The 55805-nt window shown below is 47.1% G+C and carries 62 protein-coding genes, 2 pseudogenes and 1 riboswitch (2 of these 65 cut by a window edge); of the genes and pseudogenes, 21 read left to right on the top strand and 43 right to left on the bottom strand.

Going from position 1 to position 55805, the window contains the following annotated elements:
* The 4 genes in view from CYJ37_RS10580 to mnhG are tightly spaced (at most 4 nt apart) and all read left to right on the top strand, a layout consistent with a single transcriptional unit that may run on beyond the window.
* A protein-coding gene (locus tag CYJ37_RS10580) for a Na+/H+ antiporter subunit D (RefSeq protein ID WP_101549595.1) crosses the window boundary here: on the top strand, positions 1-1000 show its 3' portion. Its footprint begins 482 nt before the window's first position; 1000 of the gene's 1482 nt are visible here — the last part of the coding sequence; its start codon lies off the left edge, out of view; its stop codon occupies positions 998-1000.
* A 4-nt stretch (positions 1001-1004) separates the two neighbouring features.
* Positions 1005-1481 (top strand): Na+/H+ antiporter subunit E, encoded by a 477-nt coding sequence (locus CYJ37_RS10575; RefSeq protein WP_009795426.1) that lies wholly within the window; start codon positions 1005-1007, stop codon positions 1479-1481.
* On the top strand, positions 1481-1765 hold the full coding sequence (locus CYJ37_RS10570) for a Na(+)/H(+) antiporter subunit F1 (protein WP_009795427.1): 285 nt from the start codon (positions 1481-1483) through the stop codon (positions 1763-1765). The genes CYJ37_RS10575 and CYJ37_RS10570 overlap by 1 nt, the downstream gene beginning before the upstream one ends.
* Positions 1749-2120 carry a monovalent cation/H(+) antiporter subunit G gene (mnhG, locus tag CYJ37_RS10565; RefSeq protein WP_094769490.1) on the top strand — a complete coding sequence of 124 codons (372 nt, stop codon included), beginning with the start codon at positions 1749-1751 and terminating at the stop codon, positions 2118-2120. Before CYJ37_RS10570 ends, mnhG begins: the two co-directional genes overlap by 17 nt.
* Positions 2121-2166: 46 nt before the next feature.
* Here the strand turns inward: mnhG and CYJ37_RS10560 are convergent, their stop codons facing one another.
* Positions 2167-2550, bottom strand: a complete 384-nt coding sequence (locus CYJ37_RS10560; protein WP_035403284.1) for a PaaI family thioesterase — start codon at positions 2548-2550, stop codon at positions 2167-2169.
* Positions 2551-2922: 372 nt separating this feature from the next.
* On the opposite strand from CYJ37_RS10560, the gene CYJ37_RS10555 reads away from it, so the two are divergent.
* On the top strand, positions 2923-3105 hold the full coding sequence (locus CYJ37_RS10555) for a hypothetical protein (RefSeq protein WP_009795431.1): 183 nt from the start codon (positions 2923-2925) through the stop codon (positions 3103-3105).
* A gap of 49 nt (positions 3106-3154) precedes the next feature.
* On the opposite strand, the gene CYJ37_RS10550 is transcribed toward CYJ37_RS10555, so the two are convergent.
* Positions 3155-3760: a DedA family protein gene (locus CYJ37_RS10550; protein WP_009795432.1), complete on the bottom strand. Its 606-nt coding sequence runs from the start codon at positions 3758-3760 to the stop codon at positions 3155-3157.
* A 251-nt stretch (positions 3761-4011) separates the two neighbouring features.
* Here CYJ37_RS10550 and CYJ37_RS10545 point away from each other — a divergent pair, with 251 nt between their 5' ends.
* Positions 4012-4419 (top strand): hypothetical protein, encoded by a 408-nt coding sequence (locus CYJ37_RS10545; protein WP_009795433.1) that lies wholly within the window; start codon positions 4012-4014, stop codon positions 4417-4419.
* A gap of 120 nt (positions 4420-4539) precedes the next feature.
* Here CYJ37_RS10545 and CYJ37_RS10540 read toward each other — a convergent pair whose 3' ends face one another.
* The 3 genes from CYJ37_RS10540 to CYJ37_RS10530 form a co-directional block, all read right to left on the bottom strand.
* Complete coding sequence (locus CYJ37_RS10540; protein WP_022544332.1) at positions 4540-4725, bottom strand: hypothetical protein; 186 nt, start codon at positions 4723-4725, stop codon at positions 4540-4542.
* Between the two features lie 157 nt (positions 4726-4882).
* Complete coding sequence (locus CYJ37_RS10535; RefSeq protein WP_022544333.1) at positions 4883-5074, bottom strand: hypothetical protein; 192 nt, start codon at positions 5072-5074, stop codon at positions 4883-4885.
* A 29-nt stretch (positions 5075-5103) separates the two neighbouring features.
* Positions 5104-5358, bottom strand: coding sequence for a hypothetical protein (locus CYJ37_RS10530; protein ID WP_142385249.1), 255 nt, complete (start codon positions 5356-5358; stop codon positions 5104-5106).
* 229 nt (positions 5359-5587) lie between these two features.
* On the opposite strand from CYJ37_RS10530, the gene CYJ37_RS10525 reads away from it, so the two are divergent.
* From CYJ37_RS10525 to CYJ37_RS10515, 3 genes are read left to right on the top strand one after another with little or no spacing between them, the layout of a single operon-like run.
* Positions 5588-6361, top strand: a complete 774-nt coding sequence (locus tag CYJ37_RS10525; RefSeq protein ID WP_009795438.1) for an SDR family oxidoreductase — start codon at positions 5588-5590, stop codon at positions 6359-6361.
* 26 nt (positions 6362-6387) lie between these two features.
* Positions 6388-6996: a hypothetical protein gene (locus tag CYJ37_RS10520; RefSeq protein WP_009795439.1), complete on the top strand. Its 609-nt coding sequence runs from the start codon at positions 6388-6390 to the stop codon at positions 6994-6996.
* A complete protein-coding gene (locus tag CYJ37_RS10515; protein WP_101549591.1) occupies positions 6986-8050 on the top strand; it encodes an alpha/beta fold hydrolase in 1065 nt (354 codons plus the stop codon). The genes CYJ37_RS10520 and CYJ37_RS10515 overlap by 11 nt, the downstream gene beginning before the upstream one ends.
* A gap of 199 nt (positions 8051-8249) precedes the next feature.
* Here the strand turns inward: CYJ37_RS10515 and CYJ37_RS10510 are convergent, their stop codons facing one another.
* The 4 genes from CYJ37_RS10510 to CYJ37_RS10495 all read right to left on the bottom strand — a co-directional run bounded on the left by CYJ37_RS10510 (position 8250) and on the right by CYJ37_RS10495 (position 12479).
* Positions 8250-8843: a sulfite oxidase-like oxidoreductase gene (locus CYJ37_RS10510; protein WP_101549590.1), complete on the bottom strand. Its 594-nt coding sequence runs from the start codon at positions 8841-8843 to the stop codon at positions 8250-8252.
* 114 nt (positions 8844-8957) lie between these two features.
* Positions 8958-10271, bottom strand: coding sequence for a Na+/H+ antiporter family protein (locus CYJ37_RS10505; protein WP_009795442.1), 1314 nt, complete (start codon positions 10269-10271; stop codon positions 8958-8960).
* A 266-nt stretch (positions 10272-10537) separates the two neighbouring features.
* Complete coding sequence (locus CYJ37_RS10500; RefSeq protein ID WP_101549589.1) at positions 10538-12040, bottom strand: leucyl aminopeptidase; 1503 nt, start codon at positions 12038-12040, stop codon at positions 10538-10540.
* Between the two features lie 61 nt (positions 12041-12101).
* A complete protein-coding gene (locus tag CYJ37_RS10495) occupies positions 12102-12479 on the bottom strand; it encodes a DUF309 domain-containing protein (protein WP_022544336.1) in 378 nt (125 codons plus the stop codon).
* A gap of 216 nt (positions 12480-12695) precedes the next feature.
* Here CYJ37_RS10495 and CYJ37_RS10490 point away from each other — a divergent pair, with 216 nt between their 5' ends.
* Both CYJ37_RS10490 and CYJ37_RS10485 read left to right on the top strand, forming a co-directional pair.
* A complete protein-coding gene (locus tag CYJ37_RS10490) occupies positions 12696-13175 on the top strand; it encodes a divergent PAP2 family protein (protein ID WP_009791424.1) in 480 nt (159 codons plus the stop codon).
* Positions 13176-13185: 10 nt separating this feature from the next.
* The gene (locus tag CYJ37_RS10485) at positions 13186-13962 is read left to right on the top strand and encodes a cobalamin-binding protein (protein WP_101549587.1); all 777 of its coding nucleotides are present in this window, start codon (positions 13186-13188) and stop codon (positions 13960-13962) included.
* Between the two features lie 281 nt (positions 13963-14243).
* Here CYJ37_RS10485 and CYJ37_RS10480 read toward each other — a convergent pair whose 3' ends face one another.
* The 5 genes from CYJ37_RS10480 to CYJ37_RS10465 all read right to left on the bottom strand — a co-directional run bounded on the left by CYJ37_RS10480 (position 14244) and on the right by CYJ37_RS10465 (position 17861).
* On the bottom strand, positions 14244-14954 hold the full coding sequence (locus CYJ37_RS10480; RefSeq protein ID WP_101549585.1) for a 3D domain-containing protein: 711 nt from the start codon (positions 14952-14954) through the stop codon (positions 14244-14246).
* A 334-nt stretch (positions 14955-15288) separates the two neighbouring features.
* Positions 15289-15612, bottom strand: coding sequence for a YuiB family protein (locus tag CYJ37_RS10475; RefSeq protein WP_022544338.1), 324 nt, complete (start codon positions 15610-15612; stop codon positions 15289-15291).
* Between the two features lie 158 nt (positions 15613-15770).
* Positions 15771-15896 carry a YuiA family protein gene (locus CYJ37_RS27140; RefSeq protein ID WP_022544339.1) on the bottom strand — a complete coding sequence of 42 codons (126 nt, stop codon included), beginning with the start codon at positions 15894-15896 and terminating at the stop codon, positions 15771-15773.
* Between the two features lie 153 nt (positions 15897-16049).
* A complete protein-coding gene (locus CYJ37_RS10470) occupies positions 16050-16535 on the bottom strand; it encodes an NUDIX domain-containing protein (protein WP_022544340.1) in 486 nt (161 codons plus the stop codon).
* Between the two features lie 108 nt (positions 16536-16643).
* A complete protein-coding gene (locus CYJ37_RS10465) occupies positions 16644-17861 on the bottom strand; it encodes an NAD(P)/FAD-dependent oxidoreductase (protein ID WP_009791430.1) in 1218 nt (405 codons plus the stop codon).
* Positions 17862-18217: 356 nt separating this feature from the next.
* On the opposite strand from CYJ37_RS10465, the gene CYJ37_RS10460 reads away from it, so the two are divergent.
* Positions 18218-19216 (top strand): NAD(P)/FAD-dependent oxidoreductase, encoded by a 999-nt coding sequence (locus CYJ37_RS10460; RefSeq protein WP_022544341.1) that lies wholly within the window; start codon positions 18218-18220, stop codon positions 19214-19216.
* Positions 19217-19268: 52 nt separating this feature from the next.
* Here the strand turns inward: CYJ37_RS10460 and CYJ37_RS10455 are convergent, their stop codons facing one another.
* The 3 genes from CYJ37_RS10455 to CYJ37_RS10445 all read right to left on the bottom strand — a co-directional run bounded on the left by CYJ37_RS10455 (position 19269) and on the right by CYJ37_RS10445 (position 20770).
* A complete protein-coding gene (locus tag CYJ37_RS10455; RefSeq protein WP_022544342.1) occupies positions 19269-19505 on the bottom strand; it encodes a hypothetical protein in 237 nt (78 codons plus the stop codon).
* Positions 19506-19615: 110 nt separating this feature from the next.
* Positions 19616-20302, bottom strand: a complete 687-nt coding sequence (locus CYJ37_RS10450) for a hypothetical protein (RefSeq protein ID WP_101549583.1) — start codon at positions 20300-20302, stop codon at positions 19616-19618.
* Positions 20303-20404: 102 nt separating this feature from the next.
* Positions 20405-20770, bottom strand: coding sequence for a HesB/IscA family protein (locus CYJ37_RS10445; protein ID WP_009791435.1), 366 nt, complete (start codon positions 20768-20770; stop codon positions 20405-20407).
* Between the two features lie 194 nt (positions 20771-20964).
* Between CYJ37_RS10445 and CYJ37_RS10440 the strand changes: the two genes are divergently transcribed.
* Positions 20965-21657: a DUF2225 domain-containing protein gene (locus CYJ37_RS10440; RefSeq protein ID WP_101549581.1), complete on the top strand. Its 693-nt coding sequence runs from the start codon at positions 20965-20967 to the stop codon at positions 21655-21657.
* Between the two features lie 232 nt (positions 21658-21889).
* Here CYJ37_RS10440 and CYJ37_RS10435 read toward each other — a convergent pair whose 3' ends face one another.
* On the bottom strand, positions 21890-22129 hold the full coding sequence (locus CYJ37_RS10435) for a YuzB family protein (protein WP_009791437.1): 240 nt from the start codon (positions 22127-22129) through the stop codon (positions 21890-21892).
* 343 nt (positions 22130-22472) lie between these two features.
* On the opposite strand from CYJ37_RS10435, the gene CYJ37_RS10430 reads away from it, so the two are divergent.
* On the top strand, positions 22473-23540 hold the full coding sequence (locus CYJ37_RS10430) for an NAD(P)/FAD-dependent oxidoreductase (RefSeq protein WP_009791438.1): 1068 nt from the start codon (positions 22473-22475) through the stop codon (positions 23538-23540).
* A gap of 483 nt (positions 23541-24023) precedes the next feature.
* On the opposite strand, the gene CYJ37_RS10425 is transcribed toward CYJ37_RS10430, so the two are convergent.
* Positions 24024-24350: a YuzD family protein gene (locus tag CYJ37_RS10425; RefSeq protein ID WP_101549580.1), complete on the bottom strand. Its 327-nt coding sequence runs from the start codon at positions 24348-24350 to the stop codon at positions 24024-24026.
* A gap of 168 nt (positions 24351-24518) precedes the next feature.
* On the opposite strand from CYJ37_RS10425, the pseudogene CYJ37_RS10420 reads away from it, so the two are divergent.
* Positions 24519-24731: pseudogene (locus CYJ37_RS10420) on the top strand (NifU family protein); the annotation flags it as partial.
* A gap of 72 nt (positions 24732-24803) precedes the next feature.
* Here the strand turns inward: CYJ37_RS10420 and thrB are convergent.
* From thrB to yutH, 5 genes are all read right to left on the bottom strand, one after another.
* On the bottom strand, positions 24804-25721 hold the full coding sequence (gene thrB, locus CYJ37_RS10415) for a homoserine kinase (RefSeq protein ID WP_101549578.1): 918 nt from the start codon (positions 25719-25721) through the stop codon (positions 24804-24806).
* Positions 25718-26779 (bottom strand): threonine synthase, encoded by a 1062-nt coding sequence (thrC, locus tag CYJ37_RS10410; protein WP_101549576.1) that lies wholly within the window; start codon positions 26777-26779, stop codon positions 25718-25720. The genes thrB and thrC overlap by 4 nt, the downstream gene beginning before the upstream one ends.
* The gene (locus CYJ37_RS10405; RefSeq protein ID WP_094769460.1) at positions 26779-28074 is read right to left on the bottom strand and encodes a homoserine dehydrogenase; all 1296 of its coding nucleotides are present in this window, start codon (positions 28072-28074) and stop codon (positions 26779-26781) included. Before CYJ37_RS10405 ends, thrC begins: the two co-directional genes overlap by 1 nt.
* 913 nt (positions 28075-28987) lie before the next feature.
* Positions 28988-29956, bottom strand: a complete 969-nt coding sequence (locus CYJ37_RS10395) for a 2-hydroxyacid dehydrogenase (RefSeq protein ID WP_170939609.1) — start codon at positions 29954-29956, stop codon at positions 28988-28990.
* Between the two features lie 109 nt (positions 29957-30065).
* A complete protein-coding gene (yutH, locus tag CYJ37_RS10390) occupies positions 30066-31070 on the bottom strand; it encodes a spore coat putative kinase YutH (protein ID WP_094769845.1) in 1005 nt (334 codons plus the stop codon).
* A 197-nt stretch (positions 31071-31267) separates the two neighbouring features.
* Here yutH and CYJ37_RS10385 point away from each other — a divergent pair, with 197 nt between their 5' ends.
* Both CYJ37_RS10385 and CYJ37_RS10375 read left to right on the top strand, forming a co-directional pair.
* Complete coding sequence (locus CYJ37_RS10385; protein WP_009791447.1) at positions 31268-31774, top strand: phosphatidylglycerophosphatase A family protein; 507 nt, start codon at positions 31268-31270, stop codon at positions 31772-31774.
* An 847-nt stretch (positions 31775-32621) separates the two neighbouring features.
* The gene (locus CYJ37_RS10375; RefSeq protein WP_101549570.1) at positions 32622-33224 is read left to right on the top strand and encodes a kinase; all 603 of its coding nucleotides are present in this window, start codon (positions 32622-32624) and stop codon (positions 33222-33224) included.
* 156 nt (positions 33225-33380) lie between these two features.
* Here the strand turns inward: CYJ37_RS10375 and CYJ37_RS10370 are convergent, their stop codons facing one another.
* From CYJ37_RS10370 to CYJ37_RS10350, 5 genes are all read right to left on the bottom strand, one after another.
* Positions 33381-34262, bottom strand: coding sequence for a peptidylprolyl isomerase (locus tag CYJ37_RS10370; protein WP_101549568.1), 882 nt, complete (start codon positions 34260-34262; stop codon positions 33381-33383).
* A gap of 56 nt (positions 34263-34318) precedes the next feature.
* The gene (locus tag CYJ37_RS10365; protein WP_101549566.1) at positions 34319-35548 is read right to left on the bottom strand and encodes a S1C family serine protease; all 1230 of its coding nucleotides are present in this window, start codon (positions 35546-35548) and stop codon (positions 34319-34321) included.
* A gap of 166 nt (positions 35549-35714) precedes the next feature.
* Positions 35715-36479: a TIGR01457 family HAD-type hydrolase gene (locus CYJ37_RS10360; protein WP_022544346.1), complete on the bottom strand. Its 765-nt coding sequence runs from the start codon at positions 36477-36479 to the stop codon at positions 35715-35717.
* Positions 36480-36672: 193 nt separating this feature from the next.
* Positions 36673-37110: a DUF86 domain-containing protein gene (locus tag CYJ37_RS10355; RefSeq protein WP_101549564.1), complete on the bottom strand. Its 438-nt coding sequence runs from the start codon at positions 37108-37110 to the stop codon at positions 36673-36675.
* 25 nt (positions 37111-37135) lie between these two features.
* Positions 37136-38440: an EAL domain-containing protein gene (locus CYJ37_RS10350; RefSeq protein ID WP_009791455.1), complete on the bottom strand. Its 1305-nt coding sequence runs from the start codon at positions 38438-38440 to the stop codon at positions 37136-37138.
* Positions 38441-38606: 166 nt separating this feature from the next.
* Here CYJ37_RS10350 and CYJ37_RS10345 point away from each other — a divergent pair, with 166 nt between their 5' ends.
* Complete coding sequence (locus tag CYJ37_RS10345; RefSeq protein WP_009791456.1) at positions 38607-38873, top strand: DUF3055 domain-containing protein; 267 nt, start codon at positions 38607-38609, stop codon at positions 38871-38873.
* A gap of 69 nt (positions 38874-38942) precedes the next feature.
* A pseudogene (locus CYJ37_RS10340) lies at positions 38943-39233 on the top strand (cytosolic protein).
* Positions 39234-39263: 30 nt separating this feature from the next.
* On the opposite strand, the gene CYJ37_RS10335 reads toward CYJ37_RS10340, so the two are convergent.
* Positions 39264-39539 (bottom strand): YutD family protein, encoded by a 276-nt coding sequence (locus tag CYJ37_RS10335; protein WP_009791458.1) that lies wholly within the window; start codon positions 39537-39539, stop codon positions 39264-39266.
* A 126-nt stretch (positions 39540-39665) separates the two neighbouring features.
* On the opposite strand from CYJ37_RS10335, the gene CYJ37_RS10330 reads away from it, so the two are divergent.
* Positions 39666-40364 (top strand): YhcN/YlaJ family sporulation lipoprotein, encoded by a 699-nt coding sequence (locus tag CYJ37_RS10330; RefSeq protein WP_009791459.1) that lies wholly within the window; start codon positions 39666-39668, stop codon positions 40362-40364.
* Positions 40365-40429: 65 nt separating this feature from the next.
* On the opposite strand, the gene lipA is transcribed toward CYJ37_RS10330, so the two are convergent.
* Positions 40430-41368 carry a lipoyl synthase gene (gene lipA, locus CYJ37_RS10325; protein ID WP_022544347.1) on the bottom strand — a complete coding sequence of 313 codons (939 nt, stop codon included), beginning with the start codon at positions 41366-41368 and terminating at the stop codon, positions 40430-40432.
* A gap of 170 nt (positions 41369-41538) precedes the next feature.
* On the opposite strand from lipA, the gene CYJ37_RS10320 reads away from it, so the two are divergent.
* Positions 41539-42531 carry a M23 family metallopeptidase gene (locus CYJ37_RS10320; RefSeq protein ID WP_101549562.1) on the top strand — a complete coding sequence of 331 codons (993 nt, stop codon included), beginning with the start codon at positions 41539-41541 and terminating at the stop codon, positions 42529-42531.
* Between the two features lie 65 nt (positions 42532-42596).
* Here CYJ37_RS10320 and CYJ37_RS10315 read toward each other — a convergent pair whose 3' ends face one another.
* The 12 genes from CYJ37_RS10315 to sufD form a co-directional block, all read right to left on the bottom strand.
* Positions 42597-42701 carry a methionine/alanine import family NSS transporter small subunit gene (locus CYJ37_RS10315; RefSeq protein WP_022544349.1) on the bottom strand — a complete coding sequence of 35 codons (105 nt, stop codon included), beginning with the start codon at positions 42699-42701 and terminating at the stop codon, positions 42597-42599.
* Positions 42701-44212: a sodium-dependent transporter gene (locus CYJ37_RS10310; protein WP_035401234.1), complete on the bottom strand. Its 1512-nt coding sequence runs from the start codon at positions 44210-44212 to the stop codon at positions 42701-42703. Before CYJ37_RS10310 ends, CYJ37_RS10315 begins: the two co-directional genes overlap by 1 nt.
* A 330-nt stretch (positions 44213-44542) precedes the next feature.
* On the bottom strand, positions 44543-46117 hold the full coding sequence (locus CYJ37_RS10305; protein WP_094769837.1) for a Na+/H+ antiporter NhaC family protein: 1575 nt from the start codon (positions 46115-46117) through the stop codon (positions 44543-44545).
* Between the two features lie 143 nt (positions 46118-46260).
* Positions 46261-46465, bottom strand: a riboswitch (Lysine riboswitch).
* A gap of 65 nt (positions 46466-46530) precedes the next feature.
* A complete protein-coding gene (gene yunB, locus CYJ37_RS10300) occupies positions 46531-47280 on the bottom strand; it encodes a sporulation protein YunB (RefSeq protein WP_101549560.1) in 750 nt (249 codons plus the stop codon).
* A 60-nt stretch (positions 47281-47340) separates the two neighbouring features.
* On the bottom strand, positions 47341-48447 hold the full coding sequence (locus tag CYJ37_RS10295) for an HD-GYP domain-containing protein (protein WP_101549558.1): 1107 nt from the start codon (positions 48445-48447) through the stop codon (positions 47341-47343).
* 182 nt (positions 48448-48629) lie between these two features.
* Positions 48630-48932, bottom strand: a complete 303-nt coding sequence (locus CYJ37_RS10290) for a YunC family protein (protein WP_009791471.1) — start codon at positions 48930-48932, stop codon at positions 48630-48632.
* A 63-nt stretch (positions 48933-48995) separates the two neighbouring features.
* Complete coding sequence (locus tag CYJ37_RS10285; protein ID WP_308302656.1) at positions 48996-50348, bottom strand: bifunctional metallophosphatase/5'-nucleotidase; 1353 nt, start codon at positions 50346-50348, stop codon at positions 48996-48998.
* A 75-nt stretch (positions 50349-50423) separates the two neighbouring features.
* On the bottom strand, positions 50424-51269 hold the full coding sequence (locus CYJ37_RS10280) for a DUF72 domain-containing protein (protein ID WP_094769834.1): 846 nt from the start codon (positions 51267-51269) through the stop codon (positions 50424-50426).
* Positions 51270-51444: 175 nt separating this feature from the next.
* Positions 51445-52842, bottom strand: a complete 1398-nt coding sequence (gene sufB / locus CYJ37_RS10275) for a Fe-S cluster assembly protein SufB (RefSeq protein WP_009791475.1) — start codon at positions 52840-52842, stop codon at positions 51445-51447.
* 52 nt (positions 52843-52894) lie between these two features.
* Positions 52895-53338, bottom strand: a complete 444-nt coding sequence (gene sufU, locus CYJ37_RS10270) for a Fe-S cluster assembly sulfur transfer protein SufU (protein ID WP_009791476.1) — start codon at positions 53336-53338, stop codon at positions 52895-52897.
* Positions 53328-54557, bottom strand: a complete 1230-nt coding sequence (locus CYJ37_RS10265) for a cysteine desulfurase (RefSeq protein ID WP_101549554.1) — start codon at positions 54555-54557, stop codon at positions 53328-53330. Before CYJ37_RS10265 ends, sufU begins: the two co-directional genes overlap by 11 nt.
* Positions 54557-55805, bottom strand: the 3' portion of a protein-coding gene (gene sufD, locus CYJ37_RS10260; protein ID WP_009791478.1) for a Fe-S cluster assembly protein SufD. 62 nt of this gene lie beyond the right edge of the window; only the last 1249 of its 1311 coding nucleotides appear in the window; its start codon lies off the right edge, out of view; the stop codon is at positions 54557-54559. The genes CYJ37_RS10265 and sufD overlap by 1 nt, the downstream gene beginning before the upstream one ends.

Below are 55805 nucleotides of genomic sequence, written 5' to 3'. Positions count from 1 at the left end.
GTATATTCTTGTGAACGTCATATCATCAGCCTTGTTCGTCATTGCAGTAGGCTATTTATATTCTATTGTAGGATCCCTGAACATGGCCGATATTTCCGTGAAAATCGCAGCATTCGGGCAGCCTGGCATTTTGACGGTGGTCGCAGTTCTGTTCCTTATCGTGTTCGGACTGAAGGGCGCCATATTCCCGCTTTACTTTTGGCTTCCGGGCTCTTACTATGCACCGCCCATCCCGGTCATGGCCGTCTTCGGCGCCCTGCTGACCAAGGTAGGAGTCTACTCCATCATGCGGACGTATACTCTCTTCTTTTATCATGACCAGGGGTATACTCATGAAATTCTCAGTATACTCGCAGTGCTGACCATCATCCTCGGGGTGATAGGGGCAGTTGCATACTGGGACGTCAAAAGAATCATCATTTACAATATTGTTGTGGCCGTGGGGGTCATCGTATTCGGGATTGCGGCAATGACTCCGGATTCACTGGCCGGGTCGCTCTTTTATATCATTCACGATATGATCATTAAAGCAGCGCTCTTCCTGCTTGTCGGAATCATCATCAGCATTACGGGGACAAGCAACCTCCGCCATATCAGCGGGCTGATCAAAAGGTACCCCGGGCTTGCCTGGACCTATTTCATTGCGGCACTTGCCCTTGCGGGGATTCCTCCGCTCAGCGGCTTCATTGGAAAGCTCCTGATCGTCCAGGGAGGATTTGAAGCCGGCCGCTATTGGGGTGCAGGAATCGTCCTTCTATCAAGCCTCCTGGTACTGTTCTCAGTCATGAAAATCTTCATCAATGGATTCTGGGGAAATCCCCGCTCCTACAAAAATGAAGATAAAGCTCCTGTAAGGACATTGCTCATTGCTCCGGTAATGCTCACTGCCCTGTCTGTATTTATGGGAGTCGGGACAGAAGTGATCTATCCTTATATCTCGCAGGCTGCTGAAACTCTTTCGGACCCAAATATCTATATCAATGCAGTCTTAAAGGAGTAATGATATGGCATTTCAAATTTTATTGAATTTCTTTTTAGCATTTGTATGGATGTTCCTTAAGGTCTCTTATGACCCGGTAACATTCCTTGTCGGCTATTTCTTCGGGCTGCTGATCATCTTTGCATTCAGGCGGTTCTTCGATTCACGCTTTTATCTGCTCCGGGTCGCGGCTGTCCTGAATCTGCTGCTGATCTTTATGAGGGAGCTGATATTATCCAATATCGCCATACTGAAGGTAATCCTGAAGCCAAAGCTTGATATCAGGCCCGGCATCTTTGCTCTTGAAACAGAGCTGACCGAGGACTGGGAAATCACGGTCCTTTCGGGACTGATCACTTTAACGCCGGGAACGCTGGTCATCGATGTTTCCGATGATAATAGAATCCTTTATATCCACGCCATGGATATAGGGGATGTCCATGAATCGGTCAGCAGCATCAAGAATTCTTTTGAAAAAGCAATCATGGAGGTGAGCAAGTGATGCTGGAAGTGATTGTACAAATTTCGCTGCTCTGCATTTCCGTTAGCATGGTCGGCCTTATCTACCGTGTAATCAAGGGGCCAACCATCCCTGACAGAATCGTGGCACTCGATGCCATCGGGATCAATCTCGTAGCTGTCATTGCACTCATTTCCATCTTGCTGAAAACCAATGCTTTCCTGGAGATCATCCTGCTGATCGGTATCCTTGCATTCATCGGCACGGTAGCCTTCTCGAAATATCTGGAAAAGGGGGTTATTATTGAACGTGATCGAAATCATTAGAATCATCATCATAGTCCTGATCCTGATAGGGGCCTTTCTCAGCCTTGTAGCGGCTTTTGGAGTAATCAGGCTGCCTGATGTATACACACGTAACCACGCCGCCTCCAAAGCCGCTACATTGGGTGTCATGTCCGTTCTGCTTGGGACCTTCCTTTATTTTTATGCAGAAGAAGGGCATTTCAACTCAAGGCTTATCCTGGGAATCGTATTTATCTTTATGACATCCCCTGTTGCCGGCCACCTGATCAGCCGTGCAGCATATAACGCAGGTGTCCCATTGGCGGATGTAAGCGTCCAGGATGATTTAAAAACAAAGAAAAATTCACAGGTAAGCGTCAAACAAGAAAAGCCATGAGGGAATCCCTCATGGCTTTTCTTGTTATTCTCATGCCCAGATGCTGCTATTTCCTTTGAATGACCGCCATTGTGCATCTTGAAACACACACAAGCTTCCCTTCTTCATCAGTGATTTTGATATCCCAGACCATTGTTGATTTTCCCTGATGAAGAACAGTGGCAGCTGCAGTGACGACTCCGTCTTTTTTTGCCCTGATATGGTTGGCGTTGATCTCAAGGCCGACCACAGCTTGTTTTTCCTGGTCCACTAATTCAAATGCACCGATGCTGGCCACCGTTTCAGCCAAAGCCACCGAGGCGCCGCCATGCAAAAGCCCGAAAGGCTGCCTGGTCCTCTCATCGACCGGCATGGTCGCTGTCACATGCCCTTTCCCAAGCTCAGTCACTTCTATTCCTAAGGCATGTATCAGCGTATTCTCCAATTTCATCATTCCAGTTCCCCCTCCATGTTTTTAACCATGGTGCATGACTATGTATGTACTTTTACTATAACTTCAATCCTTGTGACAGACAACCTGGCAAAGTATCCTTGCTCTTCATTCCCTGCCCCAAAGGCCGGGAGCAGTGTGTTGCTTCGGAGTCAGTGAACGCCAATTTAATACAAAATAACTGCTTAAATAAAAGGCTGCGTTAGTGTACCTTGTTGATTTTGGGCTGCATTTCAGCACAGCTGAAATGCAGCCCAAAATCAACAATAATGTTTAACAAAGCTAAATAAAAAAAGCCTGCTGCGGCAAACTAAAGATGTCCATCAAGTTCCGCAAAAACATGGACGAAACCATAGACAGGGGTGTTCATTTATGGATCATATCCGTGAAGGTTTAATTCCAGCAGTTCTTGGTACAGCTGTAACAGCAACAGGCTACGCGCTGAAGCAATCCAGAAAAGTAGACAGCACGCTGTCCGACACCATCGTCGGCTTCGGACTTGCCCATATCGTTCTGGGAGCCATTGACCTGGTTGAACACCGCCATCACTATTAGCACACAAAAAGGCAGCTTTTGCACGCTGCCTTTTCTTTTTTTAGCTCCCTCACGCCAGCTCCCTTTGCTTTTCTTTTTTTCTTCTGCTGCGTGTCTTGATCACGAGGATGATAAGCGCAAAGACGGCACCGGCCAAGAGCGCCTCTTTTCCATAAAGGATGATGGCATCTATATGATCGCCGAACAGATATCCTAAAGTGAAAGCAACCGCAAGCCAGAGCAGTGCCCCGCTGAAGGCAAACAATGCGAAGGTTTTGAATGGAAGCCTGCTGAAGCCATAGAGGAATGGGACAAAATTGCGCAGCCCCGGTATGAAATAGCTGAGTGAAAGGGAAAAGGCATGATGCTTATCCATCAGCCTCAAAGAGTCATCAATTATTTTTGCAAACCGTTTTCTTTTATGGAAATATTTGATCAGCGGCCGGCCGATAAACCGGCCAAGTGTATAGCAGGTCGTCAGCGCGGCAGTCATGCCGGCATAGGTCACTAGAAAAGCCCCAAGAGGATGAAGCACACTCATCGAGGAGACCATCCCGACTGTCATGGCAATGACTTCATTTGGGACGGGGATGCCGAAGACGCCGAACCAGAGCCACAGGAATAGGCCGACATAGCCATTTTCTTCAATCAGCAGCAAAATATAATCCAGCTCCATCTTCAGCACCTCCCCCGCTCTCCATCTATTTAAGAATTCTCCATTACCCTTGTTTACCCCTCTTTTATCTTTATGAATCCATACTAATACGCTCATGCTACTTAAATGTATATTCCTTCCTGCAAAGCACATAACCGATTAAGATGGCTGACAGTTTTTTTTTCACTGGCAATCGTAAGAAAGGGGGCCGCCGCATATAGATGGAATGAATGGGTGCACCTGGATTATGTTCCATGAAAGGAGCCAAATAAATGTTTCCGCATTATTATTACGGAAGAAGAAACAGCATCAGCCGCTACCCGCAGCCTGTATGCCATTTTCCTCCGCCTCCCCGCCAGCTCTATTATACAGCCAGCGTGAGGCAGTTTCCTTCTGTCAATCCTGCCACCTTTATGAGCTCGGCCAAGCATATGCAGGATCTAATGAGTGATGCCAGGTCACTGCTTGACAGGATGGCTACTTCCAAGCAGTTTTCCAATGATCTGATGTCAGCTGCCCAGCAATCCCAGACAAAAAAAGCAGAAGAGATGATCAAGGCAACCGGAATTAAGTCGCAGCCCCGTGTCACATATACACCGGACGGGCTCACCCTGGTATTTGAAGCAAAAGATGACCATGCTCAGTGCTGCAGCCTGACCTTAAAGCTCAGATGGATGTAAGTGCAAGTGCAGGCTGCAGCACTGATGCAGGAATTTCAGCACAACAGAAAAAAGCTCTCCTGACCAGAGAGCCTTAAAAGAAAGAGTCTATTGTTAAATGGCACTTCATACCTTCATCAATCAGTAATACGGATATCCTCCGCCGTATGGCGGGCCGTAAAATGGCGGCGGGTAAAAGTATGGCCTTGGCCGCGGAAAAAACAGTGCACTGCCGACAAGCCCTCCAAGCAATCCGCCTACAAACGGCGCCCCAAAGAAAAATCTTGAACCGCCTCCAGCATAATATGGCGCTCTATATGGATGCATAAAAGGTCTACCTCCTTATTTTCTTCCCTACACTACTACATATGCAGGCGAATGCCTTTTGGACTGGGCATTTGTCCGCTTTCCGGGGCATTCACCGCCGGGCTGTTCTTCATCGGCAAAAAAAAACACAGGAGAAGCTCCCCTGTGTTTTTCAGCATTATTTTTGTTCCAATATATCTGCCGTTTGTCCGCACGCCTGCAGTGCCTGTTCGACCGCCTGGAGGGATTCCTCGATGCGCTCACGGTTTGAACCCTGTTCTACCGTTGATAATGCCTGCTGCAGGGAATCTTTCGCCTGATTCAGGGATCCATATGAGTCCTGTACATATCCTCTTGCATTTTTCTGCATGATAGCACCTCTTCTTTGCTTCTTATTTTTCACTGCCAATAACCAATGGGAAGGCAATTCCGTTCATCTGCAGAGCTGACCAGCCGGAGCTGGAACAGAAATTGGTCGAAGAGGATCGGCTCACCATCATCGAAAGAGCATGCTTCCAAAAGGAGCTCCAGCGGATTATCTCCTGCCCCGGAATGCTCCATCACGCCTGAAAGCCAAAGCTTGAAGCTCAATGACTGCCCAAGTGCACTATATCCCGCTTCATCGAATATTTCCCTTATCTGCTTTTCATCCATCCGGCCGCCTCCCTGCATACCAGAAATCTTCCATTTTTGATTTTTCCCAAACAGGCTGTTTTTATACTTTCCCCAGGCAAGAAAAGGCGCTGGGAGAACAACCATTTTCTGCACTTTTGCATGATGGCTCGTCTATAATATAGCGAAGCATAAATCGGCAGCCTGCAGGGTATTCCAGAATTCATCATATGTAGCCTTACAGCTGTTCCAATAAGGAGGGATATCATAAATGGATACTAAAGAACTTTTCGATTTGTCCAATAAAACGGCCATCGTCACCGGCGGCGGGCGGGGGCTCGGCGAGCAGATGGCCTATGCACTTGCAGAGGCAGGAGCAAATATAGTCGTCTGTTCCAGGAATCTTGAGGCGTGCCAGACTGTCAGCAAGAAACTGGCATCCATGGGAGCCCAGTCATTGGCATTGGAATGCGACGTGACCAATGAAAACAATATCAGCTTTGTCATCGCGGAAACGATCAGCCATTTCGGCCGGCTTGACATCCTGATCAATAACAGCGGAACTTCCTGGGTCGCTCCGCTCCTGGACTACCCGGAAGACAAATGGGACAAAGTGATGGATGTAAATGTGAAGGGCGCATTCCTGTTTACCCAGGCAGCTGCCAGAGCCATGAAGGATCAGGGCAGCGGAAAAATCATCAATATCGCATCTGTCACAGGATTCAGGGGGGCTCCATCCGGCTTCCTGGATACACCGGCATACAACACCAGTAAAGGGGCGCTGATGGTGCTGACAAAGGATCTGGCTGTGAAGCTCGCTCCTTATAACATCCAGGTCAACAGTATTGCCCCGGGCCTGTTTCCGACAAAAATGACGGCATCCATGGAAAAAACCAATAAAATATTGCTGAAAAAAATACCTGCCGGAAGGTTTGGCAAGAATGAGGATTTAAAGGGAACAGCGTTGTTTCTGGCTTCCAGTGCTTCTGATTATGTGACAGGCCATACGCTTGTAGTAGATGGCGGCTTGACGGCAACCATCTAGAAAAACAGCGGAAAGGAGCAGGCGAAATGTCAAATGAACAAGCGCAGGAATTATTCAGTTCATTAAAAAAAATGGGAATGAAGCTTGAATTTGAACTAAATGAGCTGATAAAAAAGCAGCTGAATAAAGAAGAACTTCTGCTTTCAGCCAGCTCGAATTCAGCTGTAATCGCGAGTATGATCAGCCAATGCAGGAATATGGTTGAGTTGCTTTCCATACCTTTAAACTTCCCTACAAAGAACGATGTTGCCCGGGTGGCAAAACTGGCCATTCAGGTTGAAGAAAAAGTCGATCAGCTTGACGAACAAATGATGGCACTGTCCAGTACACTTGCCGATATAAAAAGTTCGGTCGAAATGCTTGGGGCAGGAGGCTTAACAGAAAAGCCGGACAGCCCGGCTATGGACCTTCCTAAATCCGGTCAGAACCCGCAATTGAAAGCACCTTCCTCCAAACCAGAATCTGTTAATGATTCAGGAACTGCGGCTTCCAGGAAAAAACCAGAAGACAGTCCGGCTGAGAAGAGACGGAAAGCACGGTCCAGGGCACTCAGCATCCTTCTGGATAATATCCAGAAAAATGCTGAAATCCAATCCGGATTGCCTTTGAAAGGATCGAAAAGTAATGGGAGATAATAGCAGCAGCTCCAATGGATTCTGGTCCGAGAAGGAACAGGAGAGATGGAGAGGATTTTTCCGGACTCTCTCGGCAGCACAGCCCGATCAGGGATGCACATACAGAAGGGCAGTCTGGAAAAAGAACAAAGCGGTCTTATGGCATTACCCCCCGGCGGAAAGAAAGTACAGCACTCCCATGTTCCTGATTTATTCACTCATCAACCAGCCTTATATCCTGGACCTTGCACCAAATGAAAGCATGATCGAGGTACTTGTCAATAAAGGCTATGATGTGTACCTTATTGATTTTGGCGCCCCGGGATATGAAGATAAAGACCTGACGATCACCGACTATATCAGGGATTATATTGCGAAAGCCGCCGCAAGAGCGCTCAGGCACTCAGGGGCATCAGAGCTGACAGTTATGGGCTTTTGCCTTGGCGGGACCATTGCAGCCATCTATGCAAGCATCTCAGAGGAGCCGATCAAGAACCTGGTTCTATTTGTTACACCAATTGATTTCAGCATCCTGCCCGCCTATGATGAGTGGATTGAAGCCGTTTCAACAGGCAGGGCCGATTTTGACGCTGTCATTGATGCACTAGGAATCATCCCGGCCCCCTTAATGGAAGCCGGCATGCGGCTGCTTACTTCACCTATCTACTTATCTCACTACCTCTCTCTTTTAAACCGCTCATATGATGAGAAATACACAGAAAAGTGGCAGAGGTTCAACACCTGGACATCGGGCCATATCCCTTTTTCCGGAGCAGCCTTAAAACAAATTTTCCATGAGCTCGGGAGAAGGAACTCCCTGATGGACGGCTCTCTCATCATCGACGGAAAAAAAGCCGACCTGGCTAATATCCAGGCAAACCTGCTTGCTGTAGCAACAGCAGGAGACAGGCTGGTTCCCAGAGAACAGGTTGAGCCTGTGATCGGCCTCGTTTCGAGCAGAGACAGAACTTTTCACTTGCAGCATGGAGGGCACGCCAATCTTGCAACGGGCGGACAGCTTCCTCCCTACCTGACCGATTGGCTCCATGAACACTCAGAGCCTTCCGGCAGTTAAAATCTGGACAATGGAGGGATACGATGTTTTATACCTTGAACTATGAGAAGCTTTTTGGACCAACAGCTCACTGCAGCTATTACGGGTTTGCCTCAATTGTGTTTGCAGATTACTTCAAGAGATGCTGCAGCTAATAGTGGGGCTTATCTTTTATAAAAAACCTCATCTTCATTGGGATGAGGTTTTTTCCATGGCCAGGTCAATCAAAGCTGAACCTTTCTTCTTTGAAAGGATCCCCATAATTATGGTAGCCATTTCTTTCCCAGAATCCAGGCTTATCCACAGCAGAAAACTCGATGCCGCGGAGCCATTTGGCGCTTTTCCAGAAGTAAAGGTGCGGAATGACGGCGCGGAGCGGATATCCGTGTTCCGGGGTAAGAGTCTCGCCATTATGGGAGTGTGCCAGGAGGCTCGTTTCCTTCAGGAAGTCTGCAAGCGGCAGGTTGGACGTCCATCCTTCCTCTGCATGCAGAATGACAAATGATGTTTCAGCTCTAAGCTTTACCAGCCTGACAATCTCACTTGCAGCTACACCTCTCCACACATTATCCAGCTTTGACCAGCCAGTGACACAATGGATATCATTTCCGGACTCTGTCTGCGGCAGCTTTTGAAGATCACTGTAGCTGATTACCTTTTCCTTTTCCACTGTCCCGAAGATCCGCAGCGACCAGTTATCCAGATTCGAGTAATAAGGAACATTGCCATGGTGCAGGACCGGAAAAGATGCGGTCACATTCTGGTTCGGCGGTACACGCCCCCCGTCCCCTTTCCTTACTTTTCCGAAATACATGCAAAATCACCCCATTCACTTCTGTATGTAAGGATATATTATCCTATATTTCTGTTCATACACAGGAATATGCAAAAAGAGGGGCTCCATCATTACAGGAGCCCCTCTGCTTGATTATAGAACCATTGCTGCAATCCAGCCAAAGGCAATCAGCGGAATATTATAGTGCACAAAGGTTGGCACACATGTATCCCAAATGTGATTATGCTGTCCATCAGCATTAAGCCCGGCCGTCGGCCCGAGCGTACTGTCTGAAGCCGGCGACCCTGCGTCACCAAGAGCAGCAGCTGTTCCGACCAAAGCGATGGTCGCCATTGGACTGAAGCCAAGCTCCATGGCAAGCGGGACAAAGATCGTCGCAATAATCGGGATGGTCGAGAAGGATGATCCGATGCCCATTGTCACGAGCAGGCCGACAAGGAGCATAAGGAAAGCTGCAAGAGGCTTGCTGCCGCCGATAATTCCCGCTGCCTGCTCAACAAGCCTCTCAACATCGCCCGTTTCTTTCAGCACATCAGCAAACCCAAAGGCCGCCAGCATGACAAAGCCGATGAAAGCCATCATTTTCATTCCCTCGGTCAACAGGGCATCTGCTTCCCTCCAGCGGATTGCTCCGCTGATATAAATGACCAGGATGCCGCTCAGCGCCCCGAATATCATAGAATCCAGGATAATCTGAACTGTAAGTGCCGCGATAATGGCGAGGATGGAAAACAGGATTGCCATTTTTGAATAGCTTCCTTTTTCCGGAGCAGCGATTTCGATAGTCTCATAGCTTCTTGATTTACGGTATGAGAAGAACACTGCGATGATAAGGCCTGCTGCAAGACCGGCAGTCGGAATCAGCATCGCTTTTGGGATATCTCCCATTTCAATGACAAGGCCGCTGTCAGCCATATTGCTGGCCAAAATTTCGTGGAAAATCTTCCCGAAGCCTGCAGGCAGCAGGATATAAGGTGCAGTCAGCCCGAATGTCAGGACTGAAGCAATCAGGCGCCGGTCGATGTTCAATTCATTCATAACATGAAGAAGCGGCGGTATTAAGATTGGAATAAAGGCAATGTGAATGGGAATCAGGTTCTGGGAAAAACAGGCCATCAATAGAATCGCGAACACGATCAATGCCTTTGAATAGGCCTTTCCCTTGGATCCGCCGTTTTTGCCGACAACCCCAAGCACCCAGTCCACCATTAAGTTGGGAAGCCCGGTTTTGGAAATGGCAACGGCAAACCCGCCAAGAAGCGCATAGCTGAGGGCCACCTCGGCACTCCCTCCAAGCCCGTTTGTAAATACTTCAATTACTTTATCTACAGACAGCCCGCCAGTCAAACCGCCAACCAATGCCCCTGCAATCAGTGCAAACACAACATTCACACGCAAAAGGCTCAGCGCCAGCATCACAAGCACAGCTGCAATTACTGCATTCATGTTAAATCCCCTCTCTTGATGTAAAAACGTATAAGTATATGGAATGAATAGTTCAGCGTGTTTTAGCAGGTTGAGAAGTGTAAGCTTCTCCTTGATTGCTTTACTCTGATAAATTGGTAAAGAACTAAAACACAAATATTAAAATACCATACAGGGGCAGGCCTGTCAATGATCCCGGGGGACTTCCAGGGATTGGAGGACGGTGCAGGGGTGATATTGAAAAATGAAAAAAGCCCGACCCCTTGAGGGCCAGGCCAAATTAGTTCTTATTCAAATGGCTCAAATCGTTCTACCATAAGTGCAAGTGTTCTGGCCATCACTCCGGTGGCACCGGAAGGACCGAGATCATGCGCCTTGTCAACAGTAGCAGTGCCGGCAATATCCAAATGCACCCAAGGAGTCCCTTCGGCAAATTCCCCGACAAAGCCCCCGCCCATGATGGCATGGCCTGCACGTCCAGGAGAGTTGTTCAGATCGGCAATCTTGCTGCTCCTGATGCGTGCCTTGTCTTTTTCAAATAATGGAAGCCTCCAGATCGGTTCTCCGGCTTCAAATGAAGCTTCGAGCACCTGCTCATAGAGAGCCTCATTATTCGCCAATGCGCCGGTTGTATCATTGCCAAGCGCGACGATCACACCGCCTGTCAAAGTCGCTACATCTACCAGATAGCCTGCTCCATGATGCTTCGCATAGGTGACAGCATCAGCAAGAGCAAGGCGCCCTTCTGCATCTGTATTCAGTACTTCAATCGTTTTTCCGCTCATGGAAGTGATAACGTCATCCGGCTTGAATGCAGTACCGCTCACCATATTGTCTGTAGACGGAATGACGGCAACAACATTCTGTGCCGGCTTCAGTTCACCAATGATTTCCATGGCGCCAAGCACAGCGGCAGCTCCGCCCATATCGGTCTTCATGCCGACAATGCCGTCTTTCGGCTTGAGTGAATAGCCGCCTGTATCAAAAGTGATGCCTTTTCCGACCAGACCGACCACATCGGTCCACTCATCCCTGCCCTGGTATTTCAGGACAATCATTTTCGGAGGCTCAGAAGATCCCTGATTGACGGCAAGAAGTGCGCCCATGCCGAGCTTCAGCATATCTTCTTTTTCAAGAATTTCCGCTTCGAAGTGATGTCTGCCTGCGAGCTCAAGCGCGTAGTTCGCCAAATCTGTTGCTGTCAGCATATTACCTGGAAGGTTTACAAGCGTCCTCGCGGAGTTTGTCCCTTTTCCGTGGGCAGTCCCGACTTCAAGTGAAGCCTTAACCTCAGCTTCATCTGCAGTACTGTACACGGTCAGGCTTTCGACTTTCCTTTCAGGCTCATTAGACTTTTGCTTATAGCCCTGGAATTCATATGCTGAAAGCTCGAAAGCTTCTGCTGCAGCATGCGCCGCATCATTTGCGTCTGCATCCTCCGCTGTAAATGAGTCAAGATAAAGCGCAGCCTCCTGCAGCCTGTCTTCTTTTAAACGCTTAAAGACCTTTCCGAAAGCTTCCCTCAGCACTTCAAAATCCAGTTCCTTTTCTTTTCCAAGCCCTACAAAATAAATCCTTTTGACTCCTGTTTTGCCAAATGTATGTATTTTGGAGACTGCTTTTTTCTTAGCTGAAATGTCTCCGCTTTTCATCAGTTCTGTCAGATTTCCTTCAAAAATGTCATCCGCCTTTGCCAGATTGCCTTCAAGCTTGGCAGGCTTATCAAATAATCCGATGACAAGGGCCTCATGGCCGGCATCGAAGTCCAAATCCTGTTTGATTGTATACATTCTGATCACCTCCAGTATTAATACCTATATTATATCGGATAAAGTGATTTATTTCGAGAATCTAATCATCTTCCAAAAATAAATAGATATGAGGCAGGACGGGAAGGGTTTTTACCTCCTCATAAGGAATTGTATCTATAGTCTCTGGTATAATGGAGAGGCATGCAGAAATGAATCCGTACACCTTTTCAAGGTCCAGCCCCCAATGCTTCGGCCTGTAGGATTGAAGATAAGAATGGGCAGCCCGCATCATGAGCCTGGCGCCTTTTACATTGCCGTACTCGTAATGGTAGATGGCCACACTCATTTGCAGCAGCCCTTTGAAGAACAGATTGGCTTTATCTTCCATCCACATTTCCTCCAAAAGGTCATGGCAAGTGTAATAGTCGCCTTCATTGAAACAGATGAAGAACTCATAATATTCTTTGGGATAAAGCATGCAATCACCCCTGCACAGAATGTATTCATACTCCTGGTTATCCATATCATATCAGATGTACATAAATTACAGTATTCAACTTCCGCCCCGGCGGGTATAAAAAACAAAAGGGCACTCCGCCCTGCAGCTGAGGCATAATGGAAGTTCCAGCTCCACTTGCTTCCTGTCAGCCCAGGCAGCTGCAAAACAGCCAAAAAATGAAAAGGTGGTTTCCCGATGGATTTATTGCTCAACTTCCCTTTATGGTCTGCACTGGCCGCAATCTTTTTTGCACAGTTTGTAAAGGTGCCCATTCAGTATATTGCGACGAGGAGACTGGACTGGTCACTCTTGACAAGCACGGGAGGCATGCCCAGCTCCCACTCGGCCGCCGTCACTGCCCTTTCCACGGGAGTCGCCCTGGAAACCGGGATGGATTCTGCTGTATTCGCGGTGGCGGCTGTATTTGCCATCATCACGATGTTTGATGCAACCGGTGTAAGAAGGCAGGCAGGTGAACAGGCCATTGTCCTGAATCAGCTTGTGAACGATTTTAATAAATTCGTCGAAGAAGCGAAAGTATGGCAGAAAAAGGCCGAAAAAGAAAAACAGAAAGAACTGAAGGAGCTCCTCGGCCACAAACCGATTGAAGTGTTTTTCGGGGGGCTGACAGGGATTGCTTTGACCCTTGTTCTCGATATGCTAGTTAATCTATAAGGAGACTTTTATGAGAATAGTATCTATCTGTCCCAGCAACACAGAAATTATCGCTTACCTCGGGCTGACACATCTTCTGGTCGGAATCGATGACTATTCTGACTGGCCGGAGGAAGTGCTTCATCTGCCAAGGCTCGGACCTGATTTATCAATTGATATGGATAAGGTTGAAGCGCTGAAGCCTGATCTCGTACTGGCATCCTTGAGCGTGCCGGGGATGGAGAAAAATATCGGGGAATTAAGGAATAGGAACCTGCCTTTCATTACCCTTAATCCCCAAAGCCTTGAGGATATTGCACGGGACCTGAGTACAGCAGCCGAGGCTGCCGGATATCCCGGATTGGGTGAAATGGCAGCCGGCGAATTCAGGACGAAAATTAAAAGCCTGCAGGAAAAATCGGCAGGCGCCGGGTACAAACCCTCCCTCTACTGGGAATGGTGGCCAAAGCCGGTTTTCACCCCTGGAAGCATCAACTGGCTCACTGAAATCAGCGAGCTTGCCGGCGCCGTCAATCTGTTCAGGGATGTGGAACTCGCCAGCGTCCAGACAGATTGGGATGACGTCCTCCGCCGCCAGCCTGATTATATCTGTCTTGCATGGGTAGGCGTCCGCAAAGAAAAGGTAAAGCCGGAGATTGTCGTGAAAAGGCCAGGATGGAAGGAACTTGAGGCAGTCAAACATGAAAGAATCCTCGTACTGGAGGAAGAACTGTATTGCCGCCCTTCCCCCCGCCTGATTGAAGGCGCTGAAAGGCTCGCCCGTATACTGCATCCGGAATGCTTTTAGCGATAAAAAGAGGGAGGCCGTTTGATCAGGCCTCCCTCTTTCTTAGTTTTATTTTCTTTTTTGGCTTTTATTTGCGACTTTCCGGATTTATTTGCGACTGCCTCAAATTCGGACTTTCAATTCCTCGTTCCTCTACTGAACAAGGCTTATCAGCTTTGCTTGATCCAGCTCCGGCGTCTAGGGCCCGAGTCATAAGCCACTTTAGGATTGAAGGCAAAGACCGCCTTCTATCCTAAAGTGGCTTATGCTTGTCTGCCTCGGGCAAGCCGCCTCCGCTTTTCCTATTCCTCCACAGCCCTGTACTGGTGGCGGAATACCTGCATGGATTCGTTCTCGTTAAGGGCGCTTAGTTCCTCTTCAGTCAGGCTTCCGTCTCCCTCTTCAATCACATAAACATCAAGCGTTTTTTTGCCCCAGCTGCTGTAGACGTCTTCGACGGTTTCATAATATAGATCAAGTTTATTACCTTTGATGGCGCCGCCTTTGTCAGCTACGACCCCGTATCCATAACCCGGTATGAACAGGATGGTGCCGATCGGGAAAACGTTCAGGTCTGCTGCTACTGTAGAGTACAGATCTCGTTTTACCTTGACCCCAGAGTATGTAATGCCAAAGGACGGGTGCCCCGGATTCTTTCCTGTTGATTCATAATAGGCCGTATAGCCGGTCGCCACTACAGATTTGGCGGGATATTCTGACCAATTGAATGCTTCTTCCAAGGACTGTGGCTCGGCAGTAACCGCCTCCGCTGAGGAAATCAGCTCATTCGCTTCCAGCCTCGGAAGATATTTGTAGGCAAGTCCCATTGTTTTATATGTATGGTCTGAGAAAGCATAATCTTCCATTTCAGCTGCTGCCCCGCCGCCTTCGTACTGATAGGACTCAAGGGTTTTCGCGCCTACTCCGGATATGGATTGAAAGGTGGTAAGCAGTGCCCCTAAAAATAAAACTGACATGATGATGCGCTTTGTCCATTTTTTTAGTCTATTCATATAATAATTCACTCCTCCCAAGTTAATCATTTCCCAACTTTAGAAAAAGTATTCCTGGGAGGATTGGAATTAAGGCAATACCGCGGCTTCTGTATTAGAAGTAAAATTCATATAAAGCCTGCTGTATCAAGGTTTTAGTACAGGAAGGGTATTTCCTAAAAAAAAATTATAAAATTTATGATTCTGAAGTTTTTTAGTCGCCTATCTCAGCCTTTTGTTATATTTTTTAATAGTAGGGTCTGTTGGTATTCTGTATTGATTTTAGACTCATTCATATGAAAAGGTGTGTTTCACAGAGAAAAAAAAACACTCCCAATAGGGGAATGCTTTTACATTAAAACATTCTGTAGCCTTTGCTTCTCAGCAGTTTAATAGTTATACCGGCTGCAACTGCACCAGCCATCCCGCTGCTTAAAATCAGGACATCAGCCATGGCGAGCTCTGACAAAAGCCTTCCCAGCTCAGGAAATGCTTCACCGCTGTTGGTGAAATATTCTATGAAACGGACCTGGTCAACAATCAGGATAGCGATGATTGGATAAATAATGGCCATGATCCAGGACATTCTAAGCAGCATATTCAATATAAAACCGATTCCAAAAAATAAAACGAAAAATAGCAGCATTGAAATTGGCAACACAAAAATAGTCATCTGCACAGGCAGTACCCCCTTAAAACATCACTTTTAAGTGTACTGAATGGCCGAAAGGTAGTCAATTTTAATTTTGTGAACACTTTTTAACAACTATAACTGTTCAGGCCTTGCCGAAGGAAAATCCAGCCACGGAAAAACCCTGCAGTCAGCAGGGTTTTATTTTATCCTTTCTTTTTGCCGGAACCGTTGCAGCAGGTGCATGTTTCAGAGCCGCCTAATAAAAGCTGGAAATAGCCCTTCCCTGAACAATAGTCGCATTCTTTGGTTTCATAAGTCATTGCTGCCATCCTGCTCATCCCCTTTACACACTGAATTTTCTGATAATATATCAAGGATTGAGGAAAATGGAAAGCTTCATATTAGCCGGAAAAGCCCTTCTGTAAACGCATACATGTTAGATTATCTTACAATATCTAATGAATTCTAATAATTTCTGAAAATTATAAAAATAGTTTATATGCGGAGTATCCGAAGTGGTCGCCAGGGTTTACGCCGTCTATCAGCTGTTTGGCAGCCCCTTCATTAAGTTCTGTCAAATACTTGAGGAGGATCGAGGCATCTTCATGGACCGCTGCTTCTCCAGGATCCATAAACTGCACATCCATCAGCTCGCTTTCCTGGACAGTGATGCTTTGGCCTTTTTCAGGCGCCATAAGAAAAAGGATCATATTGTCGCTGACCTCGCCGCGGATCACACCAGTCCTCAGCCCTATCATGCCGACCGGCCTGCTTGCAATGCCCGTTTCTTCCTTTACTTCCCTTACAGCTGCTTCATCGGCAGTCTCCCCTGGATTAACAAAGCCTGCAGGCAGCGACCATTTGCCCTTCAGCCCGCCGTATTTTTTCTTAACTAAAAGCCACTTTCCCTCCGGTGAAATAACCAGGCCTGAAACAGCAAGCCACACTTTGCCACGTTTGCTCTCCATTACGTTTATGACCTCCATGCATAATGATCTTTCTATTGTAGCAGAGCTCTGCTTCTAATTGGTTTTTGGACACAAAAATACCGGGGAAATGATCCCCGGCAGTTTTTATTAAAAGATATTGAATTTGCCTTTTTTCAGGACAAGTCCAGGTCCGCCAATCATGAAGAGGGCACGGTTGTCGATCATCTTCTTCATGAAGGAAGCCTTTGATCCTACCAATTTCTTGCCGAAAGCCACACCAATGGCATCGTCTTCGCCCAATGAACATACTGTACCTTTGATATCAGGAGTGAAGGTCTCAAGCTCACCCTTGTTGCGGATCAGTGCAACGATATTGCGCGCGCATACCTCTCCCTGCTGCATGGCGATTTGGGCAGTAGGAGGATAAGGACGGTTGATTTCTTCATTGATGATCAATGAGCAGTCGCCGATGATGAATAGATCTTCATGGCCAGGAACCCTTAGGTCAGGCTGAACCTTTACACGTCCGCGCATCGCTTCAATGCCGGAATTTTCGATGATGGAGTTGCCGCGAACACCTGCAGCCCAGACGACAGTGCCTGCTTTGATGTGCTCAACTTCTTCGTCGCCTTTTCCGACCGTGATTCCATCTTCATTGCATTCTTTGATGGCAGTGCCAATCAGGAATTGAACACCCTTTTTCTCCAGGTGGGAGACTGCATAGTTGACAAGCTCAGGGTCAAAGCCAGGAAGGACCGTAGGAGCAGCTTCAACACAGATGATCTTAACCTTGCTGTAGTCCACATCATATTCCTTGCACAGCTCAGGCACTCTGTTTGCCAGCTCGCCAAGGAATTCAATGCCTGTGAAGCCGGCGCCTCCGACTACAATTGTCAGCCTTTCATCCTTTTTCTCTTCTTCAGTATTGTAAGTGGCAAATTGATATTCAATATGCTCGCGGATCTGTCTTGCAGCATTCACATTTATAATAGAGAAAGCATGTACATCCAGGCCTTTGATGCCGAATGTTTCCGGCTCAGCACCAAGTGAAACGACCAAGTAGTCATAGGTTACTTCGCCTTCCTCGAGGATGACCTTCTTTTCTTCAGTTTTAATTTCAACAGCAGTACCCTGGACAAATTCGATTTTGTTTCGGTCAATGACATTTTTAACATCATAGCGAACTCGATCGTGATGAAGAGTACCTGCAGAAGCTTCGTGCAGCCAAGTCGTTTCATAGTGATAGTCATTCTTGTTCACTAATACGATTTCTGCTTCATTCACTCCAACCTGCTTTTGCAAACGTGTTGCCACCATCAATCCGCCGTAGCCGGCACCTAGAATTACTATTTTTGGCTTTTTCAAAGCGTATCACTTCCACCTTTATTAGTATTTTCGAAAACTCTTCTGCTTTTTCTTATCTTCCACTGCTTTATGAGTTTTTATTTTATAAGTACAAGAAAAAGTTTGTGATATTCTTCACGAAGCAGAGCAAAAAAATGTCCGAAATTTGTCACAAAGTTTATGTCTATAATACATAATATTCTTTTTTCCGCGGTTTTTCAAGGTTAAAAGCAGAATATATCCTATTGAGAAAATTAAGATTTTTACGCAATTTTTCTCATTATTCCAACAACTTTCAGTTCTGCTATGTGAGGTTTTTCATTATTTATGATATGATGAAGGCTAGAAATGTTACTACATATGTTGAGGTGATTAGTGTGAAGGAAGATCAGACAATCTATGATATAACGATTATCGGCGGAGGGCCTGTCGGGCTGTTCACTGCTTTTTACGGCGGCATGAGGCAGGCCTCTGTTAAAATAATTGAAAGCCTTCCCCAGCTTGGCGGGCAGCTGTCAGCTCTTTATCCGGAGAAATACATATATGATGTAGCCGGTTTCCCGAAAGTGCGGGCACAGGAGCTCGTCGATAATTTAAAAGAGCAGATGAAGAAATTCGAACCTACGGTATCGCTTGAGCAGTCGGTTGAAAAGCTCGAAAAACAGCCGGACGGCATTTTCAAGCTAACCACCAACAGCGAAATCCACTATACAAAGACGGTCATCATCACGGCCGGAAATGGCGCATTCCAGCCGCGCCGCCTTGAGCTTGACTCGGCTCCGCAATATGAAGGCAAGAACCTGCACTACTTCATTGATGACCTGAATCATTTCTCCGGGAAGAAAGTGGTTGTATTCGGAGGAGGCGATTCAGCAGTAGACTGGGCCTTGATGCTTGAGCCTATCGCAGAGAACGTAAAGATCATCCACCGCCGCGACAAGTTCCGCGCCCACGAGCACAGTGTAGAAAACCTTCACAATTCCAAGGTTGAAATCAAGACTCCGTTTGTTCCTGCCGAACTGATCGGCAATGAGGAGGGCATTTCCCAGGTGATCATCCAGGATGCCAAAGGGGAAGAAAAAGAAGCCATCGATGTTGATGCCGTCATCGTCAACTACGGCTTTGTTTCATCGCTTGGCCCGATCAAAGAGTGGGGCCTGGAAATTGAAAAAAATAATATTGTCGTCAACAGCAAAATGGAGACAAATATCCCGGGCATTTACGCAGCCGGCGATATTTGCACCTATGACGGCAAAGTGAAGCTGATTGCTTCCGGTTTCGGAGAAGCGCCGACTGCAGTGAACAATGCTAAGGCCCTTATTGATCCTAAAGCACGGGTGCAGCCTCTGCACAGCACGTCCATGTTTGATAAATAATCAATAAAATGGCCCCGCCGGAGAGAAACTCCGGCGGGGCCGCTTTTATTTCTTACCAATAGTGTCTGCGTTTTCTGCGGCGGTCTGTTTCTGCCCCGGCTACGTCATCAGCCAGGCAGCGCCTTACAGCCCTGCAAAATTCCTCACTGTCAATAAAGGCCTCAACCCTTACCTTAAAGTCATCATCGCGTTTCTTGTGATGACAGTCAGATGCACCAGCCACATCATCCTGCTTCCAGTGCCTGTTGCCCGATAAGCCTGCTACATTGTCATTATACCAGCAGCCCATAGATTCACCCCCTCTGCAGCAAGATATGTTTCATCTTATGCATGAGGGAGACAAGCCGGCAGTGCGAACATCCTTTTTCTGAAAAAATGGATGCTGCCCGGCAGCCCAATTTAGTACAATCCTGACCCTTCGAGGATTTCCCCTCCTGTTCTATCTACAGCAAACCATGCGGAAGCATCCCCATCTTCCTTCGGGCGGCTCCACGCTGCCACAAAATGGACCTGGCAAAGTTCACCCTTTCTTATTTCCGGGATTGGAACTGCAATCGCATTTGGCAAATACCTGACGATTTGGATTTGTGAAATTTCATCTTCAGCATAGAATGAGTCCGGCATCATATCCTTTATTCTTGACCTTTGAACTAAGGCAGCCCCATCCTCTGTGCCAAGAGTGAGCTTCCATTCCCCATACTCCCAGGTCATCGCCTCGAGCCTTTCTCCGCTGTCCGGCCACCCGGCGCTTCCTATTGGTTCCATCTCTGCTTGAAATATACAGTCCCTTAAATTATGACAAGCTCTCAGCCTCCAGACGGCAGCAGCTGCTTTTTCTATTTTCATATGTGATGGAATCCTGGTGTCAGGTTCGCAGAGGAGAAGCTCGGCTATGTAATCCTTATGTGAATATCTCAGCAAGAGTTCTCCATTTTCCAGCCTATAGCAGGAAGGTTTGCTATGGCACCTGGATGGGACTTGGCCATTGATTCGGAGGTCAAATGCAATGGCTCCTGCCGGCGTCTGGATAATCGGGCTGCACCCAAACTCGCTCTCAGACTCCTGCGTATTTTGAAAAAGCTTCATTTTTTAACCCCCCCTTCTCTTTTTCCATGTAAAAAACGCTTCCTGATATGCTCGATTGAGGTCAGGAAGCGTTCTGTAAGGTATATGATGACAATTAAGGAATCAGCAATTTTCAGGTGTCCCTGCATTCTTGGCCGTTCTAAACGAAGAACCGCAGCCGCAGGAAGCGATGGCATTAGGGTTGTCGATCGTGAATCCGCCGCCCATCATGGATTGCTTATAGTCGATCTTTGTGCCGTTAAGGATGGCAGCATCTTCCTTGCTTACAAGGATTTGCAGGCCATGGAGCTCGAACTGGGCATCGTTTTCTTCAACTTCATGCGCAAAGCCCATGCCGTATGACAACCCGCTGCAGCCCCCTCCTTTTACTGCAACACGCAGGAATGCATTTTCCTCTTCATTTTGCTTCATCATATCTTTAATTTGAAAAGCCGCAGCTTCAGTAATTTCAACAATTTGGTTTTCCATTTTAAATCCTCCTTAATCTTGAGGTTTTTACTCTTATATATAGTATATACAGACTTTGAGCGGGACTCAACTGAGCAGGCTTCAATTTTAGGGCCCTTTTATCAAATCCGCTCCTGAATTAGAACTTATTACCTAAAACACCCTGTTGTTTATGGTATAATAAACCCACTATTTTATAATGGAAGGTGAGAAAATTGGCCATACTGGAGCCATTGTATGAAAAAAGCTACAGCTGCCCTGTATGCAAGAACAACTTTACAAGCCAGAAGGTCCGTTCCCGCTTCGTAAAAATCAAAGGCTATGACACTGATTTTCTTCCTTTTTATGACTCAGATGCAAGCAATCCGATATTCTATTATATACAAGTATGTCCTCAATGCGGCTTTTCGTTTTCCGAGGAATTCAGCCCATATTTCCCCCCGGGTTCAAAGGAACAGATTGATGAAAAGATCACGAGCCAATGGAAGCCCAGGGACTTCGGCAGGAAGAGGAGCAGGAATGAAGCAATCCAGACATACAAGCTGGCTGTCTACTCAGCACTTTTGAAGAAGGAAAAGCATGTGTCCATCGCGGGATTGTATATGCGGCTTGCCTGGCTGTACAGAAATGGCGGCGATGAGACACAGGAACAGCGCTTTATGAAATTGGCTGCCCATGAATATGTGGAATCCTATTCAAGCGGTGATTACCAGGGCACGCAGATCTCTGAAACCAGACTTCTATACCTCATTGCAGAACTTTCAAGGAAAATAGGCAGCGATGGCCAGGCAATCAAGTTTTTCTCCAAGGTAATCGAACAGCAAAGCCGTTCGCTTGAGCCGGGGATCATTGATATGGCAAGAGAACGCTGGCATGAAATGAGGGAAAGCAGAAGGCAGACCTGCTGATGTCTGCTCCTTCAAGAACAAAAGCGCAAGCGCCTTGATCACCCCCGACAAGCATAAGACGAACCTCCCGGAAAGGCATTCTTTGCCTTTTTGGGAGGTTTGGCTTATGACCACGAGGGGGTAGGCGGTGGAGCTGGACGTGGATCAAGCATTGAAAAGTATCCACAAGTCTTCCAATTTATAAATTCCTTAACTATAAGAAAAAGGCCGCATCGATATGCGGCCTTTTATATTAAAACATCGGATTTTCATCCAGGAATTGATATATGTTTTCCACCAGTTCCTCCGGCGTCTCTCCTGTTACAACCTCACCGTTCACCAGGGCATATAAAGAGCTTGCACATTTTCCGCAGTACCCAAGGCAGCCATACTCAATCACATCCAGATCCGGGTCCTTTTCAAGGATTTCCAGGGCCTTCTGCGCACCGCTTGCCAGGTTGCTGATGCAAAATTCTATGATTGGCTGAATCACATCTATTCACCTCTCTACTAATTGTTAATGTACTTGGTTTCAGGCAAAAACGCAAGCAAAGGCATACTGTCACATACACAGTAAGCGCTGGATTATCATTATTGGATGATTGAAGGGCGTATAATGTCGACTTTTGCCTGGATTATTCAGATATGTGTTGTGATTTAGCTATAATTTCGTTATACTTTTTATGTTGTTTCATGAATATTCTTGTGAATTAATATTCTAATTATTTTGCTAATATAATAATGTAAACGTTTAATTCTTATTCTGTCATTGTGTTCTATTATTTTAATATATTACTATAGCTGCTTACATACTGGACAAAAGGGGAAATTTGGTTATGAAAAATCTTGTCATACTTGGCGGAGGATATGGCGGCATGAGAGCTCTTGCCCGTCTGCTGCCAAACTCATTGCCGGAAGATACAAGCATTACACTGATTGACCGGGTACCTTACCACTGCCTTAAAACTGAATATTATGCACTAGCAGCAGGAACGATCTCTGATCAGCATGTCCGGGTTGCTTTCCCTGAGCATCCGCGCCTTAAGATTAAATATGGAGAAATCTCGGGGATCGACCTTGAAAAACAGCAGGTAAACCTGGCAAATGAAACTCCTGTTTCCTATGATGACCTTATCATTGGACTTGGGTGCGAGGATAAGTACCATAATGTCCCTGGGGCAGATGTACACACCTACAGCATCCAGACAATCGAAAAATCACGCCGCACTTATGAAACATTGAACAATCTGTCGCCGGGGTCTGTCGTTGCCATCGTTGGGGCAGGACTGAGCGGCGTTGAACTGGCATCCGAGCTGAATGAAAGCCGGCCGGATCTGAAAGTGAAGCTGTTTGACAGGGGAAATCATATTCTTTCCGCTTTCCCTGAAAGATTAAGCACTTATGTAGAAAATTGGTTTGACAATCACGGAGTGGAAATCATCAACAATTCCAACATTACCCGTGTAGAAGAAAACATCCTTTATAACCATGACGAGCCCCTTCAGTGCGATGCCATTGTATGGACAGCAGGCATTCAGCCAAGCAAGGTTGTCCGTGACCTGCCGGTGGAAAAAGATGCACAGGGCCGTGTCGTGCTTACCAAGCACCATAACATTCCCGGCAATGAGCATGTGTATGTTGTAGGAGACTGCGCAAGCCTGCCGCATGCACCAAGTGCACAGCTTGCCGAAGGCCAGGCAGAACAAATTGTCCAGATCCTCCTGAAGCGCTGGAAAGGCGAAGAGCTGCCAGAATCCCTGCCGGTCATCAAGCTGAAAGGCGTCCTTGGCTCACTCGGCAAAAAGCATGGCTTCGGCCTTGTCGCCGAAAGACCGATCACAGGCCGCGTCGCCAGACTGCTTAAATCCGGAATTTTATGGATGTACAAATATCATAATGGCTGATCAAGCAAACCAAAGGAGTACGGATGGAAGATCCGTACTCCTTTTTAATTTTAATGTGAATGTATAACTGACCTTATTTATAGATCTGAAAAATGCCACAGAGAGCAGAATCTCTGTCATTCAATTCAAAGCCGATTGAATGAAGTGTGCCTGGAACGGAATCACCAGTCTCATTTAACAATTTATAACGAAGAGACGTTAAGATAAGCGACCTTCCTTTTTTATTTGAATGACCTAATTAGGAAAGGGGAATTGCCCAATTAATTTTCAGAACCTGGTGATTGGAGTGCAAGGCACGCAGACTCCTGCGGGATTGAAGCGGCAGAGCTGAGACCCCGCAGGAGCTTACTCTGAGGAGGCTCAGCGCCGCCCCGCGGAAAGCGAAGTGCCTGGAATGGAAATCACCGCCCCCATTCAAAAAGATACTCCGTATTTCAACAAAAAAGCGACCCTGATACACACAGGCCCGCTTTTCCCCATTCATCAGGCTGGCGTATAACCGTAAGCCTCCATCTTGGCAAAAATCGTTTTCAGCTTCGGATTGCCCTCACCGACCACTTCATCGCCGATCAAAACGACCGGATAAAACATATCCTCCTCAATCACCCGCATCGCAAAGTCCCTCCTTGCCTCATCATCAGGAGGATTATGTATATCCACATAACTGATGGAAAAAGGCTGATCAGCAAACTTCCGGCTGACCGCAGCCTCCAGCCATTCATACGTCTCTTTAGATGATGGCAGATTCACACAGCTTGGGCATAACTGCTCTGCCCCGTATACAACGATTTCAACTGACCTTCTGTCCATTTTTTCCACCCCTTTATGTCTATTTTAACTGATGGAAGTTTAATATTCATATAGAAAAAAAATTAACGATTATTGGATTTGGGGATTGGGGAATAGATTTTTGGCTCGACAGTGATTATAATAAGAGTAGGAAAGGAGTCGATTTTAATGGAACAAGATATCATTTCAGATGTTCAGGAAGTATTAGATAAATTGCGTCCGTTTCTTCTTCGCGATGGAGGAGACTGTGAATTGGTTGATGTAGAAGATGGCATTGTTAAGCTTCGTTTACTTGGAGCTTGCGGCAGCTGCCCTAGTTCAACCATTACTTTAAAAGCAGGGATTGAACGTGCTCTTTTAGAAGAAGTTCCTGGAGTTGTCGAAGTAGAACAGGTATTCTAAGAAATTCCAATAATAAAGCGATCACGCCTCGGGCGGATCGCTTTTTTTTATGGGAATCTCAGCTCTTACATATTAACGGCCTGAAACTGCATGCCGGGATACTGTACTGCCCTTTTGATCAATGGATAAGCGCAGCACATCCATCTGCGGCAGTATCCTGCTGAGAGCATCTGCAGCTTGATCTCCCTTTTCAGGGGCAATGAAGCAAACCACTGCAGGCCCCGCTCCGCTCAAGGCGGTTCCGAAGACGCCAAGAGCTGCTGCTTTCTCTTCAATCATGTCAAGATGGGGAACAAGCTTCCTCCTGTAGGGCTGGTGATACAAATCTTTCTGCATCATCTTCCCAGCCAGCTCATAATTGCCCTGAAGAAGAGCAGCAATGAGTAGATTGGCCGCAGCGCCGGCCTGAACCGACTCCTGGTGGGTCAAGCTTGCCGGAAGAGCCCCCCTCGATTCTTTTGTCAGCAGCTCCTCCTGGGGAACGACTGCCAGCACCTCAATGCCAAGATGTTGGAAAGCGGCTGCCAGCACCTCTTCCCCTGTCTGATAACCAATCACCAGCCCGCCAAAGAGAGAGGCCCCCACATTGTCCGGATGCCCCTCCATCCGCCCTGCGATGCACAGCTTTTCATGCCGGGAAAGCCCTAAGCCGCATAACGAGTCAGCCAGTTCAATACCGGCGACAATGGCTGCTCCGCTTGAACCAAGCCCCCTGGCCAGGGGAATGTCGCTTTTCACCCTTAAAATACAGGGCGGGAGATCCGCTGAATAATGTTCGGCTGCCTTCTTTGCAGCCTGGACAATCAGATGCCGGCTGTCCCTTGGGAAGCCCTCCAGGCAGCTGCTTTCCGGCACCACCTCCCATTGGCCGGCACGCTCTGCTTCAACCGTCAAATATAGACTCAGGGCAAGGCCGACAGAATCAAAGCCAGGCCCAAGATTGGCCGTACTTGCCGGCACCCTGATGGTAAGCATCTCTCCCTCCATCATGAATGCACGGCTCCCCTGATATGGCCCGCAACCGCTTCAAGCTCGTTTGGAAGAAGGATCGGCTTCACAAGGCTTGTATCGATTGCGGTGTTCGGATCTTTCAGCCCGTTCCCTGTAAGAACTGCAACAACTCTGCTGCCATGCGGTATTTCCCCTTGGCGCAGCTTTTTATAGATGCCGGCCAGCGATGCACAGGAAGCCGGCTCTGCAAAAATGCCCTCTGAAGCTGCAAGCTTGCGGTATGCCCCAAGGATTTCCGTATCGCTGACTTCATCGATTTTCCCTTCTGACTCGTCCCTCGCATCCACGGCCAGCTGCCAGCTCGCCGGGTTTCCGATCCTGATGGCGGTAGCGATTGTTTCGGGCTCTGCAAAGATTCTGTCATGGACAATGGCCGCCGCCCCTTCCGCCTCAAAGCCAAACATCCTTGGAAGGCCGGTCTGTTTTGCGCGGTTGTACTCTTTAAAGCCTTTCCAGTAGGCACTGATATTTCCGGCATTGCCTACAGGGATTGCGAGAATATCAGGGGCACTCCCAAGCTGGTCGCAAATCTCGAAGGCAGCCGTTTTCTGCCCTTCCAGCCTGTATGGATTGACAGAATTCACAAGAGTGACAGGCTCCGTTTCGCTGATGCTGCGGACCATGGCAAGAGCCTCGTCAAAATTGCCTTCAATTGATATAATTTCCGCTCCGTACATGATTGCCTGTGCAAGCTTACCCATGGCAATCTTGCCTTCAGGAATGACAACTATGCATCTCATCCCGGCCCTTGCCGCATATGCTGCCGCTGCGGCAGATGTATTCCCTGTTGATGCACAAATGACCGTACTGCTGCCGGCTTCCTTTGCTTTGGCAACAGCCATGACCATGCCGCGGTCCTTGAATGAGCCGGTCGGATTGCTGCCCTCCGTTTTCACATACAGTTCGATGCCCCATTCCTGGGATATCCGGTTCAGCTTGATCAGCGGTGTATTGCCTTCATTTAGGGAGAGCATCGGTGTTTCATCATTCACCGGCAGATATTCCTTGTAGGCAGACAAAAGTCCTTCCCATCGCATCAGCTTCCACTCCCCTCTACTCTGTATGAGCTCTCAATCGTTTTTACAGCAGGCAGGTCCTCTAAGCTGGACAGGATGTCCTCATAATCCTTCAAAGAAGATTGATGGGTGACGAGGACGATTTCGGCCAGCCCCTTTTCTTCCACAGGCAGCTGCAGGATTTTTTCAAGACTGACGGAATGCTTGGAAAAAATAGATGTCAATTCGCCAAAGACACCCACTTCATCTTTAACATGGAGCCGCAGGAAGTATTTAGAGTATATTTCGGACGGGTCTTTAAGCTTCTTCGGATACTGCGGGCTGACAGCGCTCTTCCCGTTCACGCCCAGCCTCAGATTTTTCATGACACCGACAAGGTCCGAGACAACTGCTGTAGCAGTCGGCAGGCTCCCTGCACCAGGGCCGTAAAACATCGTTTCTCCAACCGCTTCCCCGTATACATAGACTGCATTATACTCATTATTCACCCCGGCAAGCGGATGGGATTCTGCCAAAAGCGCCGGCTGCACGCTGACCTCAACCTTCTCCCCTTCGCGGTGGGCAATGCCGATCAGCTTCATAGTATAGCCGAGCTGCTTTCCGTACTGCAGATCTTCTTCCGTTACCCCTGTGATTCCTTTTACTTTCACATCATCCAGATCAACTTTCATCGAGAAGCCGAGTGTGGCCAGGATCGCCATTTTCCTTGCAGCATCCAGCCCCTCCACATCTGAGGTCGGGTCGCTTTCGGCGTATCCGAGCTCCTGGGCTTCCTTCAGCACATCTTCATAGGCGCTGCCATCCTGGCTCATCTTCGTTAAAATATAATTGGTTGTCCCATTAACGATGCCCATCATTTTAGTTATCCGGTCAGAGGCCAATCCATCTGCAAGCCCTCTTAAAATAGGGATTCCCCCGGCAACACTGGCTTCATAAAACAAATCGCAGCCATTTTCTGAAGCAGCAGTCAAAAGCTCTGAACCGTACAATGCCATTAAATCTTTATTGGCTGTTACAATATGCTTTTTATTCGCAAGCGCTTTAAGGAGATGCTTCCTTGTATCCTCAATCCCCCCCATGACCTCAATGATAATATCGATATCCGGATCATCAATAATTTCCTCCGGGCTTCCTGTGAGCAGGGAGGCTTCAATATCCACTTCGCGCTGCTTATTCAAATCCTGCACCAGCACTTTTTTAACCTCAACCGGACAGCCTACCTGATGCATCAGCTTATCCTGGTGGTTTTTAATGATTTTCACAACACCTGATCCGACAGTTCCCAATCCTAACAACCCAACTGAAATAGCTTCCACTCTATATCCCCCTCACCGTTGTTCTTTTTAGGTGTACATTTGTATTTGTATAGTAGACATTATAGAATTCGGAAGATAATTTTACAATAGGAAATATTCAGAATTATATTTGTGGAATCGCTTACTGTGCTGAGACTGTAGGTGTTTGGCGATTTGAGATTTTTTCTTTAGACGAAGGCTGTGTAGTGGATTATAGCTTACATGGATGAGAAATCTATGGCATGTTGCCCCCTGTCCATGACACTAGGATTTTCGCTCTGTCATGTAAGGGACTTTTTCGGTATACATGTCATGTGCTTTTTTCGCTCGGTCATGTATCTAGTGACTCCTCCCGGATACATGACACCTCCATTTTTTACTTGGTCATGTATCCAGTAGCTTTTTCGGGGTACATGACATTTGTTTTTTTCGCTCGACCATGTATCCAGTGACTCCTCCCGGATACATGACACCTCCATCTTTTACTCCGTCATGTATCCAGTAGCTTTTTCGGGGTACATGACACCCGTTTTTTTCGCTCGGTCATGTATCCAGTGACTCCTCCCGGATACATGACACCTCCACTTTTTACTTGGTCATGTATCCAGTAGCTTTTTCGGGGTACATGACACCCGTTTTTTTCGCTCGATCATGTATCCAGTGACTCCTCCCGGATACATGACACCTCCATTTTTTACTCGATCATGTATCCAGTAGCTTTTTTGGGATACATGACATCCGCTTTTTTCGCTCGGTCATGTGTCCACTGGCTCCTCCCGGATACATGACATTGAAATTCATGATCTGACTTACCCCTGACAACCCTATGGAAACACCAGCCTGTATCTCCGCCAATAGCAATATCCCCCTCCACAGCCCGGCCACTCCTCCACTAAACCAAAAGCCCGGCAAAAAGCCGGGCCTCCTTCAATCATTAAATATGTACCGGCGTTTTTGCCTGCTTGCCTGATAAAACAAGATTGATGTTTTCAGCGCAAAGCCTGGCCATCTCCATTCTGGTTTCCGTGCTGGAGCTGCCGATATGCGGAAGGGCGACAACATTGGACAGACTGAGGAGAGGATGGTCCTTTCCAATTGGTTCTTTTACAAAGACGTCAAGCCCGGCTCCGCTGATTTCCCCATCAAGAAGAGCACGGTAAAGTGCGTCTTCATCCACAATGGCGCCGCGGCCTGCATTAATGAAGATGGCGGAGTTCTTCATTCTTCGGAAGGCCTCTTCGGTGAAAAGATTTTTCGTCGACTCATTCAGCGGTGCAAGGCATACAACATAATCCGACTGCTCGCACAGCTCCTCGAATGAAGCGTAGACAGCTCCGAGCTTTTCTTCCGCCTCAGGCCTTCTTGATCTGTTATGATAAAGGATGTTCATGTCAAAGCCTTTTGCCCGCTTTGCCACAGCCTGGCCGATATTCCCCATTCCAACAATCCCGATGGTCTTATGATGGATATCCTGGCCGGCAAGAAGGAGCGGACTCCAGCTCTTCCATTTCCCCTCTTTCACATATTCTGCGCTTTCCGTGATCCTCCGGGCTGCCGCCATTAATAAAGCAAAGGTCAGATCAGCTGTAGTATCAGTAAGCACATCAGGGGTATTCGCCACAGTGATCCCTTTTTCCGCTGCAGCCTTCACATCAATATTGTCATAACCGACTGCAAGGTTGGCTACAACCTTCAATCGGTGCGCTTCCGCCAGCAAATCACCATCTATGGAATCTGAAAGCATCGTAAGCAGCGCCGATGCCTCTTTAGCCTTTTCCCTGAGAACCTCTGCCGGAACAGGTATGTCTTCCTTATCCCACATCTCCACATGATAATGCTCTTTTAAGCCGGAAATCGTTTCTTCCGGCAGCTTTCTTGTAATATACACTCTATCCTTCATCAATCATATGCCTCCCAGCAGTTTGCCGTAAAAGTTCAGTACCTCCCCATTATAAAAGGAAGAAATGGCAATTCAAAGGAAAAGCCCTTTCACAGCCCTGCTGAGTCCGCTATCATTTCAGCCAGTCTACAGGAGGGAGTTTCATTTTGGCAGCAGGGACTTCTGCCATCTCAAAAAACTTTCCCAGAAACTCTTCATGGTCGCCTGTATGCTGCAGGAAACGGCCCAGCTGCTCTTCTGAAAGATGCCTTTGATGCTCTGTCGGATTCCCATAATAATTCTCAATGCACTCAAAATAGTGAAGCGGGAACAGAAGGCGTGCATACAGCAGCCGCCACGAAAAAGAGGTCAGCGGCTCAACTGTCTGGTACTCCTTCAGATACTGTGATAGCCCTGGCTGATAAGTTTTGATGTTCCGGAAGTACCTTTCCCTGGACCATTCTGCCAGATCGCGGCTTGCATGATCAAAGACCCAGTCAAACGGGCTTTTGATCAGATAATCATCACTTCCCCATGTGGAGGAAACAAAACGCTCATGGCAGACAGTCCCGCTGTCCGCAGGCCCTGGCTCATCATCCAGCTCTGCATCAGCCAGATATTGGATGGAGTTCTCGGCCAGGCCCATATAGTAGGGGAATGTTTCCAGAAACATCCGGTCCAGTTCATGCTCCGGCTGCTGAAAAAGCATGCTATTCCAAACCTTCTCCATCTGATCCAGCCTCTTTTCCCAGAGCTGCTTCCACTGCCCGATCCTGCTTGTCCGGGTGATCGGTGAGGAAATAAGCCTGCCGCGATAATGGAACTTGGCAAGCTTCCTGCCAGACTGATAGCCTTTGCGCGGCTGGGCATTCGGGCACTTCAATACACAATAGCTCTTTTGCTCCCACACGCTTGAGTGTTTACCTTCAGTTGTCTGCAGGAAAGTGCTTACAGTCTTATCGCCGGTTTGCTGCAGATGGCTGGCAATCAGGCTAAGCTCCGCCAGATCCTCTTCCTCCAGGCCAACCTCCATCGGTATATAAAGCTGGTTATCCTTTTTGAACGCTTCATGCAGCCCGATTCTCAATTCTTCCTCCGCCTGTATGCCAAAATGTTGCTTAAGCATTTGCCTGAGCATAGAAACACCTCTTCATTCGCTAATCGCTTATATCTCATTATATGTGCCCGCCGCAAAAACTTGTTTGTTTCTTGCATAACCCATGCCTTCAGGGAAAAAATGAAGTAGACAGGCCACGGGAGCCGCATGTCCTGTTTAGGTATATTTGCGGCTGTGCCGGTATATACATTAGAAAAAAACAAGAAAAGGTGAGGCAAATGTCTGAAGAACAAAAAGAAGTTGTTGACCTGACAGAACAGACAGCCCGCAGATGGCTGCTTGAAAGAGGGGTAACCGTACAGGATATCGCAGATTTAGTTTTCTTTCTTCAGGAAAAGTACCACCCTAATCTTGAAATGAAGGACTGCCTTCACAACGTTGAGCGCGTCCTGTCCAAAAGGGAAGTCCAAAACGCCATCCTGACCGGGATCCAGCTTGATATGCTCGGTGAAAAAGGAATGCTTGACCAGCCTCTCCAAAAAATCATAGAAACCGATGAAAGTCTCTATGGCGTCGACGAAGTACTCGCTTTCTCCATCGTCAATGTCTATGGCAGCATCGGTTTTACCAACTACGGATATATCGATAAACTGAAGCCCGGCATCCTGAAAGACCTAAACGATAAATCCTCCGGCAAATGCCACACCTTCCTGGACGACATCGTAGGCGCCATCGCAGCAGCCGCCTCAAGCCGCCTGGCCCATGGCGCTGCTAAAGTCGAATAGAAGAATAAACAGCCTTCTGTTGGTAAGGTTTCGGTTTTGAAGTGCCAAGTGCGGATTGGCAGTGCATTTCGCAGACTTTTTAGCAATAATATTTACACACAAAAAAGCTCGGAGCCATTATGCTCTGAGCCTTTTTATAAAAATAGCATGCTGTTGAAGGTAAGCACCCTCATTGTTTAATAACCAATTCATTATGAGTCAAGAATACCTTTTAAAAGAGCAATTTTTCCCCATACCCCCCCCCCTGACCAAAAGAGCCGACTCCAGGAACAGGATGAGGTTCAGCGCGGGTTGACAATAAGCGGAGAAATTCCCGCTAATTTAAATAGAGCTCTAAAATCAGCTTAAATAGAAGGAGAAATTCCGCCTATCGACCCAAAAAAAAGGATAATCGACCATTTTGCTTCGCTTAACCGGAAAATCTCCGCTTATATAGACCCATTCATGGCATATTAACAATTTAACAGGAAAATCTCCGCTTATTAATAGCCCGAGGAAATTTAGCTTTCCCCCACGGAAAGCAAAGTGCCTGCAACGCCCCTTTAAAAACAAAAACTCATCAAAAAAACGTCCCGTTTTCCTAAAGAGAAATCACCCAAAAAATTATAAAAACCCTGTTGACTGGAGTGGAAGGCACGCAGACTCCTGTGGGAAATAGCGGCAGAACTGAGACCCAGCAAGAGCTCGCTCCAAGGAGGCTCAACTTCGCCCCACGGAAAGCGAAGTGCCTGCAACGCAAATCAACAGCTCCCTTTCAGGCAGTATTTTTACAATCCTGGAAAAATTGTACACAATAAAAATTCCATGCTAAGATTTCAGAGATAACAAGAAACGGGAGGAACGGAAAATGGATATCAACCACCTGAAGCAAGCAATCGAAAAAGGGCTCCAAAACGACCGGTTCATCCTCGGAATAGATGGACTCAGCCGCTCAGGAAAAACCACACTCGTCAATAGGCTCAAACAATGGCTGCAGGCAGAAGGTCACCCCGCAATCATCTTTCATCTCGATGATTATATAGAAGACCGCAATAAAAGATACAACACAGGAAACGAAGAATGGTACGAATACTACTCCCTTCAATGGGATGCAGAACACTTAAAGCAGGAGCTGTTTTCAAAAGTACATACCGGAAAAGAACTTACCTTAAGGCTCTATGTCGAACAAAATGACAGCCATTTTCTTAAAAATACCACCATTCCCCGGAAATGCCTCATCATCATCGAAGGCGTCTTTCTGCAGCGTCCTGAATGGAGAAACTATCTTGATTATATCGTTTACCTGGACTGTCCGAGAGAGACAAGATTCAAACGCGAAAAAGAAGCCACCAGACAAAAAGTGGACAAGTTTGAAAACAGATACTGGAAGGCGGAAGATCATTACTTAGAAACTGTCCGGCCGCTGGAAGGGGCAGACTTGGTCGTCAGCCAGCCGGTGCAGCCTGTTTAAACTTACACGCAAAAGCCTGATAGACTGTCTATCAGGCTTTGTCCAACATGATTTCTCTAATTAAATCGGGAGCCACTTCCCCATATTGGAACCTAAGCTCTTTCGTTTTGCTAATTGTCTATTATCCAGGAATAAGAGGGAAGGCTGCTCCAAATCTTAGGCATTCCTATTTTTCTCGATTTTATATTCTTCCTTTTTCTCTTCAAGCCAGTTATAGTACTCAGTCTGCATCCTTTCGTCAAAAAGTGCCTTTTTCGCTGCTTCTTTGCTGTCTTCGTACACAGCTTCTTTTGCTTCCTTTTTATCTTCCACTTTAATGATATGGTAGCCGTAATCGGTTTTGACTGGCCCGCTTATTTCATTAGCTTTCAACGCAAAGGCAGCTTCCTCAAACGCGGCTTCCATTTCTCCCTTTCCGAAATAGCCGAGCTCGCCGCCTGATTCGGCATTGGAAGCATCGGTGGAGTATTCTTTTGCCAGATCGGCAAATTCTTCTCCTTTGTCCAGCTTGGATTTGACTTCTTTTGCTGTCGCTTCATCTTCAACTAGGATATGGCTTGCCTTTACCTGCTCCTGCTGGGCATACTGATCTTTATTTTCTTCAAAATAAGCTTTGATTTCATCTTCTTTTAAATCAATTCGCGGCTCGAGGAGCTTTTCTGTTTTTAAGTATTTTTCAATATCCTCTGCTATTCCGGCTTCTGTAACACCACTCTGTTCAAGTGCAGCTTTGAAGCCCTCCTCCCCGCCATATGATTCTTTCAGATTTTTCAGCTCTTCTTCTTTTTCCTTGTCGCTTATTGTTACTTTTTCCTTCTTTGCCTCCATTTCAATGATCTTGTCCGTTACAAGCGCGTCCAGAGCCTCATCTCCATATTGCTTGACCAGCAGGCTGTAGAGCTCTTCTTTTTTTATACTTTCGCTGCCCACACTTGCTACAGCCGGCTCCTTTGAAAGAAAGAAGGCAGCAGTACCTGCAGCTGCCAAAATAAGCACCAATATCCCTAATCCGATTTTCTTTGTTAAAAACCCCATCATAACTTCCTTTCCAGTCTATTATTTAAAATGTCGGCATACAGTCCGGCGGCGGACTTTTAATCTGTAATTGTTTTTGTCCCCAATTCCATAGTGATATTCATTTTTTCACCATTTCGGTAAAGTGACAGCTCCGCTTTATCGCCTGTTTTCAGCTTGGTATACAGATACTTCCTAAAGTCATCCGGACTGCCAATCTCTGTATCATTAATGGCAATAATCACGTCTCCCGTTTTCAGGCCTGCCTTGGCTGCAGCAGATTCAGGATCAATATTGGCAATGAATGCTCCTTTGGTTACATTCTGCGGCAGGTTTTGCAGATACCCTTGAGGGACTTCCTGAAGACCGGCAAGACCGACCCCTGCATAAGGACGCTCTACCTTGCCATTTGCCATGATTTCCTCCACGATCGGCTGAAGATCATTGGAAGGGATGGCAAAACCAAGGCCTTCTACCCCGCTTTCGGAAATTTTCAGACTGTTGATGCCGATTACTTCCCCTGCAGTATTTATCAATGCCCCGCCGCTGTTCCCCGGATTGATTGCTGCATCTGTCTGGATGACATTCATATCCCAGCTGCCGGCAGAAGTATCAACAGAGATTGAGCGGTCCACCGCACTGACAATCCCCTGTGTGACTGTTCTTGAAAGGTCAAGACCGAGCGGGTTTCCTATCGCGAGCACCTGGTCTCCAGGCCTCAGCTTGGATGAATCACCAAAGCCCAGCAGAGTATCGGCATACTTTTCATCCATCCTCAACACTGCCAAATCTGTCAGTGCATCTGCTCCGACTAGCTCTGCAGTTGTTTTCTGGCCGTCATGAAGGGAAATATCAATCTTGCTGGCCCCCTCGACAACATGGTTGTTTGTCAGGATATAGGCGCTTCCATTCTCTTTTTTAAATATCACACCTGAGCCTGAACCGCTTTCCACCGTTTGGCTGGTGTTTGAAAATTGATTGGCTCGATTCTCCGATTTCACGATTCCCACAATCGCTTTTGATGCACCTTCGACTATATCAGCAAGAGAGCCTTCTGTATGAGCACTAGTCTGCTCAGGAATGATGCCCGTTTTATTGGCATCAGCGGCGCTGGATGCCTGTCCTCCTGAAACATCCTGGCTTGCGGCTGCCTGAGGGAATTGGTCCCTAATATAATCAGTGTAAGGTGCCGCATACAATGTCAGAGCAGAACCGACCACCCCGGCTGCAACAACTGACAGTATGCCTTTGCCCTTCCTTAGCTTTGATTTAGTTTCTTCCTGGTTATATTTGTCATTGGAATCCATCATTCTGAATCCTCCTAATAGATTATTTAATACTTTGCTTGATTTTTATATTACCGGGCAAATATGACCAAACTGTTACCAAATTGGGAAGGGATGCAGAAGAATATGGGAAGAAATCATACAAAAAAAAAGACCGCAGAATTTCTGCAGCCATTCTTTCGTGCCTTTATTAAAACTTCCATTGGTCGAGCGAATCCATGACATATGTCGGCTTCTTTTCATAACCTTCGAGCAGTTCCTTTGTTGTCACGCCGGTATGGACAAGAAGGGTATCCATTCCCGCATTCATCCCTGCCAGAATGTCGGTATCATAGTTGTCGCCTACCATCAATGTCTCGTCCTTGCTGGTGCCGATTACCTTTAATGCCTGCTCCATGATGATTGACTCCGGCTTGCCGATGAACAGCGGTTCGGTTTGAGTTGAAACAGTGATTACAGAGGTGATGGATCCATTGCCCGGAAGAAAGCCCCTTTCAGTCGGCAGCGCGATATCTCCATTTGTGGAAATGAATTTTGCGCCCCTGCGCACGGCCAGACAGCCGATGGCAAGCTTTTCATAGTTGATTGAACGGTCGATTCCCACAACAACATAATCTGCATCTTCATTTGCAAATGAAAGGCCTTCATCTTCAATCGCCGTGCGGATCCCTTCTTCTCCAATGACATATACAGAGGCATCCTTCTTTTCTTCCGCAATAAAGCTTGCTGTTGCCATGCTTGTCGTAAAGACCTGCTCTTCTTCAGCAGGTATATCAAAATCCCTCAGCTTCGCAGCAACCTGCTGGGGAGTGCGTGAAGAGTTATTGGTCACGAACAAATAAGGAATGCCTCTCTCTTTGAGCTTTTTGACGAAATCAGCGGCTTCCTGGATCAATTCTGTTCCACGGTACATAGTCCCATCCAAATCAATTAAATAGCCTTTATAATCCTTCAAAATATCCAACTCCTGCCTGTAATTGCCTCATTCTATTTTGTTTTGCCCCTGTTTAAAATTAAAATGCAAAAAAAGCTCTTTTCCAAGAGCCTTTTTTGACTAGCGTCTTATTCTGCCAAGGCCAAAACCATAAGGTCATGGCTTTAGTATAAAGGAAAAGGCTTTTCCCTCCAAAGGATTCAGCTTTCTCCGGTCAGTTCTTGAATGCCGATACCGGTCCAAGTTCATTGAGGATATATGACCTTACAGCGGGTGCGAATCTTTTAATATCATCCAGATGATCAGCAAAAGCTTTCTGCAGCTCCGTGTGGCTGATGCTTGTATAGTTTTGGACCAGTTCCTTGCGGTATTGGATGATCGCTTTATAGCTGCCTGCCATATCACTTGAGATCACTTTTTCATCTTCAAGGATATCCACGATATCTTCATAGCTGCCCGGGTCCCTCATAATAAAGCCGTCTATTATGCTGTTGCCGACATCAAGGATCGCTTCGATCAGCAGATGGGAAACTCGTTCCAGTGCTGCCCTTTCAATCTCACTGTCCCAATTGTCCTTTCCCTCGAAAAGGGCAGTTTGCTTTTCAAAAAATACGAGTATCTCTTCAATCTTTTCCCTGTCCACAAAATACATAAAGGTTCATCCTTTCAATTGACCCCTATGATGACAACAGGCCTTTTTGAAGCAGATCAGGCCGGGCATAAAAATAACCCTGTGCCAGGTCCACTTTATTGCGGAAGAGGACAATCGCCTCCTCTTCGCTTTCAATACCTTCTGCCACCACCAGGGAGCCGGTTTCTTTTGCCACCAGGAGCAGGCCTTTAAGCATGGATTCCTTTACCGTATTTTTGTCGATATTCTGAATGACGGAACGGTCGATCTTGATGATGTCCGGCATGATTTCCGTAATAGAGTTCAAGCTGGCATATCCTGCTCCTGTATCATCGATGGCAATCCGGAATCCTAAAGTCCTGAGTACCTTTATATTGTAAATAAAATACTCCATTCCTTCAATTGAATCCCTTTCAGTCACCTCGATTGTCATCTGGCGAGGGCTGATCCCTTTATGCCTGGCAAGCAACTTTTTAATGTCCCTGACAAAAAGCTGGTTGCCCAGGGTGATCGGTGTGAAGTTAATGAAAATATCCTGCTGGCAGCCGGTCGTTTCAATCTGTTCGAGTATCTTTTCCATCACGATCATTTCAAGGTCATAAAGCATGCCTGTCTGCCTTGCGACTGAAAAGAGCTGAAGCGGATTTTCAAGCGGGGTCCCCTCCGGACCGCGGGTCAGCATCTCCCATGCCTTCACTTCCTTTGTAGCCACATCAAGAATAGGCTGGGCGAGAAGGCGGATCTCTTTCTTTGCGACGATTTTGCTCATGCTGTACAGCATTTCATTGAAATCGGACTGCACCCTTTTTTCCGCCATGGCAAGTGCCTGCTGATGGGCCTTCAGTACGGCTTCTTCTATAGAATAATGCTTTTTCTCAATAAACATGTATCCGGTTTCAATCTGAGGATTGACTGCCGGATGGCTCAGCAGGAGATTCCGTTCTGATTCCCTGAGGATTTTCTTCATAATTCCCTCAATCTCCGAGATGCAATAGCGTTCATGCCCTACCTCAATGAAAAGAGTAAGCCCGTCGCTGTAATGATCATGAAGGAGAATAACCTCCTCTTCCTTCAATTCACCCTGGATTGTATGGCAGAACTCCCTTTTAATGCTGGATATGTAAGCAAAATAGCCGGTTTGGCCAAGCTGGTCTGAAATCTCTCTCAGATTCTTGATAGTAAAGACCGCGACAGCTACCTCAGATCCTTTACGGAATGCCCGTTTGACACCCTGGATGATCGGGTCCCTAAGGATGAACTGGGGAGGATAATAACGGATGCTGGATAGCGGGAATACAATCTTTCCCCAGTTGAAAAAATTGCGGAGCTTTTGTCTGCTTTTATGGACCATTTGTCTCATTCCTCTCAGGAGTCGGCATTTTTCATGAATCTATTGTACCATAATTTTCAAGAATCCGTTTTTTTCATTACGGTAAATAGAATAAAATCACAGTGCTTCAAGTGGGCAGCTTCTGATAAGATAAGGATAATAAGAAGCTCAAGGAGGAATCGGCAGGATGTCCGAAAGATTTTTTTTATATGATGATTTAGAAGAAACGAAAACAAGATTCGTCAGTTTTATGGGTGAAAACCAGCGCTTCGACCTCGCCATTATCCAGTCGTCCCGCTATTATGGAAAGCAGCTTGTCCTTGATATCCAGGGCAGCCGGTTTGCCATCATCGGTCCCGATGACCTGAAAGAAGAAGGATACCTTGAATTTGCCTTTAAGCTGTCTGAAGAAGATGCGGAAGAGCTGCGGTCATTCTTATATGAAATGATTTAATGCCTTTTTGCGCCATCTTGCCCCTTATATCTTGTGAAGGAATGCAGATACTAGGCAGGAGGTGATAGAATGAGCGATGATAAAGAAAAAGAAACTTATACTGACTTTTCAAACGTGGAGACCCAGCGCAATTTCCTTGTACCTGAAACGCTTCCGGAAGGTCCTTATGGCTCTCCGAGAGGGAAGGATCAGCCTGTCGAGAATAAAAGTACCCCTTGACGGGAGGGCCAGCGCTATTACAGCGCCTTTAATTATGAGTTCAAATCCCTCCATCAAAACCTCCCGAGGCAGATGGAGGGGGCCCACCCGACCCATGATGATCCAGATAAGAATGAAGAGCCGCCATATACCTCAAAATAAGACAAAACAAGAGCCGTTCATCGGCTCTTGTCAGGCTTTTATCTTTTTTACAACAAAGTATGGGCACCCAAAATTGCAATACTCATAAAGATATTCAGTCAGCGTGCTTATCTTCGTATCAAAAGTGGCTTTCTGGTTCTGGTCGTCAAAAAAGCCCCTGAGCCTCAGCTGCCCATAGCCCCAGTCCCCCACAATATAATCATACTTTGTCAGGATCTCGCTGTACCTTCCTCGGAAGGCCTCTTCATTAAACCCATCTGTTCTCTCTTCAATCAGCTCATAACAGATATTATTGATGCAAACCATGTCTATCACCTCTCATGTCTCTTTGCCTTTTCCCTTCCTGCTACTTAAATTATAACTGATTCCCCATCAATTACTAAGAAAAAAAAGTATACACATGGTCATGATAGTAATGAGGGGGTGTTTCAATTGAAGAAGTCCATCATCATAATAGGTATTTGCAGCCTTTCAGCTCTTGCTGCCTGCCAGAACTTTTCCTCCAAGGATGAAATGTATGAGGAAAGCGGCAATACGATCAACGTGAATGATCAGCGTCCTGAATTGTACAACCAGAATTACAGGCGCGGCAATAATATGAGCGAAAGCTATGGTTATGTCCGCCACCAAAGAAGCCCGATCCCGGGAGACAACTCTTCCAATGACCATTATGCTGCCATCAACCGGGAGCAGGTTGCCGATATCATCGCCAAATATTGCACAGATGTCCCTAATGTCGATGATGTATCAGCTCTTGTAACGGATGAAGAGGTCCTGCTTGTATATGATACAGATTCAAAGGACCGTGCTGAAACAGCAGACCAGGTGAAAAAAATGGCCATGTCAGTCATACCGCGCTGGTACCATGTATACGTTTCCGACAACACCAACTTACGCAAAAATGTGGAAAATTATGCGACCATGGATTCAGACAGCCGCAACATGGAATATGCCATCAATGAAACGATTAAAGAAATGCTTCAGTCACCGCAGGGCAGAAAAATGTCCTCAGGCGAAAATGAAAACGGTGAAGCACAGGGTGAAATGAATGACGATACTGATCATGACGATATTAGCGAAGCTTTGGACAAAACGAAAGCAAAAAAGGGCAGCAGCCCTCAAATGAAATAATGATATGACTGAAAAAGAGTTCAGCAAGCGCTGAACTCTTTTACTATCTTTACCCATTTTCCGCTTTAAGCCTGCTGGACGCTTTGCTCCTCGCCCATCAGCTGCTTTTGCTTCGCTGCAGCGTTGACCTGCTCATCGGCATGGTAGGAAGAGCGCACCAGAGGGCCTGCCTCGCAATGGCTGAAACCTTTGCTCATGGCAATTTCCTTCAGCTCCTGGAATTCATCCGGATGGTAGTATTTCTGGACCTTTATGTGCTTCTTGGTAGGCTGCAGATACTGGCCGATTGTCATGATATCTACATCATGGGCGCGAAGGTCATCCATCGTTGCGATGATTTCTTCTTTTGTTTCGCCAAGGCCGATCATCAGGCTGGATTTTGTAGGGATATCAGGCTGCATTTCTTTTGCGCGCTTCAGGAATTCCAATGAGCGCTTATATGTAGCACGTGCACGGACTCTTGGAGTCAGCCTTTCAACCGTTTCAATATTATGGTTCAGGATATCAGGGCGGGCATCCATCAGCATTTTAAGGTTTTCATAAACACCGCCCATATCTGAAGGCAGCACCTCAATGCTTGTGAATGGGCTCTTGCGGCGGATCGCCCTTACGGTTTCAGCAAATACAGCTGCGCCTCCGTCCTTAAGGTCATCCCTTGCTACAGCTGTAACAACTGCATGCTTAAGGTTCATCAGGGCAACAGAGTCTGCCACTCTTTCCGGCTCCTGTAAGTCCAGCTCATTTGGAAGGCCTGTTTTAACCGCACAAAAACGGCATGCACGTGTGCATACGCCACCCAGGATCATGAAAGTTGCCGTTCTTCTGACTGCCCAGCATTCATGAATATTCGGACACTTTGCTTCCTCACAGACGGTATGAAGGTTTTTTTCCCTCATCATTTTTTTGAGGCCATTGTAATTTTCATTCGTATTTAATTTTATTTTCAGCCATTCAGGCTTGCGGATATATTCTTCTTTTTGGCTCACTATTCCCACTCCATCCATTCAATCTTGTCCCCAGAAAACCGGACTGATTTAGACTTCATGATGTCACTTTAACATAATGAAGAAGGCAGAACAAGCCATTCCTCTCATCATTACCATTAATTGATATAGATGAAAAGGCGCGCTCTTTCACAAACTAAACTGCAAACAAGACCGAAAGGAAGGTTTCCATGCGCATACTTTTGACCCTTCTGCTGCTGTTCTCCCTTTATCCGGCCAGGACAGATGCGGCTGAGAGCACGGATCTGGCGGAGATTTACAGCAAAAGAATGCAATTATACAAGAATACTGAGGCCATCACCAATATACCCTGGTATTATTTGGCGGCTGTCGACCAGTATGAGCGCAGCATCCGCAAGGCGCGCCGGGACCTCCCGAAAGCAGAGGGACTGACAGGAATTTATTTTAAGCCGGAAGAATGGGCCGGCCTGTTAAACCCTGATCTGGAGGACGATAATCCTGCTTCCATCCAATTTTTCGGAGGCATGGGAGTCGATGGCAATGGTGATGGCAAAGCTTCATTGAAGGATGACCAGGATGTCATTTATGCTTTTGCCCACTTTCTTCTTTCTTATGGAGTTGACCATGATAATATAAAAATTGGGTTATGGGATTATTATAAACGGGATAAAACCGTCGGGATCATCATAGGGCATGCTGAGATCTATAAACACTTCGGCCGGCTGGACCTTGACGGCCATGCCTTTCCCGTTCCCTTCAGAAGCAATCACAGCTACAAAAATACCTGGGGGGATGCAAGGGGCTGGGGAGGCAGGAGGATTCATGAAGGAACAGATATTTTTGCCGACTACGGCGTCCCCGTGAGGGCCACCAGCTACGGCATTATAGAAATGAAAGGCTGGAACAAGTATGGCGGCTGGAGAATCGGCATCCGGGATATCAATAATAACTATCATTATTTTGCGCATTTGAGCGGCTTTTCTAAGGATTTGAAAGCAGGGCAGATTGTTGAACCGGGCATGCTGATCGGGGGTGTAGGCAGCTCCGGCTATGGCCCGCCGGGAACATCCGGGAAGTTCCCGCCTCATCTTCACTACGGAATGTACAAAGACAATGGGTATACGGAATGGTCCTATGATCCTTATCCGCACCTAAGGCTGTGGGAGAGGCAGGATAAGATTCAGTCCCGGAAAAAGAAATAAGGGCCGGAACCATTGTCCCCGGATAATAAATAAAGGCTGCCGAAAAGATTCGGCAGCCTTTGCTTTCATGACTTTTTTGCTTTTGAAACTGCAAAGGAAATGCTTGCAGCAAGTCCTCCCCAAATGATAAGCATCCCAACGATCATCATTGTTATTGCACTAGCAGACATTATTGAGAAACCCCCTTCTTATCCGGGACAGAAATGGTGCCTTTATCCCACTTGAATGCCATGAAGATGAATCCGAGTACAATGGCGCCGACCGCGACTGCCCATCCTGAATAGATGATAAAGCCTGTCGGGTAGCCCTCGTAATTGTCCTTGATATTAGTGTAGATGTTCTGGATCATCATATAGCCAAGGATCAGCGGTGTAATAACAGTCAGACAGATCCTCCACCACGCGCCTAGAAGGATATCTGAGACGCTGTCCGCATGCGACTGGATGCTTTTCAGCTCCCTCAGCACCCATGCAATCACGACAACCTCTACAAGGCCTGCAAGAGCTACACCGAACTGGTTGATGAAGTAATCAGCTGCATCAAGGAAATAGAGACCGCTGTCTGTCGCAAACAATACGGAAATGATGGCAGAAGCCCCGCCTCCAAATAATACTGCTTTTGTACGGGACACTTTGAACTTATCCTGTACACCGGCAACAAAAGTTTCCACGATTGAGATGAGTGATGTAAGACCTGCAAGGACCAGGCATAGGAAGAAGAAGAAGCCAAACAGTCCGTTTAAAGCAGGGAATTCACTAATGATCTGCGGGAATACCACGAAAGCAAGGCCCACACCTGAACTAACAACCTCATTGATTGGCACGCCTTGCTGTGCAGCCATGAAGCCCAGTGCAGCAAAGACGCCGATCCCGGCGAGAAGCTCAAACCCGGAATTTGCAAATCCAGTGATGAATGCACTGTTTGTCAGATCCGTCTTCTTTGGAAGATAGCTGGAGTACGTGATCATGATCGCAAATCCGATTGATAAGCTGAAGAAGATCTGGCCATATGCGGCCACCCATACTCCAGGATCTGCAATCTTGCTCCAATCCGGCTTGAAGAAGGCATCAAGCCCCTGGACAGCTCCATCAAGTGTCAGCGCGCGAACAACAATGATTAAAAATAAGATAACAAGGGCTGGAATAAAGATTTTGTTCGCTACTTCTATCCCTTTTTTCACGCCTTTAAACAATACGCCAAGAGTAATGAGCCATACAAGGATCAATGGGAAGAATACGCCTGGGACGATCGTGCTGATTGATCCCGGTGCATCTGAAAGCTTAAGATATTCTCCGAAAAAGAAACCGTTCGGGTCATCTCCCCAATTCTGGTTAAAGGAAAACCCTGCAAATGACATGGCCCACGCAATGATGACCGCATAATATGTGGAGATGACAAAGGAAACAGCTACCTGCCACCAGCCGAGCCATTCAAATTTTTTGTTCAGCCTTGCATACGTAAGCGGAGCGGAGCCGCGGTACTTATGGCCCAGTGTAAATTCAAGGATGAGAATTGGGATCCCTGCTGTCAGAAGTGCAAACAGATAAGGAAAGAAGAAAGCTCCTCCTCCATTATCATACGCCACGGCAGGGAATCTCCATATATTCCCCAGCCCGATCGCTGATCCGACAGCTGCCATAATGAAACCTGCTCTCGTTCCCCATTGAGGACGATTATCCATAATTCAATTTACCCCCATTTCATTTCCAGTTCTTTTGAAATGCACGTCTCAAGAGTTGGAAACTTTTATATTTTCTGATTTTTTAGTATAATCTAAACATAGTATAGCCACATTTCCCTACGGTGTCAAAGCTTTATTTTTTGAAAATTATTATTTTTAAATAATAACTCCCAAGCCCCTTAATGCCCATCCACCTCCTTAATATACTAATATTCCCCCGCCGGATAGACTATCCATGAAATTCTGGCATTTTCATATAAATCGTTTTTCAGAATGCACTTTCCAATGGCAATTAAAAAAGAGGCACCCTATGCGGGATGCCTCTCAATATCAATCTGTAAATTCAGCAGATGTTCCCTGCCCGCGCCCCGCAATGAAGGCAAAGGCAGCTAAAAGGACTGCCACTGAAATTAAAGCAAAAATGGTGCTGCCGGTAAATCCGATCACCAGGTATCCCACAGCTGCGATCAGCGCTGATATGAGTGCATACGGCAGCTGAGTCAGCACATGGTCGATATGGTTGCACCCGGCCCCTGTGGATGAAAGGATGGTTGTATCTGAAATAGGAGAACAGTGGTCTCCAAATACCGCTCCAGCCAAAACGGCTGCCATTGCAGGCAGAAGAAGCGAAATATCGGTCGCTGCTACAACGTCGCCGGCAATAGGAAGCAGGATGCCAAAGGAGCCCCATGATGTTCCTGTACTGAATGCCATGATCCCTGCAATTACAAACAATATGATTGGCAGCAGTGAAAGGCTTATATTGCTGTTTTCCACGACACCTGCAAGATAGGTCCCGGTTTCCAGCTGGCCGATCAGATCAACAATCGCCCAGGCAAAGATCAAAATATAGACCGCAGGGAGCATGGATTTAACTCCTTCCCAGATCCCTTTTCCGAAAACGCCTGCACTTACTCCCTTCAATACGACAGCCTGGCGAAGGAACAGCAGCAGTGTGAGAGCAAGCCCGATCAGGCTTCCGATGATCAGGGATTTCGCTACATCGGTATTTTCGAAGATCTTCAGGATCGTTGCGCTTCCCTCTGTTGCTGTGTATCCAGTCCAGACCATGCTGCCGACTGTTCCGAGAATCAACGCAATGATCGGCCAGACAAGATCTCCGACTGACCCGGTTGTGCTTGTTGGAAGATCATCCTTCAGCTCTCCAGGAGCAGGCTTATCAGGATCCAGAACCAGTCCTTCTTTTACAGCCCGCTCTTCATGGGCTTTCATCGGCCCGATTTGGATATTCCTGAATGCCACAATGAATACCATGGCAAGAGCAGTCCATACATAAAGGTTCATCGGCACCATCTGCATGAAAGCTGAGAATGCCGAGTATTCTGTCACCCCATGACCGGCTAGGATCGTCCCGATTAGGGCAATAATATAGGCGCCCCAGCTCGAAACAGGGGAAACGACACATACCGGAGCAGATGTAGAATCAATCAGATACGCAAGCTTTGCCCTTGAAACTTTATGCCGGTCCGTTATCGGCCGTGAGATCTGGCCGACCGCCAGTGCATTGAAATAATCATCTATGAAAATAATGATGCCAAGCACTGCACCGACAAGCTGGGCTCCAGCCCGGGTTTTCACCCGTTTCATCGCCCATTCCCCGAATGCGCGGCTTCCTCCGGAAATGTTGATAAAAGCGGTAATGATGCCAAGAACCAGCAAAAATAAAATAATATATACATTCCAGGTATTCAGGGCTCCATCAGCCACAAAAATGCCTTTGACGGCCTCCCAGATGATGCTCAGGGTTTTCCCGATGCCAAAGTCGGCAAGCAGGAAGGCAGCGGTTATAATCCCGACACCTAAAGATAACAATACTCTTCTTGTCAGAACGACCATTAAAATGGCCACAAGCGGCGGCAAAAGTGAAAATATCGTGTTTGCCAATTTCTCTCCTCCTCCTTGTATGATGACAGGGGGGAACTTCCAGACGAAGATGCAGTTTCAGCTGCTGTGCAGCTGCAGATAATAAAAAAGAGCAATGATAGAAAATCCATCATTACTCTTTCTAAGTAATAGGTTTCTCCATCACGATCTGTAGCTCCCCATTATAAGGCTTTTCTAAGCATATACCTGCTTTGCCTTTATAATGACAGTGCTGCCCTTCTTCAAAGCAGCCCCAGCAATGGAATGCGGACACATGTCAATTGCTTCGGCAAAAATTCCCTTTCTGATGCGGTCAACGTTGTCATCCTCGCACATCTTACTCTTGAATTTTGCACCTCTACCCCACCGGATATGATAAGGTCATATTAATTTCTATAATACTATAACAGGCACCCTTCTTTTTAGCAAATCCATTAATTAGCAGGCAGCTCAATGGAAGGGGCAGAATCACCGCCGCCACCGTTATAGAATTGGGGCACATCTCCCGGGATGACTCCCATGGCCACCGGCACATCCTCCTGCACATGTATAACTTTTGTAGCAAATGGTATGATGATCTGGACCTGGACATCCAGGCGGACAAACACTTCCACCAGTACATTATTGATTCCATGGTCTTCACTTTTTCTGATCACATTTGATGTAACAGATCCCACGGAATTGAATTTCACCGGTATCCGGGGTCCGAGATTCCCTAAAAGGGCGTTGTTAGTTGCCTGGCCCAATGGCACATAGTAGATGATCCCATCCTGCTTTTTGGAGCCTTCTGTTTCAATTTCTATTTCTGTGAATGATTCCAGGGCTGATAGATCGCCCTGTTCAGCTTTTTTGATATTATCCTGGACCATCTCCGTAACCTCTGCCTTCACACGGTTTAGCTTCTCGGTATTGATGGTGATGACAGAACCATCGCCGCTTTTAACAAACATCTCCTCAAGGTCCATTACATTCGTGATTTTTTTGTTGATGGCATTGTTAATGACCAGCGATGCGATTTTCCTCGTCTGAGAGTCAGCATAGCTCATCAGGGTAGGCTCAAGCCCCTTATTGATGATCCATATTCCGGCTGCGGTCGAGAACATAAAAAACACAAAAGTCAGCAGAAAAACATACCGGAAAGGAAGCGGGCCTTTCCTTGGGAGCCGGCCGCCGAATTTAGCCAAAGCAAATCCCCCCTTTACAAGCTATATGTATGCTGCAAAGGGGGGAACTAGCAGAAAAACTTAGATTTTATTTGCTGTTTCCGGCATCCGCATTTCACAGCCGGTGACAATCACGGTAAGCTCTTCTGACAAGTCGAGATCGAATGGTTCAACCGGAAGGCCCTCTTTTTCAAGGATGCGGACCACGGGCCTGTCAGACACTCCTTTATTCTGGCGGACCACCACTCCTGACCTGCCATCATTCAAATGGACCATCATCCCGGAAGGATAGACAGCAACAGACCGCCGAAAAGCTTCTACCACAGCCGTATCAAATTGTTTCCCTGAGCCTGCATACAATATCTCGAGCCCCTCATGCGGCAGCATGGCCCCCCTGTATACACGGTTGGAGGTAACGGCATCGAATACATCAGCGACGGCAATGATTTTGGCAAACAGATGGATTTCATCTTCCACCAGCCTCCTTGGGTAGCCGCTGCCGTTCAGCCGTTCATGATGCTGAAAGGCGCAATGGGCAGCAAGGAGAGGCAATGTATGTACCCTGCGCAAAATTTCAAAGCCTGCTTCTGCATGCTTTTGGATTTCTGCAAATTCATCTTCTGTCAGCTTTCCCGTCTTAAAGAGAATTTCAGAGGGCACCTTCATTTTGCCGACATCATGGAGAATAGCCCCGATCCCCAGCATATCCAGCTCCTGCGGCTTCAGCTTCAGCTCTATGCCGATCGCCAGGGAATAGAGCGTCACATTCAGCGAATGGGAGAAAATATAACTGTCATATGTACACACGTCCGCCAATATGCCAAACAGATCTTTATTATCATTAATCTGCTGCACCAGATCCCTGATGATCTGTTTAAAGCTTTTCGATGATTTTTCAATAATGATCGAGTCTGACAGCTTGTTCCCTTTCTTTATCTGGGTAAAAGTTTCCTCAATGGAAGATACCGCTTTCCTTTTCATCGCCGAATCGATCGAGCTGCCGGATTCTATATCATCTGTCCTCGGGTCTTTTATATATATATAGGTGACGCCAAGATCCCCGAGCCTTGCAAGCAGCTTCTCCGAAAGCTCCACTCCGTCGCTGACAAGCACAACACCCTTATCGCTTAAAACCGCTTTTGCAAGAATGGCCCCCGGATGTACTGATGAGGTAGCTACTAATCTCATATAAAAGCTCCAATCATTTCTGTCTCAATTTACGTCCTTCATCCTATCCACATTATAGTAGAAAATTCTACAAAATACGACTGATAATGGTAATCTTTGCATAAGTAAGTATCTTCGGCTTCTATTTGGAGTGGAATGCTCCGTTAAAGAAAAAAAAAGAGCCGCCTGCTGCGGCTGGCTCTCTACAGCATTTTCAGCAGGGCGTCCTTGCCGATCATGCCTTTATGGATTCCAAGTTCTTCAGCCTCAAAGGTCACCGATTCCAGCGGTGCCTCCAGGAGCTGCTCGATCGTGCGGACACCAACAGCCCTTCCAGCAATCACTTTCCGGTCCTTCAGCTTTTCATTGAGCAGGGCGATGTCCAGCGCTCCGCACATAATATAGCCCTTTTCGCTCGAGACAGCGAGCAGGGTCGTTTTCGGCAGCTGAACGGATACGCTTAAAAAGGTATGGCCGTCGATGATGACAGGTGACAGTTCCATCATAAGTATCCACTCCTTTCGCTTCATAACAGATTATGTCAGCAAAAGAAAAAGGGTGCCGGCATATTACTGAAGCTGCTGCAGTTTCCATTCCAGCAGATGCCGCAGGAAATCGGGAAAGAAATATTCCTTTTCGGCAGCCCTGCGGATTTCAGGGAAAAAGGGACCAAATGTAAACATGTCCGGGATGGCAAGGGAATAGCTTTTTTCATTGTCGAGCACATGACCGCCAATCTGCATATTTCCCGAAGTATCCATTTCTGCACCGGTACTGATCATTCTTCCCATGAGGGTACCGCGGAAACCAAGTCCCTTGACCTGTAACTGCTCCCACTCATCACTTTGTGCATGCCGGAGCACTTCCTTCAGCTCAGCCCCTGTCAGCACAACTTTGCTTGGATTGATCGGATGCGGACAGATTCTATGGAGGTCATACAGAGTTGCCTCATTCTTTTCCAGCCCCTCAAGGATCAAGCCTTCATTAAGAAGGGCTGCATCCGCCCCGCACTTCTCCTGGAGTGCTTTACACAAAAGAATGGCAAGCTGCTTTTTGCTCATGCCGCCGTTTGGCAGAGGTGCTGCCGGTACATCAAGGAGGCTTTTTCCCTTCCGATAAAGATTTTCAATGATATGCTCTTCATCATCAGCAGATGGCAGCTCATTTGTATCATACAGCTGCGCCTTTTTGCCGATGACTGTTTTCGTTTCCGTGTCTATTTCGAGCATAACATGCCCGGCATAAAACCCGTGCTTGCCGGCGGCTGCCAGCAGGCAGCCTTCCGCCATTTTCCCTTCATGCAGAATATGATGGGTATGGCCGCCAAGAATCACATCGGCTTCCGGAAATTCCGCCGCCAGCCTTTCATCATCATGAATGCCCAGATGTGACAGGATGACGATAATATCGGCCTGTCCCCTTACCTCTGCAAGTACCTTTCGAAGCTCTTCAAAGGGGTCTGTCAGCTTCCAGCCGAGCAAATCATAGAAATGTTCATAGTTTGCTGTTGCACCGGCAGCAGCCACCTTAAGTCCGCTTACAGTCTCATAAATTGCATAAGGTTTAGCCCAGTCCGGCCGCCTTCCATCTTTGTAAAAAAGGTTGGCGGTGATAACATCAAAACCCGCTTTCTCATAGAGAGTGTCAAGAGAGTCAAAAGGAAGGGTAATTCCTTCATTATTGCCGATGGCAGCAGCAGTGCAGCCTGCCTGATTGAGCAGGTCTGTGTTGCACTTCCCCGCAGTAGCCTCTGTCAGCGGATGCCAGCGGTCCACATGGTCGCCGATATCGAAAAAGAAGACATCTTCTCCTGCCTCTTCATGCCATTTGCGTCTTTCTGTTAAAAGGCTGTGAATCCTCGGCCAGCGGCTAAAATGGCTGTGCAAATCATTTGTATGGTATATATGGATAACTTCTTTCAAAGATGAAACCTTCTTTCCTTTTCCCATCAGGCCAATGCAGGCCGAACATCACGGAGGTGCAAGCCTCTCCTCATTTTAGAACAAATCAAGCTGCCGGGGAGCCAGGCCTGTATACTCAATCCCCATCATATCGACCAGCTGGAGTGCATTGTCTGCCGCATCCCCGCCTGAATTATTATTAAAGACAGCATATACCTTCTTTGTGCTTTTTTCCAGTTCCCTGAGGGCCGGGGCCCAGCCGGAAAGCTCCTCCTCATTATAGCGGTAGAGATATCTCACTTCCCTCCAGTTCTCCGCATTCTTTTTCTGCCAGCCGTGCACATTCCTTCCATGGAAGCGGACCAGCACCTTTCCCGGATGGGTACTCTCCATGACTGTCGGGACAGACCCCTCGCCGGACTGTGGTTCATCGCAGATACTGTGAATCCATTCTTCCTGCTCCATGAACCTTAAGGTCTTGTCCTTCATTTCCGGATAGAACCAAGTCTGATTGCGGAATTCCAGGGCACAAGGGATATCATCCATCTGATCCTTGCACCAGCGCAGATAATCAACATTTTCCCTGCGGCAGTCAAACCATGGAGGAAATTGAAACAGCGCCATGCCGAGCTTATCCTTGGCGATATAAGGCTGCAAGGACTCCTTAAAAGCTGTAAACATCTCTTCCTTGCTGTCAAAGGGGATTTCTCCGCGCTGATGCCCAGTCATACCCTGATAGGCTTTAACGATGAATTCAAAGCCGTCGGGCGTTTCTTCCGTCCATTTATGTGCATTCCTCAGAGGCTGGACAGCATAAAAAGAAGCATCCACCTCTACAATGGGGAAATATGCTGCATATTCCTTCAGCTTATCACGCGGGGAAATGCCCTTCTTATAAAGACTGTCATGATCCCCCCAGCCTGTGAGTCCAATATTAATCATGCTGCCGCCTCCTTTCTGTTCTCTATGTAACGTTCTATTTTCCCTCTTTCACGTCTGGAAAAACCACGAAGCACTCCTGCCTTCATTATACAAGAACAACCGCCAGGCCGCTTTTAAGGTGCCTTTAAAAGAGCAAAAAACCCATCCGGCAATAACCGGATGGGACCAAGCTTGATCAGCCGATGGAACCTTCCATCTCGAACTTGATCAGGCGGTTCATTTCAACTGCATATTCCATTGGAAGCTCTTTTGTAAATGGCTCGATGAAGCCCATTACGATCATTTCAGTTGCTTCTTCTTCGGAGATGCCGCGGCTCATCAGATAGAACAGCTGCTCTTCCGAAACCTTTGATACCTTCGCTTCGTGTTCAAGCGAGATGTTATCATTCAGGATTTCATTGTAAGGGATTGTATCAGAAGTAGACTGATTATCCATGATCAACGTATCGCACTCAATGTTTGCACGAGCGCCTTCCGCTTTGCGGCCGAAGTGCACGATCCCGCGGTATGTTACTTTACCGCCCTGCTTGGAGATTGATTTTGATACGATTGTAGAAGAAGTATTTGGAGCAAGGTGGATCATTTTTGCCCCGGCATCCTGGTGCTGGCCTTTCCCTGCAAGTGCAATGGAAAGGGTCATTCCGCGGGCGCCTTCTCCTTTAAGGATAACTGCCGGATATTTCATTGTCAGCTTGGAGCCGATATTTCCGTCAATCCATTCCATTGTAGCATTGGCTTCACATACAGCCCTTTTTGTTACAAGGTTGTATACGTTGTTTGCCCAGTTCTGGATTGTCGTATAGCGGCAGTACGCATCCTTTTTGATGATGATTTCTACAACGGCACTATGAAGAGAGTTCGTTGTGTAGACTGGAGCTGTACATCCTTCAACATAGTGGACATGGGCGCCTTCATCCACGATGATGAGCGTGCGCTCGAACTGCCCCATATTTTCTGAGTTGATGCGGAAGTAAGCCTGAAGCGGAGTGTCTACCTTTACGCCTTTTGGCACGTAGATGAAAGAACCGCCTGACCATACCGCAGAGTTCAGAGCCGCAAACTTATTGTCGGTCGGAGGGATTACCTTCGCCCAGTGCTCGCGGAAAAGATCTTCGTTTTCCCTCAAAGCAGAATCTGTATCCTTGAATACGATTCCTTTTGCTTCAAGGTCTTCCTGCATATTATGGTAAACAACCTCTGACTCGTACTGCGCAGAAACACCTGCAAGGTATTTTTGCTCTGCTTCCGGGATGCCAAGCTTGTCAAACGTCTGCTTGATCTCTTCAGGCACTTCGTCCCATGAGCGTTCTGTCTTTTCAGAAGGCTTTACATAATAAGTGATTTCATCAAAGTTTAATGACGCTAGATCTCCGCCCCATTGAGGCATTGGCATGTTGTAGAAATGTTCAAGAGATTTTAAACGGAAGTCAAGCATCCACTGAGGCTCTTCTTTCAGCTTTGAAATTTCCTCTACGATTTCCTTCGTCAAACCACGTTTTGAGCGGAAAATGGAAACGTCTTTATCGGCAAATCCGTATTTATAATCACCGATTTCAGGCATCTTTTTTGCCATCGTCGTTTTCCTCCATTCAGGGCAGACAGGGCCTTGGACCCTGTATTGCCGTTTATTGTTGTTCTTCTTCCTTCAGGCCCTTTTCCATGGCCTTCCATGAAAGAGTCGCACATTTGATGCGTGCCGGAAACTTTGAAACGCCCTGCAGTGCTTCAATATCACCCAAATCCAAATCTTCATCATACTCTTTGCCCTGCATCATATCTGAAAAGATCTTTGAGAGCTTTAAGGCATCTTCCACTTTCTGGCCCTTGATTGCCTGGGTCATCATCGATGCCGAAGACATGGAGATGGAGCAGCCTTCACCGTCAAATCTGGCGTCCGCCACCTTTCCATCCTCGACCTTAAGTGTCAGCTGGATCCTGTCTCCGCAAGTTGGATTGTTCATATTGATCGTCAAGCTGTTATCTTCTTCAAGAACCCCTTTATTGCGGGGGTTTTTATAATGATCCATGATGACTTGCCTGTACAGGGTATCTAAATTATTAAAAGACATCGCTGAAATACTCCTTTGTTTTAACAAGTCCTTCAACAAGCTTATCAATATCTTCTTCCGTGTTGTACAGGTAAAAACTGGCCCGTGCCGTTGCGGAAGCCTTCAGCCATTTCATCAGCGGCTGTGCACAGTGATGGCCTGCCCTTACCGCAATTCCTTCAGCATCAAGGACAGTCGCCACATCATGCGGATGGACATCATCAAGATTGAAGGTTACAAGTCCGGCTCTCTTGCCGGCATTCTTCGGTCCATAGATGGTCATGCCTTCTACTGAAGACATTTTTTCCATTGCGTATGCGGCAAGCTTATGCTCATGGGCTTCAATGTTTTCAAGGCCGACTTCCTGAAGAAAATCGATTGCTGCACCAAGGCCGATGGCTCCTGCAATAATCGGGGTTCCGGCCTCGAACTTCCAGGGAAGCTCTTTCCAGGTAGAGTCATAGAGATCAACGAAGTCGATCATTTCTCCTCCGAAAAGGACAGGCTCCATGTTTTCAAGAAGCTGCTTTCTGCCGTACAAGACACCGATCCCGGTCGGGCCGCACATCTTATGTCCTGAAAAAGCAAGGAAGTCGCAGTCTAGATCCTGGACATCCACCTTCATATGAGGCGCAGCCTGTGCACCGTCCACTACCATGATCGCGCCATTCTCATGGGCAATCCTTGCGATGTCCTTGATCGGGTTCATAACGCCAAGGACATTGGACACCATCATGATGCTGACAATTTTTGTATTGCTTGTAACCGTCTTGCGGACATCCTCCAGTGAAATAGTGCCGTCCTCCTGAAGAGGGACATATTTCAGCACCGCTCCGGCCCTTTTGGCTGCCTGCTGCCACGGAATGATATTACTATGGTGCTCCATATAGGAGATGACAATTTCATCCCCTTCGGAAAGATTGTCTCCTCCATAGCTTGAAGCAACCATATTCAATGCGCTTGTTGTCCCGCTCGTGAAGATCACTTCCTCAATCGAACGGGCATTAATGAATTTCCTGGCCTTTTCCCTTGCACCTTCATACGCATCCGTCGCTTTTGTACCGAGGGTATGCACCCCGCGGTGAACATTGGAGTTATACCCGCGGTAATACTCGTTCAATGCCTCGATGACCTGTACGGGCTTCTGGGAAGTTGCGGCGCTGTCAAGGTAAACCAAAGGCCTTCCGTTGACTTCCTGGTTCAGAATAGGGAAATGTTCACGGATATTCTTGAAATCCATTACTTAACTTTCCTTTCAATCACATCAACAAGCTGCTTTTTGACTCCTTCGATCGGAAGCTCTTTCACGACCGGAGCAAGGAATCCGTGGATGACAAGGCGCTCTGCCTCTGTCTGCGGAATTCCCCGGCTCATCAGGTAGTACAGCTGGGTCGGATCCACACGGCCGACAGATGCTGCGTGTCCTGCCGTTACATCATCCTCATCGATGAGAAGGATCGGGTTTGCGTCTCCGCGTGCCTTTTCGCTCAGCATCAGAACGCGGGACTCCTGCTCTGCATTCGACTTCGTTGCACCGTGTTCGATTTTGCCGATGCCATTGAAGATAGAGGAGGCACTTTCTTTCATAACGCCATGCTTCAGGATATAGCCTTCTGTATTTTTACCGAAATGGACAACACTTGTCGTGAAGTTCTGCTTCTGCTCACCGCGTCCGACGACAACAGTCTTCGTATCGCCGACAGAACCGTCGCCAATCAGGTTCGTTACGTTTTCGGAAATCGTGTTTCCATCATTCATGAGCCCGAGAGCCCATTCAATGCGGGAATCCCGTTCCGCCCTGCCGCGGCGGTTAACATACGTAGTGATTCCTTTTGCAAGGTTATCAACTGTTCCGTACTGCACCCTGCTGTTAGTGCCTGCAAGCACTTCAGTGACGATATTGAAAACACCTTCTGCTGAATCGATCGTTGAAAGGTATGTTTCAACATAAGTAACACTGCTGTTATCTTCAGTTACAATCAGTACGTGGTTGAAGACATTCGCTTCTTTGTCATCATGCAGATAGATCGCCTGGATCGGCTCAGACACCTCAACATTGCGCGGCACATATAAGAATGCCCCGCCGTTCAGGAGTGCTGCATGAAGTGCTGTCAGGCGGTGTTCATCCACCTTAACGCCATCCTTCATGAAATACTTCTGCAAAAGGTCGCCGTATTCGCGGGCAGCTGTGAAGATATCCGCAAAAATGACTCCCTGGTCCTGCAGTTCTTTCGAAAGGGAAAGATGTGTCGGACGGTTATTTCTCTGGATATAAAGGTTCTTGCTTTCTTTATCCAGGTCAATCAAAGATTTGGCTTCTTCCGGAAGGTTGTCAAGTGAGCCAAAATCTTCGCTTTCCACTATATGCTTTTCAAACTGTGTAAAGTTCCATTTATCGATCTTTGTTTTATCAGGCCGCGGCATTGGCAGCGTCTCAGCGTCAGCAAGAGCTTTCACACGCAGTTCTGTCAGCCAGGCCGGTTCACCC

Source organism: Bacillus sp. UMB0728 (genome assembly GCF_002858875.1).
In the GTDB taxonomy this organism is placed as follows: domain Bacteria; phylum Bacillota; class Bacilli; order Bacillales; family Cytobacillaceae; genus Bacillus_AB; species Bacillus_AB infantis.
Note: the sequence above shows the minus strand (reverse complement) of the source record. Positions and strands in the feature narration are given on the sequence as shown.

Coding starts and splice junctions, on each gene's coding strand:
- CYJ37_RS10345 (WP_009791456.1), top strand. CDS start 38,607: ATGTCCGAAAGATTTTTTTTATATGATGATTTAGAAGAAACGAAAACA.
- CYJ37_RS10500 (WP_101549589.1), bottom strand. CDS start 12,040: ATGTATACAATCAAACAGGATTTGGACTTCGATGCCGGCCATGAGGCC.
- thrC (WP_101549576.1), bottom strand. CDS start 26,779: ATGCGATGGGAAGGACTTTTGTCTGCCTACAAGGAATATCTGCCGGTG.
- CYJ37_RS10320 (WP_101549562.1), top strand. CDS start 41,539: ATGCGCATACTTTTGACCCTTCTGCTGCTGTTCTCCCTTTATCCGGCC.
- CYJ37_RS10295 (WP_101549558.1), bottom strand. CDS start 48,447: ATGAGATTAGTAGCTACCTCATCAGTACATCCGGGGGCCATTCTTGCA.
- CYJ37_RS10540 (WP_022544332.1), bottom strand. CDS start 4,725: ATGCATCCATATAGAGCGCCATATTATGCTGGAGGCGGTTCAAGATTT.
- CYJ37_RS10570 (WP_009795427.1), top strand. CDS start 1,481: ATGCTGGAAGTGATTGTACAAATTTCGCTGCTCTGCATTTCCGTTAGC.
- CYJ37_RS10575 (WP_009795426.1), top strand. CDS start 1,005: ATGGCATTTCAAATTTTATTGAATTTCTTTTTAGCATTTGTATGGATG.
- CYJ37_RS10480 (WP_101549585.1), bottom strand. CDS start 14,954: ATGAATAGACTAAAAAAATGGACAAAGCGCATCATCATGTCAGTTTTA.
- thrB (WP_101549578.1), bottom strand. CDS start 25,721: ATGATGGAGGGAGAGATGCTTACCATCAGGGTGCCGGCAAGTACGGCC.
- CYJ37_RS10425 (WP_101549580.1), bottom strand. CDS start 24,350: ATGGACAGAAGGTCAGTTGAAATCGTTGTATACGGGGCAGAGCAGTTA.
- CYJ37_RS10445 (WP_009791435.1), bottom strand. CDS start 20,770: ATGGAAAACCAAATTGTTGAAATTACTGAAGCTGCGGCTTTTCAAATT.
- CYJ37_RS10265 (WP_101549554.1), bottom strand. CDS start 54,557: ATGGATTTCAAGAATATCCGTGAACATTTCCCTATTCTGAACCAGGAA.
- CYJ37_RS10370 (WP_101549568.1), bottom strand. CDS start 34,262: ATGATGGGGTTTTTAACAAAGAAAATCGGATTAGGGATATTGGTGCTT.
- CYJ37_RS10495 (WP_022544336.1), bottom strand. CDS start 12,479: ATGCTTTATCCCAAAGAATATTATGAGTTCTTCATCTGTTTCAATGAA.
- CYJ37_RS10365 (WP_101549566.1), bottom strand. CDS start 35,548: ATGATGGATTCCAATGACAAATATAACCAGGAAGAAACTAAATCAAAG.
- CYJ37_RS10280 (WP_094769834.1), bottom strand. CDS start 51,269: ATGATTAATATTGGACTCACAGGCTGGGGGGATCATGACAGTCTTTAT.
- CYJ37_RS10485 (WP_101549587.1), top strand. CDS start 13,186: ATGAGAATAGTATCTATCTGTCCCAGCAACACAGAAATTATCGCTTAC.
- CYJ37_RS10350 (WP_009791455.1), bottom strand. CDS start 38,440: ATGGTCCATAAAAGCAGACAAAAGCTCCGCAATTTTTTCAACTGGGGA.
- CYJ37_RS10525 (WP_009795438.1), top strand. CDS start 5,588: ATGGATACTAAAGAACTTTTCGATTTGTCCAATAAAACGGCCATCGTC.
- CYJ37_RS10385 (WP_009791447.1), top strand. CDS start 31,268: ATGTCTGAAGAACAAAAAGAAGTTGTTGACCTGACAGAACAGACAGCC.
- CYJ37_RS10355 (WP_101549564.1), bottom strand. CDS start 37,110: ATGTATTTTGTGGACAGGGAAAAGATTGAAGAGATACTCGTATTTTTT.
- CYJ37_RS10515 (WP_101549591.1), top strand. CDS start 6,986: ATGGGAGATAATAGCAGCAGCTCCAATGGATTCTGGTCCGAGAAGGAA.
- sufB (WP_009791475.1), bottom strand. CDS start 52,842: ATGGCAAAAAAGATGCCTGAAATCGGTGATTATAAATACGGATTTGCC.
- CYJ37_RS10535 (WP_022544333.1), bottom strand. CDS start 5,074: ATGCAGAAAAATGCAAGAGGATATGTACAGGACTCATATGGATCCCTG.
- CYJ37_RS10560 (WP_035403284.1), bottom strand. CDS start 2,550: ATGAAATTGGAGAATACGCTGATACATGCCTTAGGAATAGAAGTGACT.
- CYJ37_RS10530 (WP_142385249.1), bottom strand. CDS start 5,358: ATGGATGAAAAGCAGATAAGGGAAATATTCGATGAAGCGGGATATAGT.
- sufU (WP_009791476.1), bottom strand. CDS start 53,338: ATGTCTTTTAATAATTTAGATACCCTGTACAGGCAAGTCATCATGGAT.
- CYJ37_RS10310 (WP_035401234.1), bottom strand. CDS start 44,212: ATGGATAATCGTCCTCAATGGGGAACGAGAGCAGGTTTCATTATGGCA.
- CYJ37_RS10505 (WP_009795442.1), bottom strand. CDS start 10,271: ATGAATGCAGTAATTGCAGCTGTGCTTGTGATGCTGGCGCTGAGCCTT.
- CYJ37_RS10520 (WP_009795439.1), top strand. CDS start 6,388: ATGTCAAATGAACAAGCGCAGGAATTATTCAGTTCATTAAAAAAAATG.
- CYJ37_RS10550 (WP_009795432.1), bottom strand. CDS start 3,760: ATGGAGCTGGATTATATTTTGCTGCTGATTGAAGAAAATGGCTATGTC.
- CYJ37_RS10290 (WP_009791471.1), bottom strand. CDS start 48,932: ATGATGGAACTGTCACCTGTCATCATCGACGGCCATACCTTTTTAAGC.
- CYJ37_RS10490 (WP_009791424.1), top strand. CDS start 12,696: ATGGATTTATTGCTCAACTTCCCTTTATGGTCTGCACTGGCCGCAATC.
- yutH (WP_094769845.1), bottom strand. CDS start 31,070: ATGCTCAGGCAAATGCTTAAGCAACATTTTGGCATACAGGCGGAGGAA.
- CYJ37_RS10555 (WP_009795431.1), top strand. CDS start 2,923: ATGGATCATATCCGTGAAGGTTTAATTCCAGCAGTTCTTGGTACAGCT.
- CYJ37_RS10375 (WP_101549570.1), top strand. CDS start 32,622: ATGGATATCAACCACCTGAAGCAAGCAATCGAAAAAGGGCTCCAAAAC.
- CYJ37_RS10335 (WP_009791458.1), bottom strand. CDS start 39,539: ATGGTTTGCATCAATAATATCTGTTATGAGCTGATTGAAGAGAGAACA.
- CYJ37_RS27140 (WP_022544339.1), bottom strand. CDS start 15,896: ATGGCAGCAATGACTTATGAAACCAAAGAATGCGACTATTGTTCAGGG.
- lipA (WP_022544347.1), bottom strand. CDS start 41,368: ATGGATGGAGTGGGAATAGTGAGCCAAAAAGAAGAATATATCCGCAAG.
- CYJ37_RS10455 (WP_022544342.1), bottom strand. CDS start 19,505: ATGGGCTGCTGGTATAATGACAATGTAGCAGGCTTATCGGGCAACAGG.
- CYJ37_RS10545 (WP_009795433.1), top strand. CDS start 4,012: ATGTTTCCGCATTATTATTACGGAAGAAGAAACAGCATCAGCCGCTAC.
- CYJ37_RS10430 (WP_009791438.1), top strand. CDS start 22,473: ATGAAAAATCTTGTCATACTTGGCGGAGGATATGGCGGCATGAGAGCT.
- CYJ37_RS10450 (WP_101549583.1), bottom strand. CDS start 20,302: ATGAAGCTTTTTCAAAATACGCAGGAGTCTGAGAGCGAGTTTGGGTGC.
- CYJ37_RS10510 (WP_101549590.1), bottom strand. CDS start 8,843: ATGTATTTCGGAAAAGTAAGGAAAGGGGACGGGGGGCGTGTACCGCCG.
- CYJ37_RS10315 (WP_022544349.1), bottom strand. CDS start 42,701: ATGTCTGCTAGTGCAATAACAATGATGATCGTTGGGATGCTTATCATT.
- CYJ37_RS10470 (WP_022544340.1), bottom strand. CDS start 16,535: ATGGAGAGCAAACGTGGCAAAGTGTGGCTTGCTGTTTCAGGCCTGGTT.